We start from the raw sequence: 54,712 nt of genomic DNA on the forward strand, positions 1-54,712 counted from the left end.
TCAGGATGAACGCCTTCTGCGCTTCCGTAAACTTCGATGCCTTCATCGTTCTCCGCTCCTCTCCCAGCCAGGGAAGGTTAGCCGAAAACTCCAGCCTCAAACGGTCCAGTTCTCAGGGGGCAGAGCAAGTATGCGAACTTCTTATAGTCTCTTAGCGCCATGCCTTCAGAGAAACCGGGACCTGGAAAAACCGGGACCCGGAAAACCGGGGTCCCGGTCGCCCAATTACCCACTGCGGATTGCGTTGGATGAAGTATTGCAAAGCACGCGGTGGTGCCGACACGACCTTCACGCCGGAGAAGTTCAGCGCCAATGGCATAAGGGTCTTAGCCTTGACACCTGGTCGTCCCTCCCGGTTGATGGCGTCTCCGATTGAAATGGGGGGACGGAGAAATGCGGTATTGGACACAGGCGATGCTTGCCGGAGCAGTTGTGCTCGTCGCAGGGACGGCGCAGGCGGAGACGCGACTGACCTACAAGTCGGCCAAGACCGGCACGTCCTACTACCAGATGGGCGTCGAACTGGCCGAGGGCATGAAGGCCGCCTCAGATGGCCAGCTGGTGATGACGGTCGAGGAAAGCCAGGGGTCCGTGCAGAACGTCATGGAAGTCCGCGCGCGAGGCGCCGACTATGTCTTTACCGCACCTCCGTCACTGGTTGCGGATGCGCAAACCGGTAGCGGCGCCTTCGAGGGCCGGACCGCCCCGCAGTTTGCCGAAATCCGCGCGCTGTTCCCCATTCCCTCGCTGACCATGCACTTCGTCGTCGCCGGTGCCGAAGGTTCGACGACGCTGGACGCATTCGAGGGCAAGCGCATCCTCCTTGGAAAGGGCAGCTTCGGTGCGACCGAGGGTGAGAAGTACCTCGAACTGTTCGGGCTGATGGACGACGTGACCATCGCTGACGCCGAACTTTCCAATGCCGGTGACGCACTGACGAACGGTCAGATCGACGGCTTTGTCACGGCTGGCAGCTTTCCCGCGCCGAACGTAGTGGAGGCGGCCGCCAGTCAGGATGTCCGACTGCTGTCGCTGAGCGAAGAGCAGGTCGTCCAGACCGGGCAGGCCCGCGTCGTCATTCCCGCCGATGTGTATCCCGGTCAGGCGGCCGACATCGTGACCACAGGCCTGCCGGTGATCGCCTTCACGACCACCGCCATGGACGATGATACTGCGTATGAGCTTACCAAGGCATTCTGGACACGGCGCGAAGCGATGGCCCAAACGGCCCCGTGGTGGGCCGGTGTCTCGCTGGAGCAGGTTGCGGCGCTCGAGGATCTTCATCCGGGTGCGGCGCGCTATTACCAGGAAGCGGGCGTGGCCGTCGCGCAATGAGCGCGGTGTCCGGTGCCATGACACGGCGGGCAGTCATGCTGTCCGCCGCGTTTCTGCTCGTCGCCTTTCATCTGGGGCTGATTTTTTCGGGGCTGGTGCCCAACCTGGTGGCCAGGCCGCTGCATGTGGCACTGATCCTGCCATGGATATTCTTGTTCACTGACCAGCGTGCCGCGCGCTGGGTATCGGCCTTTGGCGTCGTCCTGGCAATCGCGGGGATGGCAGCGGCCATCTGGATTGCACTGAACGCCGATCGACTTACCGACCAGTATGGCTTCGTCGAGACGGGGTTCCAATATGCCGTCGGTGGCGTCCTGCTGCTGGCCGTGCTGGAGGCCGCGCGTCGTGCAATCGGCTGGCCATTGCCCATCGTCGCGGGGCTGGCGCTGCTCTACGCTGCTTTCGGTCAGCATGTCCCGGGCGAGTTCGGGCACGCGCCGCTACCGCCCGCCAGCCTGATGGGGACGCTGACCCTGGCGGAAGGCGGGATCTTCGGGCAGCTGACGGGTGTCTCGGTGGGCGTCGTGGCAATCTTCGTCATCTTCGGCGCGGTCCTGAACGCGGGCGAGGCAGGGCAGGGGTTCATGAACCTTGCCGCCGCGGCCGCGGGCCAGTTGCGGGGCGGCGCGGGCAAGGTCTCCGTCATCGCCTCGGCGCTGTTCGGGTCGATCTCGGGATCGGCCTCGGCCAATGTCGCATCGACAGGTGCGGTGACCATCCCGGCAATGATCCGCATGGGATATCCACGCCGGATCGCCGGAGCGGTCGAGGCTGTCGCCTCGTCGGGCGGCCAGATCATGCCGCCGTTGATGGGGGCTGGGGCTTTCATCATGGTCGAACTGACCGGCACGCCCTACACGCAGATCATCATGGCTGCCATGCTGCCTGCGCTTCTATACTTCGCGGTGGTCTGGTTCGGGATCGATGCCTATGCACGCCGGCTGGACCTGGGGGGATTGCCACCCGACCAGCAGCCCGCCCGGCGGGAGGTCCTGATCACCTCGGCCTTCTTCATGGTGCCCTTTGCAGTTCTGCTGGGGGCGATGTTCTGGGCCGGTTACACGCCGCAGTATTCCGCGGGCCTGGCGATCATCGCGGGGGCGGCTCTGCTGCTGACAGGCGCCGACATGCGCATCGACCTGCGGCGTGCCGCGGGCCGGGCCGAGGTCGCGCTGATCGGTGCCGCGCGGCAGGTGTCGCTCATCGCGGCCATCATCCTGTGCGCCTCGATCATCGTCGGCGTGCTTGCCATCACCGGGCTGGGGGTCAAGATCACCTCCCTGATCCTGTCGGCGTCGAACGGTGGCCTGTGGCCTTCCCTTCTGCTGACAGCACTGGCCTGTCTTGTTCTGGGCATGGAGGTGCCGACGACTGCGGCCTACGTGATCTGCGTCTCGGTCGCAGGGCCGGCGCTGACCACGCTTGGCCTCGAGCCGCTGCAGGCGCATCTCTTCGTGTTCTGGTTCGCGCTTCTCTCGACCATTACCCCTCCGGTCTGCGGCGCTGTCTTCATTGCGGCCGGAATGGCGGAGGAGAACTGGCTGCGTGTGGCGATGACCGCAATGGCACTCGGTGTGGGGCTCTACCTGATCCCCCTCGGCATGATCGCGCGCCCGGACCTGATCCGCCTGGCAGAGGCCCCGGGCGCCGCACTCCTCTCCGCCGGTCTAGTGGGCGGCGGGTGCATCGCCATATCATATGCGATCATCGGCGTGCAGAAACCGATGTTGCGAATGATGGGCCTGGCAATTGGGATGGCCCTCATTTTTGTGCCCTTGGGATGAAGACAAGACGGCCGACGCCGCGCCGAAATCGGCGGCCCGGGTGTCGGCCGGGTGAAGCTCTCTCCGCTTTGAACTCTGGCATCTGGCCGTGATCTGCTGTTCAGCCGAGCAGCGCGTCCTGACCTAGCATCCGCACAACAAGACAGCATGTGCATGCATCCGTGCCATCAGTCCGCGTCCCCGCCTGGTCCCTGGAAACCCGGGGGCGGCACGGCGTCTTCGGCATCGGGGTCGCGGCCCTGCGCGCGGTCCAGCATTCGCATGATCGGTGTGACCGATAGGCCGTGCATGATGATGGACATCAGCACGACCAGTCCGACGATCGCCCAAAGACGCGCCGGGTGCTGCAGATCGTCGATGTGGTTCAGGCCATAGGCCAGGTAGTAGAACGACCCGATGCCCCGGATGCCGAAGAAGGCGATCGTCATTCGTTCATGCCAAGGGGCGCTGATGCCCGTCATGCCTACCAGGGCGGTGATCGGGCGGATCACCAGCAGGATCACCAGGGCCGCCGTGATATCCATGGGGACCAGAGGCGACAGCAGCCCATTGACGATCGCGCCTCCGAACAGGAGCAGAAGCACCATCATTGAGATCCGTTCGATCTGTTCGATCAGGTCATGCATGGATTTGTGGAAGTCGTGATCCCTGTGGGCCTGTCTGAAGGTCAGGGCGGTGACGAAGACCGACAGGAAGCCATAGGCATGGAACACCTCGGTCAGGCCATAGGACACGAATGTCGCCGACAGCGCGATCAGGCCGTCACCGGTCTTTACCAGACGGCTTTCCGCGGGGATGTGGAACGTGATCCATCCAAACAGCCGCCCGACCAGATAGCCGCCCAGGATGCCGACGCCGATCTCCCAGACGACATTGTAGGTCAGCCAATCCAGGGCCCAAGGTTCGTGCGTCACGGACGCTGCCGCCAGGGCTATGGCCAGATGGACGAAGGGGAAAGCGGCGCCGTCGTTCACGCCCGCCTCGGATGTCAGGGCGAACCGGACCTCGTCCTCCTCGCCCGTCTTCGGGGGGCCGACCTGCACGTCCGAGGCCAGGACCGGATCCGTCGGTGCCAGAACCGCCCCGAGGAGCAGCGCCATGGCCCACGGCAGGGCCAGCCATGTCCCCGCAAGGACGGCAATCAGCGCTATCCCCAAGGGCAGGGTCAGAAAGATCAGTCGCCAGGTGATCAGCCATGAGCGCAGGCCCAGCACCCGATCGATCTTGAGGCCCGCGCCCATCAGCGCGATGATCACCACGAATTCGGCAAACCGTTCGGTGATTTCAGGGTGCTCCAGGGGCAATGGGGCGAACCGCAATCCGGGGATGGCACCCAGACCCATGCCAAGGCCGATACAGACGATCGGGAGGGACAGTGGAACACGGCGGAGAGCCAGGGGCAGCCATGCGACAAGTGCAATCAGCAGCCCCAGCCCCATCATCAGAAGGATGTACGGATCGGGTGGCCGGGTCAGGGTTTCGAACATGTCATGCCTTTCGAAACCGCGCCGAAGGCAGGGTTCGATTGAGGGAAGTGAACGGGAAAGGAAAGTCCGGCGGTCGGACGACGTATGGTGGTAAGACACCGCGATGTGTCCGGGCAGCCAACCGTGATGCTGCCGAAAGGTTCCTGAGTTACATGTGCGGCTGAAGAGTTTGACAGATGACGGAAGGGTTCCGACCTGGACGTCGATGACCCCGGACCCTGTAGGATCGCCCATCTACTGGGCAGGCGGCTGATGAGAAGTGCATGACGATGGATAGGGTTTTTTGTTAGGACGTCCAAGACGGGCCGCGCGCCTTCATGCGGTGCGTCGATCAGTTTCACCTTTGAACGCGAAGGATATCCCATGGCCAGACTGTCCGGAAAGACGGCCCTCGTGACAGGCGCGGCGCGCGGCATCGGTGCGGCCATCGCAACGGCCTTTGCCAACGAGGGCGCACATGTCGTTGTCACTGACATCGATAGGATCGGCGGCCATGCCGTGGCAGACGCGATTGGTGGGACATTCGCCCGGCTCGACGTCACCTCCGAAGCGGACTGGAGTACGATTGCCGAGCAGTTCCCGACGATGGATATCGTCGTCAACAACGCCGGGGTCACCGGGTTCGAGGGATCCGTCCCACCGGCGCATGATCCGGAAAATGCACGGCTTGCCGATTGGCGCGCCGTTCATGCCGTCAACCTGGACGGTACCTTCCTGGGCTGCCGCTATGCCATCCGCGCCATGAGGCCGAAAGGCGTGGGATCGATCATCAACATCTCCTCGCGCTCGGGGCTTGTCGGCATCCCGATGGCAGCGGCCTACGCGTCCTCCAAGGCCGCCGTTCGCAATCACACGAAAAGCGTGGCGCTGTACTGCGCGGGGCAGGGCCTGAACATCCGGTGCAACTCGATCCATCCCGCGGCGGTGATGACGCCGATGTGGGAACCCATGCTGGGCAATGGCCCCGACCGCAGCAAGCGGGAGGCGGCAATGGTGGCCGACACGCCCCTGCGCCGCTTTGGCAGGCCCGAGGAGGTTGCTGCGCTGGCGGTCATGCTGGCATCGGACGAGGCGGCCTACATGACCGGGGCTGAACTGACGATCGATGGGGGTATCCTGGCAGGTTCGGCCGCCGCGCCCGGACGTTAGGCCACAAGGGGGGGAGCGCTGTAGGTTCACCGGCACTACCGACTGCAGGCGGTGGCGACCATACCCACGGGCAATCCCGAATGGCCGGCAAAGTATGGGTGATGTCCCTACTTTTGGGATGTCAGGCTAAGCCAGACGAAGCGGGTGGGCCGGATCGGGGTGCGGGAAGGTATTGCGCTTTCACGGCCTCATGAAGATCATCGCTCAGGAGAGAGATTGAGGCCCGGCACATGACCCGATCGCACATGCCAAGCCGACCACCACGGCTTGCAACCTTGCCTCTCGAAGCCTTCGCTCCCACGGATGCCTGGATCATCGACGACGCAGATATGAGCAGTGCGGACCGTCTGCAACTGTATGTCGCAGCCGAAGAAATCGGTGACGCCCACACAGACTTCGTCAGGGACCCGGCTTCAGCCATTGTGCTGCCCTTCAGCCAACGCTCAGATGTGCTCTTTTTCTGTGTGAATGCGATCGTCCTGGCGGTCTGCACGAAGTGCGGCGCACTGGCAGGCGGCGTCAGCAATTACCATCCCATCGTGTTTCCCGCGCACCGGGGACTTGGCATCGGTCGCGACTTTCACCTCTTGGCGGATGAGAATGGCATGATCCTGTTTCAGCCTGAATACTTCTCAAGGGCAGGATACGCCGCCCGTTTGGCAGCCCATAAAGCGGCCGTTGTTCAGGCGATCAGAGAGGGTCGCGTTGTCCATCCGGAAAACCGCATGCGCTATCGCAATGCCTGGTAGCGGGCCGCTTCCCAAGGCATTGCCCTGTAACTTGTAAAACTGACCCTGCTACAAAAATAACGTTAGACAGCGCGCCCTGTTAACCTTAAGAAGAAAATAATAATAAGAACTACCTCAGTAGTTGAGCGCACTTCGGCGGCAGAGATCGAGGGCACGAGCAGTACGACAAAGACGCATTGTCGATGACATGCGTGGGCTCCCGGGTAAGCTCCGGGAGCTTCTTCTTTTCTACAAAGAGGTTTGACGCGTTGAACCGTCGGCTGACCGGCGCCCGCGTTATGCTGCATACCGTTACGCTTCCTCAACAGGTCAAGGTGACCCTGTATTCAGGCCCATCATGGTGTAAGGCCGGTATCGTCGTGGCTTTTGCCCGGCAGATGTTCATAACGCGAAGAGTTCATGCGCCTTCAGTCGAAACTAGCCCTAGGGCTGTCATGTCTGATCGCAACTGCGATTGCGGTCCTGACGCTGACGCCGGTACCAGCGCCGCCTTTGGGGTCAGTCGCGGAATCTGACAAGATCTACCACATGGTCGCGTTCGGGGTGCTTGCCTTTCCGATGGCCTATCTTCGGCCGCGTTGGCTGATGCTGGCTGTACCCGCTTATCTGGCGTTTGGTGGCTTGATTGAAATCCTTCAGCCATTCGTCGGGCGTGACCGCAGTCTTGGGGACTGGGTTGCGGACCTGATCGGTCTCGGGATTGGTGTGGTCATCGGCTTGGCTGCCGGGCGGTTTGTACCCTTTGCACGGCCGCGCATGCGCCGGTAACCACGACAGGTGCTTGGCGGAAAAGCCACATTGTCACGTGACGCCGACGCGCCAGCAGATCAAGGCATTTGGAACCATGGGGGTGCTGTCGTGCTTGCAACCACATGAACGATGATTTGCACAAGGCGCGCTTTGAACGGCTGGAACAGCTTTCCGGCAAACTGGATTCGGTGTTTCGAATTCCAGGCACACGGTTTCGGGTCGGATACGACGCGATCGCAGGTTTGGTGCCGGGGCTCGGCGACGCTGCGGCAATGCTGCCGGCGGCATGGATCGTGTTGGAAAGTTATCGCATGGGGCTGCCTAGGCACAAGCTTATAAGGCAGGGGCTCAACGTTGCCGTGGACACGACATTTGGCAGCATCCCTCTTATTGGAAGCGTCTTTGATGCTTGGTTCAAGTCCAACCTGCGCAACGTCGACATTCTGCGCTCGCATCTCAATCGCGCTAGGCTTGCTGGGGTTGGCGCACCTTATGGTGACGAAACACCATCCTAGAATCTCTCATGGAAGATCTATCGGGAGCCTGCTTGGTCGCCTCACGGAGTGGAGGCCCGTCGCATTCAATGCGACCGGTTTCCCGGGAGCGCTTTGCCGATGTCATGTTCACCGCAGCTGTTTTGTTTTGGCTCTGATGCTCAATGAATCTGGAGCCTCATTGGGACGTAGGTTGGAAATGGCTGGTCGTTTTTCTCTCCCGTTTTTATTCAGAAGCCACTCCCAACCACTTGATCCGCAACTGATAGCCACTAGTGCCCCAGCACCGTGACCTTGATCAGCATCCAGACCGCCATGGCGATCATCATCAGGTTCTCGGTCAGGGAGACGAACCCCAGGGGGACGTTGCTGTCGCCGCCGACGCAGGCGCATTTGATGTCTCGCTTGTCGACATAGACGGCCTTCCAGACCGACACGGCGCCGATCGTGCCGATGAACAGGGCGACCGGAATGGACAGCCACATCAGCGCGCCCGCGACCATCAGGACGCCCGCCAGTCCCTCGGCGAAGGGATAGACGTAGCCGTAACGGACCCACCGCTGCGCCAGCAGGTCATAGTTCAGGAACATCGTGGCAAAGCTGTCGACGTCTTTCAGCTTCTGCAAGGCCAGCAGACACATGGCAAAGGCCACGAACCATTCGGCCGCGGCAATGGTGATCAGCTGGCCAAACGCGGCCCAGCTGGTCGCAAAAGCCATCGCGGCGGACATCGCGAACAGCGCGATCACGGGGCGGTAGGTGGTCGCGGACTTGTCGCGGACGGCCTTGCCGAAATGCCGCCTGAGGTCGTCATAGCCGCCGATCCGCCGACCGTCGATGAAGGTCTGCGGAGTGGTCCCGACGTCGTGTTGTTCCTTGAAGGCATCGACCTCGGCACGGGTGGTCAGGTGGTGGTCCTCGACGCGAAAGCCCTGGCGCCGCAGCAGGTCCAGCGATTTGAGGCCATAGGGGCACATGTGCTTGGCCATCACCATGCGGTGAAGGGTGGCGGTTCTGGGGGTCGTCAGGGTCATGGTCAACCTCGATGGCTTGCAAACACGCGGGTCTCGGACCCGGTCCACAGGATGACGTCATAGGGATCGCGCCGCCCGCCCATCTCCATGCCGGGCGATCCGGCGGGCATGCCGGGCACCGCCAGGCCTGCCGCCGGCGGACGCTGCGCGAGCAGGGCGCTGATGTCGGTGGCGGGCACATGCCCTTCGATCACATAACCGTCGATCAGGGCCGTGTGGCAGGAGCGCAGCGGCGCAGGCACGGCATGGCGATCCTTGACCCCCTGCATGTCATCGGTCGTGACCACCTCCACGGCAAAGCCGTGATCCCGCAGATGCGCGACCCACGCGCCGCAGCATCCGCAATCGGGGGCGCGAAAGACCCGCGTGCGGACCGGCGCCTGACCGGACCATGCCATCGCCGGGCCGGCAATAATGCCCGCCGCCAGCGCCGTCATGAACATGCGTCGCTCCGTCATCAGCCGATCCTTTCCTTGAATCCCCGTTCGGGCCGCCTGCGGGACAACGGATCGTCATCCGTGTCCAAGGTCTCCAGCCGCTGCAGGATCGGGCAGTTCGGACGCTCGTTTCCTGCGCAGGCATTCGCCAGTTCCTCCAGCGTGTCGGCCATGTCCTGCAGGTGCGCGATCTTGTGGCGCAGGTCCCGGACCCGCGCCTGCGCCAGCGCCTTGACGTCGGCGCTGCGCCGGTCCTTGTCGCGCCACAGGTCCAGCAGTTCGGTGATCTCGGCAACCGAGAAGCCCAGGTCGCGCGCGCGGGCGATAAAGCGCAGCATATGGACGTCGCGCGGTTCGTATTCGCGATAGCCCGAGGCCGTCCGGCTGGCTGTCGGGATCAGGCCGATCCGTTCATAGTATCGGATCATCTTGGCCGATACGCCCGAGCGGTTGGCGGCGTCTCCGATGTTCATGGCAGGGCTCCGTCATTGCGATGACAGAGATATGGGGCTTCCCATTATGGGAAGGTCAAGGGCGTGATGACGCCGTCCGCGCGGCATTGACCTTGCAACGATGGGAAGGATTATCTGAGATCGGGAAGAAGGAGAGCACTGCCATGAAAACGTTCGTCCCCATCCTGCTGACCGCCCTTGCCGTCGCCGCGCCGGGTCTTGCCCAGCAGACGATGGACCATTCCGCCCATAGCGACATGGCGCAGATGGATCATTCCGCGCATGGCGACATGGCGATGTCAGGTGCACGACCCGACGACACGCCGGCGACGACGGCCTATCGCGCAGCGATGGCCGAGATGCACGCGACCATGGACGTCGAATACACCAATGACGCGGACGTGGACTTCATGCGGGGGATGATCCCCCACCACCAGGGCGCCATCGACATGGCGCGCATCGTCCTTGAACACGGCCAGGACCCCCAGGTGCGCGCCTTGGCCGAGGAGGTCATCGCGGCGCAGGAGGCCGAGATCGAGATGATGGAGGCCTGGCTGGCCGGACACGACAGCTGAACGATGACAGACAGCGCCACGCAGGTGGTGCATGGCGCTGCGTCAGGCGGGCAGGGCGCCCGCCACGGGGCGCAGCAATCGCGCCGCGGGCCGGTCGAAGCTTTGGCGACCGGCCTTGAAGCCCATCAGTGGTGCCGCGATGGTGGCCAGTCCATCCTCGGCCGTCGCGGCATCCAGCACGATCAGGTCGGCGCGATCGCCAACTGACAGCCCGTAATCGGCAAGCCGCAGAATGCGGGCCGCACCGTCGGTGATCATCCGTAGGCAGGCCGCGAAATCGCCGGCGCCAAGGTGCATCACGTTGGCATAGAGATTGGCCATCCGCAGCAGCGAGCAGTCGCCATAAGGCGTGAACGGGTTCATCACGTTGTTCGTCGCCACCGCGACCGTCACCCCTTCCAGCAGGTGCAGGGGCGCCACGCCGCGGGGCGCACGGTGACCCTGGTCCATGCCGTTCAGGTACAGGTCGGTGGCGGGCAGGGCGGTCACGGCGACCCGGGCCTGGGCCAGCATCGCGGCGTGATCGCGCAGGGCACCGTCGGTCATCACCGCCAGCTTGGTCACATGGCCCAGGTTCACGCGGCCCTGCCAGCCGTGGCGGATCGTCCGGTCGCAGATTGTCTTGATCTGGGATCCGTCGGGGTCCAGGTCGAAGTCCAGGTGAAAGTCCAGATCGACGTCGTGCCGCACGGCCATCGCGAACAGGATGTCGATCTGCGCCAGCGGGTCGCTGTCGGTATAGGGGCAGCCGCCCAGAAGGTCGGCCCCCTGCGCCAGCGCCTGTTCCAAAAGCGCCTCGGTGCCGGGATCGTTGGTCAGGCCTTCCTGGGCAAAGGCGCAGACCTGCAGGTCCAGCGCAAAGGCATAATCGTCCTTCAGGGCCAGCACTGCCGTCAGGCTGCGCAATTCGGCGCGGGGGTCGACCTCGACATGGGTGCGCATGTGCATGGTGCCCTGCCGGATCGCGGCCTCGATCACCTGCGCGCCGCGGCTGCGAACATCGTCGACGGTAAAGTCGCGCTTCAGCGCGCTGACCGCGGCCACGGCGGCCTGCACGCTGTCGGCCTGACCGCAGCGGCACAGCAAGCCGGCCTTGTCCAGGTGGATATGCGCCTCGACCAGCCCCGGCAGGACGGCGCGGTGTTCGATGTCGCGGACCTCGCACGACGGGCCAAGGTCACGGCCCAGGGCGGCGATGCGACCGCCGGCGATGCCGATATCTGCAGCACCCTGCGGCAGGCGGGCATTCTTCAGGATCAGATCCAGCATCGTTCTTGTGTCCCCGGCGACCTTCTGTATTCTGCTAGTGTATGCACTTCACCCCGCCACAGACAAGCAGAGAGCGTGATGAACCAGAACACCGAAAAAGACTTGCAGGCGGTCAAGGACTATCTTGCGGCGTCGATGGCGCCCGATCCGGTGCTGGCCGCGACCTTCGTCGCGCCGGGCTTCACCTGCCGGTTCACGGGCGGGCGCGTCTTCGACACGCCGTCGGGGCCGACCGGCTTCAACGCCGCCCGCTATGCCTGGGTCAAGAAGCGGATCGAGCGGTACGACGTCGTGCCGGCGGGCGAGCAGACGATCGTCTATAGCCTGGGCTATCTGCATGGCGCCTGGCCGGACGGCACGCCTTTCGACGGGAACCGCTATATCGACCGGTTCACGGTGCAGGATGGGCTGATCCTGGACACGGACGTTTGGAACGACAGCGCTGAATGGATCCTTGATCCCACCATCGCCAAGGGCTGATCAGCCCTTGGCATAGGGCTGCAGGATGTTGACCAGATCGCGGCTGCGGCTGCGATCGCCCGACAGCAGGGCGCGGGCGGCCACGGCCTCCAGATGCTCGGCCATCAGGTCGGCGGCCTTGTCGGCGGGCCCCTTGGCGATCAGGTCGATCAGGGCCAGATGCTCGCTGATGGCGCAGTCCGACGAATGCGGGCGGGCCAGCGCAGACAGCGACAGGCCCGCGCGATAACAAATTTCAGTGACATAGCGGACCAGGATCGGCTTGCCGGTCATCTCGGCCAGGCGGATGTGGAACTCTGTTGCCAGCCGGATCGACGCGCCGTCGGGCCCGTGGCGCGCATCATGTTCCTGGCGAACGATCTCCTTCAGGGCGGCGACCTGGTCGGGCGACAGGTGACCGGCCAGATGCTGCACGACCTGACGTTCCAGGGCCACGCGGATGTCAAAGATGTCGCGCGCATCGGCGGGCGTGGGCGCGGTCACGGTGGCGATGCGGTTGCGGCGCAGATCGACCAAGCCTTCGGCGGCCAGCTGCCCCAGGGCATGGCGCGCGATGGTGCGGCTGACGCCGAAGCTTTCGCCAAGGGCATCCTCGGGCAGGCGGTCGCCGGGCATCAGCGCCCCTTCGATGATGGCCCGACGTATGCCCTGGCAGATCGCGGCCATGCGGTCGCCGCCGACGGAACGCGCCCCCGCCGTCATGCGACCGCCTGCAGATCGGGCATGTGGCCCGAAACTGGCGAAAGTTTCGGCATCGACCATCCGGCCACCATTTTCCAGCGCCCCCCGGTTTGCGTGGTTAGGCACCGGCGGGCTAAGGAATCGGTATAAAGTGTATGCACTTTTGTCATGCACCTTTGACAGGGGAACCTCATGAACCCGGATCTTGCACAGATCGCGCCGGAACGAAAGCGACCAGCGGTTCAGCTGTCGCGGGCATCGGTCGCCTTCGGACAGGGCGCAGAGCGCGTCCAGGCGCTGCAACCGACAGACCTGCACCTGGACGAGGGCGAATTCCTGGCGCTTGTCGGGCCGTCCGGCTGCGGCAAGTCGACGATCCTCAAGCTGGTCGGCGGCCTGACCCGCCCGTCCGGCGGAGAGATCATCGTGGGCGGACGCGAGGTCGCGGCCCGCGCCCTGCGCGTCGGCATGGCGTTCCAGAATCCGACCTTGCTGCCATGGCTGACGATCGAGCAGAACGTCATGCTGCCGCTGAAGATCGTGCGCCCGTTCCGACAGGATTACGCCCGCAAGAAGCGGGGCGAGTACCGCGACAGGGTCCACGCGCTGCTGGCCGATGTGGGCCTGGAAAAGTTCGCCGGTCATTTCCCCTGGCAGCTGTCGGGCGGCATGCTGCAGCGTGCCAACCTGTGCCGCGCGCTGATCCACGAACCCAGCCTGCTGCTGCTGGACGAACCCTTCGGCGCGCTGGACCAGTTCACCCGAGAGGAGCTGTGGGGCACGATGCAGGATCTGTGGATCAAGCGTCGCCCCACCGTGATCCTAGTGACGCATGACCTCAAGGAGGCCGGGTTCCTGGGCACGCGGATCTGCGTGATGAGCGCGCGCCCCGGCCGCATCATCGACGACAGCCCCGTCACCTTTCCCCGCCCGCGCACGGTCGAGATGACCTTCCAGCCTGATTTCGTGGCCCTGAACCAGCGCCTGCGCGAACGCATCATCGATGCCCGCGGCGAATCCGCCCGAAAGGTCGCGTCATGAACTATGCCATCCGTCGCCGCATGTGGTCCGCCGCGCTGATCGTCGCCTTCTTCCTGGGGTGGGAGGTTCTGTGCCTGGCCCTGAACGTGTCCGACCTGGTGGTGCCGCGCCCGTCGCAGGTGATGGCGACGTTGGTCGCGCGCTTTCCGGTCCTGTGGCCGCACATCATCCAGACGCTGTGGACCACCATGATCGGCTTTGGCCTTGGCGTGGCGGTCGGCGTCGTGATCGGCGCGCTGATCGGCACGTCGCGGGTGGCCTATGACACGGCCTATCCGCTGCTGATCGGGTTCTCGTCCATCCCGAAGGTCGCGGTCGTCCCGATCTTCGTGCTGTGGTTCGGGGCGGGGCCGGTGCCTGCGGTCCTGACCGCGCTGGCCATGTGCTTCTTTCCCATCGTGGTCAACATCGCCACCGGCCTTGCCACGACCGAGCCCGAGATGGAGGACGTGCTGAAATCCCTGGGCGCCGGCAAGATGGACCTGCTGCTGAACGTGGGCCTGCCGCGCACCATGCCGTTCTTCTTCGCCTCGCTGAAGATCGCGGCGACCTATGCCTTTGTCGGCACCGTGCTGGCCGAGACCGTCGCCTCGAACAAGGGCATCGGCAACGTGATGATGAGCGCATCGTCGAACTTCGACGTGCCGCTGGTCTTTGCCGGCCTGTTCATCCTGGCCTTCCTGGGGGTCGCCCTCTACGTCCTGTTCTCGGTCATCGAGGGCCGCGTCGTGGGCTGGGCGAACCGCCGCACCGACCTGTCCCCCTCCTGATCCGAAAGGTATCCCGATGCTGAAATCGCTGCTTGCCGCCGCATCCCTGATCGCGATGGCCGCCCCCGCGCTGGCCCAGACCGACATCCGCTTCACCCTGGGCTGGAAGACGCAGGGGTCGGATGCGCCCATCCTGCTGGCCCAGCAGAAGGGCTATTTCGAGGAGGAGGGCCTGAACGTCACCATCGACCAGGGCGAGGGGTCCGCCGCCACCGTCACCCGGATCATGTCGGGCACCTATGACGCGGGCTTTGGCGACATCAACGCCATCATCCAGAACGCCGCCGAACGCCCCGACCAGACCCCGGTCATGGTCTATCAGCTGTGGAACGATCCGCCCTTCACGGTCGTGACCCGCAAGGAAAGCGGCATCACGACCCCTGCCGATCTGGCGGGCAAGACCCTGGGCGGCGCGCCCGGGACGCCCACGACCAAGCTGCTTCCGGTCTTTGCGCGCATGAACGACGTCGACCTTGACAGCATCACCATTGAAAGCCTGGCGCCGAACCTGACCGAACCCATGCTGATCCGCGGCGACATCGACGGGGCGATGGTGTTCAACATCACGGCCTGGTTCAACCTGATCAACAACCGCCAGGACCCTGCCGCCGATTTCAACTGGCTGAACTTCGGCGATCACGGCCTGGACCTCTATGCCAACGGGGTCATGGTCTCTCAGGCGATGATCGCCGACAACCCTGACGCCGTGACCGGCCTGGTCCGTGCGATCAACCGCGCCGCGGTCGAGATCGCCCAGGACCACGAGGCAGGTGTCGATGCCGTCCTGGCCTTTGACAACCTGGCCAATCGCGACCTCGAGATGGCGCGGATGATGTTTTCGTACGAGAACCTGATCGCCTCGGACGAGGTGACCCGGATCGGTCTGGGCGATCTGGATGACGACCGCCTGTCGCGCGCCATCGACATCGTCGCCGAGGGCTATCAACTGCAGACCACGCCCGCAGCCGGGCAGGTCTTCGACCGCAGCTTCCTGCCGCCGCTGGACGACCGCCAGCTGGTCCTGGCCGACTGATGGCGGCCGCCGCGATGCAGCCGATGGCCACCAGCCCGCACCCGCTGGCGACACGGGCCGGGGCGGACGTCCTGCAGCGTGGCGGCACCGCGGCCGAGGCCGCCGTGGCGATGGGGGCGGTCCTGGCCGTGGTCATGCCGCATTTCTGCGGCCTGGGCGGCGACGCGGTCTGGCTTATGGCCGACCGCGACGGTTGGGCGACGACGCTGATGGGCATCGGCCAGGCGCCGGGCGTCCTGCCGGACCTGCCCGACGCGTTGCCCCTGCGGGGGCCGGGGTCGATGCTGACGACCGCCTGCGCCGTCGACAGCTGGGACCATGCCTTGCGCCTGTCGGGGTCCCGATGGGGCGGGGCGATGACGCCGGAGGCGCTGCTGGCACCCGCGCTGGCCCTTGCGCGCGACGGGTTTCGGCCCAGTGACAGCCAACGATTCTGGCTGGACTTTCGCGCCGCGGACTGGCCGGACTGGCCGGGCTTTGCGGCCCAGTTCGCCGCTGCCGGAAACGACCTGCTGCGCCAGCCGCAACTGGCCGAGATCCTGTCCCTGATGGTCCGGGACGGGCTGCGCAGCTTCTATCAGGGACGGGCGGCGCAGCGGATCGCCCAGGGCCTGGCCCAGGCGGGTGCGCCGCTGACCACCGCCGACCTTGCCGCGACGCACAGCCGGGCGGCGCAACCGCTGTCCCAGCCCTATCGCGACCTGATGCTGCTGGCGCCGCCGCCGCCCACGCAGGGGGTGACCACGCTGGCCATCATGGGCATCCTCGACCGGCTGCGGATCCCCCGCGACCCCGCAATGCGGACCCATCTGCTGGTCGAGGCGGTCAAGCAGGCCTTCCTGGACCGCGGGCGTATCGCCGACCCGGACCACGCGGGGGACGACATATCGGCGCTGCTGTCACCGGATCGGCTGGACGCCAAGGCGGGTGCGATCCGCGCGGATCGTGCACTGGCCTGGCCGCACAGGGTCCGGCATGGGGATACCGTGTTCTTTGCCGCAACGGACGGGCAGGGGCGCTGCGCATCGGTCCTGCAGAGCACCTATTTCGACTGGGGCAGCGGCTGCGTCATCGGCGATACCGGGATCATCTGGCACAATCGTGGCGCAAGCTTTGCTACCGATCCCACCCACCCGAATGTCATCGCCCCCGGAAAGCGGCCCTTCTATACGCTGAACCCCGGCATCGCGCTGAAGGATGGCCGGCCGCATCTTCTCTATGGAACGCAGGGCGCGGATGGCCAGCCGCAGACACTGGCCGTCCTGCTGAGCGGCCTGATCGACCTGGGGCTGTCGCCCGAGGCAGCCTTGGCGCAGCCGCGCTTTCTTCTGGGGCGAACCTTTTCGGACAGCCGCGACAGCCTCAAGGTCGAGGCCTCCCTGGGCGACGCGGCGATCGCCTCTCTGGCCGCAATGGGGCATGAGACGGCCGAACTGCCGGCACTGTCTCCGATCTTCGGCTGCGCAGGCGCGATCCGCATCGACGCGACGGGCTGTTCGGGCGCGCATGATCCCCGGGGCGAGGGGCTGGCCCTCTGACGCCGCGACCGGTCGCGTCGTGGGGGATCAGCCGCCGCCGATATGGGGTGCCCGGTATCGGTGGAACGCCGTGCCGGTCCCGGCCATGGGCCGTGCACCATGTCCAGGTGACGGATCACCCTCGCCAAGGTGACGATGCTGTGCCAGCCTTGCCCGAATGAGACCTGCCTTCGCCCTTCTTGTCAGACGCACCCTGCGCCGGTGGCGTCGCGACTTGTATCCCGTCCTGCGCATTGCGGCCGACCGGGCCCTGCGACAGGTGCAGTTCTGGGTGCTGGCGCTGCTGATCGGCATCGCGGCGGGATTTGCGGCGCTTGGGTTCAGGCTGGGTATCTCGGGGGTTCAGACGGCCCTCTACGGCGCCGACGACCTGACGCTGGCCAGCGTCGCGCGCGACCTGCCTTTGGGTTGGGTGCTGGTGGTGCCGGTCCTGGGCGGGCTTGTCGTCGGGCTGATCCTGGACCGCTTTACCCCAGACGGGCGCGTGCGCGCCGTGTCCGACGTGATCGAGGGCGCGGCGCTGGACGGGGGCCGGGTCGAGGTCCGCGAGGGTCTGGCATCGGCCGCGGCCTCGCTGATCACGCTGGGCACCGGCGGCAGTTCCGGGCGCGAGGGGCCAGTCGTGCATCTGGCCGGCGTCGTCTCGACCGCGGTCGCGCGGCGCATCAAGGCCAGCCCTATGACCGGCAGGGAGCTGTTGGGATGCGCCGTCGCGGGTGCGGTCGCCGCCAGCTTCAACGCGCCCATCGCCGGGGCGCTTTTCGCGCATGAGGTCGTGTTGCGGCATTTCGCGACGCGCGCCTTTGCCCCGATCGCGATCGCCGCGGTGGCGGGCACGGTCATCAACCGGCTGCAGTTCGGCGGCCTGACCGAATTCATGCTGCCGGTCGAGCCTGACCTGGCCTTCCATATCGAATTGCCCGCCTTCATGGTGCTGGGCCTTGTCTGCGCGCTGGTCGCGGCGGCGATGATGGGCGGGATCTTTCGCGCCGACAGCCTGGCGACGCGGGCGATGGCGCGGATCGGCTGGCCGCGCTGGTCCCGGCCCGCGCTGGCGGGGCTTGCCCTTGGCGTGATCGCCATTCCCTTTCCGCACATCATCGGCGTGGGCTATGAAACCACCGCCGCGGCACTGTCCGGCCAGATCGGCCTGGGCCAGGCGGTTATGTTCGCGGTCGTCAAGGCGTTGGCGGTCGCGATCACGCTGGGCGGGCGCATGGGGGGCGGGGTGTTCTCGCCCGCGCTGGTCATGGGGTCACTGACCGGCCTGGCGTTCGGGATCATCGCCACGACCCTTGCGCCCGGCTATTCCGGCAGCGTCAACGTCTATGCCTTTGCCGGCATGGCCGCGGTCGGCGCGGCGGTCCTGGGCGCCCCCATCTCGACCGCGCTGATCGTGTTCGAGATGACCGGAGACTGGCAGACGGGCATCGCGGTGATGACCTCGGTCTCGCTCAGTTCTGCCCTGGCATCGACCCTGGTCAGGCGGTCGTTCTTTCTGACCCAGCTGGAGCGGCGGGGCATCCATCTCTCCGAAGGGCCGCAGGCCTGGCTGCCCCATCAGCTGCGCGTCACGCCGGTCATCCGCGCGCTGGACGCCCCGGACGCCCCGACCGAGGATCTGGTCCGCGCCATGGCGGAACGCGGTCCGACCGTGGCCCCGACCACCACCCTGGCCGAGGCCCTGCCGCTGTTCGAACGAAGCGGCGCGGTGTTTCTGGCCGTGACGGCCTGCGACGGCCCGGACGACCCCCTGCGCCTGATCGGCAGCGTCCATCACGTCGACGTCCTGCGCGCCCTGAACCAGGCCCTGGAACAGACCGCCGCCGAAGAGCACGGCTGACACAGCGGCGGCCCCATGCCCGCGATGCCTGTCACGGTGGCCGGCGGGTCATTGACGCCGGTCCGGGGCGGGACCAGAAATGGACGCGAACCAGCGGAGGGCGGGGCGATCTGCAACCTTTACAACCATACAACGCCGCAGGAGGCGCTGGTCCGGTTGATCGACGGGCTGACGGACCGGTCGGGAAACCTGGCGCCGGGCAGCGTCTATCCCGACCAGATGGCGCCGATCATCCGGAACGGCGCGGACGGGCCGGAACTGGTCAAGGCGCGGTGGGGCATGCCGTCGCCGCGCTTTGCGCTGAAGACGGAGCGCGACCCGGGCGTCACGAATGTCCGCAATCTGGAGTCGCCCCATTGGCGGCGCTGGCTTGGCCGCGAGCATCGTTGTCTGGTGCCGCTGACCAGCTTTTCCGAACCGCGCGGCAAGGGCAAGGGCGTGCAGTGGTTCGCACCCGCCGACCCAGGTTCGACCCTGTTCTTCGCCGGGATCGAGACGCGCGGCTGGCGATCGGTCCGCAAGGTCAAGGATGGAGAGACGGTCGACGACCTCTATGCCTTTCTGACCTGTCCTCCGAACGCCGAGGTCGCGCCGATCCATCCCAAGGCGATGCCGGTGATCCTGACGCGCCCCCAGGAATGGCACGCCTGGCTGGACGGCATACCGGCGACTGAGCTGCAGCGGCCGCTGCCCGACGGGGCATTGACGCTGGTCGAGGCGCCGGTGTGATGCCCAAGGGCCATCCCGAGTCACGCGTCGCGCGGGTCCGTCCGTGGCGCAACGGACCGCCAGCCTTGGAAAGGAGCGATGGGACATGCATGTGGACCTGACCCGCTGGTCACCGCCCCCGGCCCCAGCGCGGGCGGTGATCGCTGGACGATACGTGCGGCTGGAACCGCTTCAGGCCGGTCATGCAGGGACGCTGTACGCGGCCGCATCCGCAGGTGGGGCCGATGACCGCTTTCGCTGGCTTTTCGAGCATCCGCCCCAGGATCGTGACACCTTTGCGGATTGGGTCGACCATGTATCGTCATCGGCAGACCCGATGTTCTTTGCGGTGGTCGATGCCGCCACGGGACGCGCCGAGGGTCGTCAGGCGCTGATGCGGATCGACCGCACCCATGGCGTGATCGAGATCGGCAGCATCATGTGGGGCCCCGCCCTGCAGCGCAGCCGCATGGCGACCGAGGCGCTGTTCCTGTTCGCCGACCACGTCTTTGCGTTGGGCTATCGGCGGTTCGAATGGAAATGCAACGACCTGAACACGCCTTCGAAACGGGCCGCCCTGCGTTTCGGTTTTCGGCCCGAGGGGGTCTTTCGGCAGCACATGGTCGTCAAGGGGACCAACCGCGACACGGCCTGGTTCGCGATGACCGATCAAGACTGGCAGGAACTGCGGCCCGGCTATCTGGCGTGGCTGGCGCCCGACAATTTCGATTCAGATGGCGTTCAGCGATCCACGCTTGGGGCCTGTCTGCGCGGCTGTGCATGACGGATGCATCCCGCGCCGCCGGGCGCGGGGTGCAAGGATCACCGGCCGGCGATCAGATCTTGTCGCGCCCCGTGGCCACGATGCAGATCAACGAGATCACGGCAGCGCCCAGCAGATAGTATCCGACCTGCGCCATGCCATAGTTCATCTGCAGCCAGGTCGCTGCATAGGGTGCCAGCGACGCGCCGAAGATGCCGGCAAAGTTGAACGTCAGCGACGACCCGGTATAGCGGACCTGGGCCGGGAAGGGCGCCGCCAGCGCCGCTCCGATGACGCCATAGGTCAGGCCCATCAGCATCAGGCTGATCGTGACGAACAAATAGACGCTGGCCTCGTTCTGGGCGCTGCCCTGCATCAGCGACCCGAAGGACAGGGCAAAGGCCCCGATCAGGATGGTCACGATGATCAGGAAGCCATAGCGCCCGGTGCGATCCGCGATCTTGCCCGCGACGGGGATCGTCAGGCCGAAGACGACCGATCCATAGATCTGGATCAGCAAGGCATCCTTGAACGGGATCCCCAGGACCTTGACGTTGTAGGACAGCAGCCACGCCGTCGCCAGATAGAACAGCACGAAGGTCGCCAGCGCCGCGAAGGTGCCCAGGAACACGCTCAGCTTGTGATGCCGGAACAGTTCGGCCAGGGGGACGGACACGCGCTTGTCCTTCTTCACGGCTTCGGCGAATTCGGGGGTCTCGGTGATGGACAGACGGATCCACAGGCCGATCCCGACCAGCAGGATCGACGACAGGAACGGCAGCCGCCAGCCCCAGGCCAGCAGCTCGTCCTGGGTGATGAAGTGCAGTAGCACCCAGAAGAACCCCGACGACAGCAGAAGACCGACGGGCGCGCCCAGCTGCGGAAACATCCCGTACCAGCTGCGCTTGCCCTCGGGTGCGTTCTCCGTCGCCAGCAGCACGGCCCCGCCCCATTCGCCGCCCAGGCCGAAGCCCTGTCCGAACCGGCACAGCGCCAGCAGCAGCGGCGCCCAGACGCCGATCTGGTCATAGGTCGGCAGCAGGCCGATGGTGACGGTCGACACCCCCATCGTCAGAAGCGCGGCGACAAGCGTGGCCTTGCGCCCGATGCGGTCGCCGTAATGGCCAAAGACGATGGCCCCCAACGGCCGCGCGAAGAACGCGATCGAGAAGGTCGCAAAGGACGCCAGCAGCGCCGTGGTCGGGTCCGATCCCGGAAAGAACAGCGACGGAAAGATCAGCACCGCGGCCGTCGCATAGATGTAGAAGTCGAAGAATTCGATCGTCGTGCCGATGAGGCTGGCCGTCAGGACCTGGGCGGGCGAATTGGCGGGGGCCGCGCCGGCGGGCGGGGCGGATGGTCGGGTGGATGTCATGGCGGGTCCATAGGGCGCATGATTTCAGAGGATCTCGGCCCGTGCGCTGCGACCGGCGCTGATGATGCAGCCCTGATGCGTCGGCCTGTACGGAGGAGGATCGTCGGATGGCCGTTCCGTCGTGAACGACCGGTGCCGACTTAACCGGACGACCGGCGGTGTCAAGTTTGCACATGTCGGGCGGCCCGCCCTTGCATGACGCTGCCCGGCGCGCTCAGGTGGGGCGGGGCGTCCCCCCGCAGGCGATGTCGATCACGGAAGGCCAGGCCATGTCGAATTTCTCCAGAACGCAACGCATCCGCAAGGAGGTCGTCTGGACCGATGGCGGCGTCGTCGCCGCGCAGCATCGCAAGGCGGCCGAGGTCGGCGCCGCGGTCCTGGCCGTCGGGGGCGACGCGATGGACGCGGCGGTCGCGACGTCCTTTGCGGTGGGCGTGGTCGAGCCGTGGATGTCGGGTCCGATGGGCGGCGGCATGATGACCCTGTGGCGCGCGGGTGAACAGCGGGCCGAGACGATCGAGTTCGGGATGCGCGCACCCACGGGCCTTGACGTCGCCGACTATCCGCTGGAGCCGGGGCGGCAGGCGGCGGACCTGTTTCCCTGGACGCGCGTCAGGGACGACCGCAACATCTATGGCGCGACCTCTGTCGCGGTGCCGGGCACGGTCGCCGGGATGGCGCTGGCCCATCGGCAGTACGGGACGCGCGACTGGGGCGATCTGCTGGCCCCCGCCGTGGCCTTGGCAGAGGAGGGGATGCTCCTCGACTGGTATTCGTCGCTGTTGATCGCGTCCGCGGCGCGCCAGCTGGCGCAGGACCCCGATGCGGCGGCGCTGTTCCTGGCGGACGGGCAATGGCCCGACATCGCCGGTTGGACCACGGCCTCGGCCGCGCGACTGGATCAGCGCGTCCATGCGGCCACCCTGCGCCGGCTGGCCGAACATGGCGCCCAGGATTTCTATCACGGCGACATCGGCCGGATGCTGGTCGATGACGTGCGCGCCAAGGGCGGCTGCCTGTCGATGGAGGATCTGCGCAGCTATCAGGCAGAGGCCCGTGCGCCCCGTACGGTCCGCTATCGCGATGCCGTCATCCATGCGCCGTCGGGTCTGTCCGCGGGGGCCGAACTGGTCACGGCCCTGCAGCAGATGCAGGCGGCCTTCGATCCCGGTGATGCGCCGTCGGCGGCCAGCTATGCCGCGCTGGCGTCAGGCCTGGGCGATGCCTATCGCGACCGGCTGGCCCATGCGGGCGACACCGGCGAAAGCCCGCGCGCCCCGGCCTGCACCACCAGCTTCAGCGTCGTGGACCGGCACGGCAACATGGTGAACGTCACCCAGACCCTGCTGTCGATGTTCGGCAGCCATGTCGTGTCCGGGCAGACCGGGATGCTGTTGAACAACGGCATCATGTGGTTCGACCCCGAGCAAGGCCGACCGAATTCGCTGGCGCCGGGCAAGCGGTGCCTGATGAACGTCTGTCCCACCGTGGGGCAGGTGGGCGACCGGATGTTCGCCATCGGCGCGTCGGGCGGCCGCAAGATCCTGCCTGCGGTGGCCAACCTGGTCAGCTTCATGGCGGATTTCGGGATGGACCTGGAACAGGCGTTCCACACGCCGCGGATCGACGCCTCTGCCGCGACAGGCACGGTCATGGACGAGGATCTGCCGCAGGACGTGGCGCAGGCGCTGGCCGCCCTTGGCCCCGTGACGACCGCCAAGCGGACGGTCCATCCCTATGCCTTCGCCGTGCCCGCGGGCGTGATGCGCCAGGCGGGCCGGAACTGCGGCGCGACCGAGATCATGAGCCCCTGGGGCGACGCCGTCTGCGAAGCGGACATGTGATCGCCAAGCGTCATCCGCAGCATCTGCGGGTGACGCAACAACCCTGCGGCGCGGGATCTGGGTGCATTTGTGGGTGAATGGTGCTGTGAGAGAGGATTGAACTCTCGACCTCACCCTTACCAAGGGTGTGCTCTACCACTGAGCTACCACAGCAACGTGAGGGGGCGTTTAGACAAAGGTTTCGATCCCTGCAAGGGGGTCCGAACGATTTTTCGGGATTTTGGCGATTGATCGCGCGCGGCGTGTGCGTTTGCTGGACGTGCGGCCCGCGCGGCGCTAACAGGACTGCCATGACCGACCGACGCAATGACAAGCCAAGCCCCGACAGCCGCGAGGAACGCCTGCGACAGGCGCTGCGCGCGAATCTGGCACGGCGCAAGGAACAGGCGCGGGCGCGGGCGGATCGGGACGACAACAAGACTGCCCCGGATGCGGGCGGCGAGACAGGCAAGGACAGCTGATGGACCAGATCATCGTCACGGGGAACGGCCCCCTTCACGGGGAAATCCCCATCGCGGGTGCCAAGAACGCCTGCCTGACGCTGATGCCCGCGACGCTGCTGACCGATCAGCCGCTGACGCTGACCAATGCGCCGCGCCTGTCCGACATCCGCACCATGACCGCGCTGCTGGGCTCGCTTGGGGCCGAGGTCGCCAGCCTGCAGGAGGGCCAGGTTCTGGCGCTGTCCAGCCATGCGATGACCAGCCACCGGGCGGAATACGACATCGTGCGCAAGATGCGTGCCTCGATCCTGGTGCTGGGGCCGATGCTGGCGCGGGACGGCGTGGCCGAGGTGTCGCTGCCCGGCGGCTGCGCGATCGGCGCGCGGCCCGTGGACCTGCACCTGCGCGCGCTGGAGGCGATGGGGGCAACGCTGGACCTGTGCGAGGGCTATGTCCACGCCAAGGCACCGGCGGGGGGCCTGAAGGGCGCGGTCTTCGAGTTCCCGGTCGTGTCGGTGGGCGCGACGGAAAACGCGCTGATGGCCGCCACGCTGGCGCGCGGCACGACCGTCCTTAAGAACGCCGCGCGCGAGCCCGAGATCGTCGATCTGGCCCGCTGCCTGCGTGCGATGGGCGCCCAGATCGATGGCGAGGGGACCGGGACCATCACCATCCAGGGTGTGCAGGCCCTGCATGGCGCGACGCATCCTGTGGTGACCGACCGGATCGAACTGGGAACCTACATGCTGGCGCCCGCCATGTGCGGCGGCGAGGTGGAGTTGCTGGGCGGCCGGATCGAGCTGCTGGCGGCCTTCTGCGAGAAGCTGGACGAGGCCGGGATCAGCGTCGAGGAGACCGAGCGCGGGCTCAAGGTCGCGCGCAGGAACGGCCGCGTGCGCGCCGTCGATGTTCGGACCGAGCCCTTCCCCGGTTTCCCCACCGACCTGCAGGCGCAGTTCATGGCCCTGATGTGCCTGGCCGAGGGCACGTCGGTGCTGGAGGAGACGATCTTCGAGAACCGCTTCATGCACGCGCCCGAACTGGCCCGCATGGGCGCGCAGATCGAGGTTCACGGCGGCCATGCGACCGTCACCGGGGTCGAGAAGCTGCGCGGCGCGCCGGTGATGGCCACCGACCTGCGCGCGTCGGTCAGCCTGATCCTGGCGGGGATGGCCGCGCAGGGGCAGACGACCGTCAGCCGCGTCTATCACCTGGATCGGGGTTACGAACATGTCGTGCGCAAGCTGCGCGGCGTGGGTGCCCATATCGAACGCGTCAAGGAGGAGTGATCCATGGCAGAGGATGCCCGTTTCGCCGATGCCGACCCCCGGCCGCTGGCCCTGAGGGCCGAGGACGAGGCCGACCTGCGCATCCTGTCGTCGCTGGTCCAGGATGCGGTTCTGACAGGCGCCGACATCAGTCATGACGCCAAGGCGCGGCGGCTGTCGCTGCTGATCACGCGCTTTCGATGGGAGGATGCCGCGGACGCCCGGTTGCAACACCGCGAATTCGAACGCGTGCGTTCGGTGCTGGTCATCAGCGACGTGATGCGCGTCGTCAGCGACGGCGTCGGGCACGACGGTGACACCGTCCTGTCGCTGCTGGCGATCCGCTGGCAGGCCGGAGAGGACGGGACAGGCCGCCTGTCGCTGGATTTCGCGGGGGACGGGACCATCCTGGCCGATGTCGAATGCATCAATCTGGACCTGCGCGACGTGACGCGCCCGCATCGGGCGGTGTCGGGCAAGGCACCGCGGCATCCTGACTAGGGCCGCTTCCGGGTCTTTGGGCAAGAACGAAGCCCGCGGCATCCTGTCCGCCCCCTGACGCTTGAGCCGGACGGGGGCGCAGGATAGGGGCGCGCGGGAACACGAAGGGAATGATGATGCCGGTCTTTCTGAACAGCACCGATGCCGATTTCGAACAGGGCTTCCGCGCGATGCTGGGTGCCAAGCGCGAGGATTCGTCGGACGTGAACGACGCGGTCACCGCCATCATCCGCGATGTCCGCGACCGCGGCGACGCGGCCCTGTGCGATCTGACGACCCGGTTCGACCGGCTGGACCTGACGCCCGCCACGCTGCGCTTCTCTCCCGAGGAGATCGCGGAGCAGGTGGCCCGCGTGACGCCCGAGGACCGCGCGGCCCTGGCCCTGGCGGCCGAGCGCATCCGCGCCTATCACGCCCGCCAGATGCCCGAGGATGCCAGTTGGACCGACCCCGAGGGCGCGACCCTGGGCTGGCGGTGGAGTGCCGTGTCGGCGGCGGGCCTGTATGTGCCGGGCGGGCAGGCGGCCTATCCCTCCAGCGTGCTGATGAACGCGATCCCGGCGCGTGTCGCGGGGGTGGAACGGCTGGTCATCTGCGTGCCGACGCCGGACGGGCTGATCAACCCGCTGGTCCTGCTGGCGGCGCAGCTGTCGGGGGTCGATGAGATCTATCGCATCGGGGGCGCGCAGGCGGTGGCGGCGATGGCTTACGGCACGGACACCATCGCGCCGGTCGACAAGATCACCGGTCCCGGCAACGCCTATGTCGCGGCGGCCAAGCGGCAGGTGTTCGGCCGCGTGGGCATCGACATGATCGCCGGCCCGTCCGAGGTTCTGGTCATCGCGGACGCGGACCAGAACCCCGAATGGCTGGCCTGGGACCTGCTGGCGCAGGCCGAGCATGACGCGGATGCGCAGTCGATCCTGATCACCACCGACCCCGCCATGGCCCGCGCTGTCGCGGCCGAGGTCGAGCGGATCATTCCGACGCTGGATCGCGCCGCCATCGCGGGGGCCAGCTGGCGTGATTACGGCACGCTGATCGTGGTGGACGACCTGGATCAGGCCGCAGCCCTGTCGAACCGCATCGCGCCCGAGCATCTGGAACTGTGCGTGGCCGACCCCGAGGGGCTGGCCGCCAAATGCGTCCATGCCGGCGCGATTTTTCTGGGCGCGCATACGCCCGAGGCGGTGGGCGACTATGTCAGCGGCCCGAATCACGTCCTGCCCACGGCGCGGTCGGCGCGGTTCAGTTCCGGCCTGTCGGTGATGGATTTCCTCAAGCGCACCACCATGGCGCGGCTGACGCCGGGGGCATTGGCCGCGATCGGCCCCGCCGCGGTGCGTCTGGCCGCATCCGAGGGCTTGCAGGCGCATGGCGCTTCGGTTCAGGCTCGGCTGGGGACATTGAACGAAAGACCGCTGGAATGAGCCGCATCACCCGGATCGAGATCGACGACAGCGCCATCGCCCCGGCCACGCCGGAAATGGAGCAGGAGCGGCGCGTCGCCATCTTCGATCTGATCGAGGACAACAGCTTTGCCGTTCCCGGCCGCGACGGGGGTGCCGCGCCAGACGGGCCCTTCGTGCTGGAGCTGTGCATCCGCGAGGGGCGGCTGGTCTTCGACGTCACCGCCGAGGATGCAACCAAGGTGGCCGAGTTCCACCTGTCCCTTGGGCCGTTCCGGCAGGTGGTCAAGGATTACTTCCAGATCTGCCAAAGCTATTTCGACGCGGTCAAGCGCCTGCCCCCCGCCCAGATCGAGGCGATCGACATGGCCCGGCGCGGCATCCACAACGAAGGCGCCCGCACCCTGCAGGAGCGGCTGGAGGGCAAGGCCAGCCTGGACATCGACACCGCGCGCCGCCTGTTCACCCTGATCTGTGCGCTGATCCCGCAGGGCTGATCCGATGACGCAGGACAAGATCCCCTCATCGGTTCTGTTCTGCTGCGACCACAATTCCATCCGCTCGCCCATGGCCGAGGGGATGATGAAGAAGTTCTATGGCCGCGCGGCCTATGTCCAGTCGGCGGGCGTGAAGAACGACATGGAGGTCGACGGCTTCGCCATCGCCGTCTGCGACGAGATCGGCGTGCCGCTGGCCAACCACCGCAGCCGCAGCTTCGAGGAGATGCAGGACTGGGGCGACGACCTGGGTCAATTCGACCTGATCGTGGCCCTGTCGCCGGCAAGCCAGCGGATGGCGCTGGAAATGACGCGTCATGCGCATCTGGACGTGGAATACTGGCCGATCATGGACCCGACCGGCCTTGCCGAAGGGCGCGAGGCGCGGCTGGCGGCCTATCGCCAGACCCGCGACCAGATCGAGACGCGGATGCGCGCCCGCTTCGGCCCGCCGCACGACCCCACCTAGCAGCGGACGTCCCGTTCCTGGCGCCAATGGGCGGGCACGTCCCAGATAGGGCGGGACATTTCGGCGATCACGTCGTCGCGGGTCAGCCCGATGTCGCGCAGCTGGTCGTCGGACAGGCGCGACAGGTCGATGCGGGTGCGGCGTACGTCGAACATGGTCAATACGCGTTCCACCCACCAGGGGCGGGGCAGGATGCCATGGCCGGTCACCACGCGCAGCAGGACGTTCTTCTGGGTCATCGTTCAGCCTCCTTGATTGAATACATCATCAGAGATGATGGATATTGTTCCGATCATCTTTCCAGTTGATGAATATCGTCCAAGGGGGTATTTGTGAAACGAATGGTTTTGATGTGATCCATCAGGGAAACTACATGATGCGCAATCTGGATATCGCGACGCTTCGGTCCTTGCAGGCGGTCGCCGAATACGGTGCCGTCACCCGGGCGGCCGAGGCGCTGAACATGACGCAAAGCGCCCTGTCGATGCAGATGAAGCGGCTGGAGGAGGTGTTCGGCCGTCCCATGCTGGCCAAGGTCGGCCGGGGAGTCATCCTGTCGGATTTCGCGCAGGACCTGTTGGGCGAAAGCCGCAAGCTGGTGGCGCTGAACGATGCGATCCTGTCGCGCTATACCGGGCTGCAGCCCGAACAGAAGCTGCGCGTGGGTCTCAGCAGCGACTGGCTGTTCGCCAAGGTCGCCCAGACCGTGCGCGCCTTTCGCAAGGATTACCCCCGGGTCGAACTGGTCATGCGCGACGCCCGCACCAAGGACCTGCGGGCACAGATGCGGCGGGGCGAGCATGACGTCATCCTGACCACCGAATTCGAGGCGCCGGCGGGCGCGATCCATCTGGCCAAGGTCGATCTGGCCTGGGTGGGCGCGGTGGGCGGCAGCGCGTGGCAGGATCGGCCGCTGGCGCTGGCGACATCGTCGCATTGCGCCTATTACCCCGCGGCCATCGCCGCGCTGGATGCGGCAGGGATCGGCTGGACCCACCCTGCCGGAGAGGGCGGGGACGAGAACTGGCACATTCTGGCCGCCGCCGATCTGGGCGTCACTGTGCGCCCGCGCGGCATTCCGCAGGCGGGGCTGGAGGATGTGGAACATGGCGGCGGGCTGCCGCCGCTGCCGCCGACCTGGTTGAATGTCTATGTAGCGGACGGCCCGGCGCGGCGGACGGCCTCGGATTTCGCGGGCTATCTGCGCCGCGTCGTCTGCGAGGTCGCCGCCGCCGCCTGACGGATCAGACCACCACGCCCGCGCCTTCGGTCGCAGGCCCGGCATTGGCGCGGAAGGCCGCGAACAGCTCGCGTCCCAGGCCCTCGTGGCTGCCTTTGGGGTCGAAGACGGCGGCATCGCGGGTGTCGAAATCGGCCTCCAGGCATTCCAGCGTGCCGTTCGCCGCATCCAGCCGCACCCGGTCGCCGTCGCGCAGCCGCGCCAGCGGGCCACCCATCGCCGCCTCGGGCGAGACGTGGATCGCGGCAGGCACCTTGCCCGACGCGCCCGACATGCGCCCGTCGGTGACCAGCGCGACCTTGAGGCCGCGGTCCTGCAGGACCGCCAGTGTCGGGGTAAGCGAATGCAGTTCCGGCATGCCGTTGGCGCGCGGCCCCTGAAAGCGGACGACGACGATCGTGTCCTCGGTGAACTCGCCGGCGCGGAAGGCGGTCTTGACCGATTCCTGGTCCTGGAACACGCGGGCGCGGGCCTCGATCAGGTGGCGTTCGGGGGCGACGGCGCTGATCTTGATGACGCCGCGGCCCAGGTTGCCCTGCAGCTGCTTCAGCCCGCCCGTGGCTGCGAACGGATCGCTAGCGGGGCGCAGGATGCGGTCGTTCAGCGTGATGCGCGCTCCGTCCTCCCACCGGATGGTGTCGCCGTCCAGCTTGGGTTCGCGGACATAGCTGTCCAGCCCCGACCCCGTGATCGTCTTGACGTCCGGATGCAGCAGGCCCGCCTCCAGCAGCTGCCCGATCATGTAGCCCAGGCCCCCCGCCGCGTGGAAATGGTTCACGTCGGCCAGCCCGTTGGGATAGACCCGCGCCATCAGCGGCACATTCTCCGACAGGTCGTGGAAATCGGCGATGTCGATGATGACGCCTGCAGCCCGCGCCATCGCCGGCAAGTGCAGGACAAGGTTCGTGGACCCGCCCGTGGCCATCAGGCCGACGATGCCGTTCACGAAGGCGCGTTCGTCCAGCACCTGACCGGCGGGGGTGTATTCGTTGCCCAGATTGGTGATCTGCGCCGCGCGCTGGACCGCGGCCACGGTCAGCGCCTCGCGCAGCGGCGTGTTCGGGTTCACGAAGCTTGAACCAGGCAGGTGCAGGCCCATGAACTCCATCAGCATCTGGTTGGTGTTCGCGGTACCGTAGAAGGTGCAGGTGCCAGCCGAATGATAGCTGGCCATCTCGGCCTTCATCAGCTCGTCGCGGCCGACCTCTCCGGTGGCGAATTGCTGGCGGACCTTGGATTTCTCGTCATTGGGTAGGCCCGAGGGCATCGGACCCGCGGGGACGAAGACCGCCGGGATATGCCCGAAGGTCGCGGCCGAGATGATCAGCCCGGGCACGATCTTGTCGCAGACGCCCAGGTACAGCGCCGAATCAAAGCAGTCATGCGACAGGGCCACCCCGGCGGCCAGCGCGATCACGTCGCGCGAGAACAGCGACAGCTCCATCCCCGGGCGGCCTTGCGTCACGCCGTCGCACATGGCCGGGACGCCGCCCGCGACCTGCACCGTGGCCCCCGCCGCGCGGCCCGCGGCGCGGATCACGTCGGGATAGCGTTCAAAGGGCTGATGCGCTGACAGCATGTCGTTATAGGCCGTCACGATCCCGATATTGGGCTTTCGCGTCGTCGCCATGTCGACCTTGTCGTCCATCGCGGCATAGGCATGGGCCTGGTTGCCGCAGGACAGGTGCGCACGGGCCGGGCCGTCCTGCGCCGCACGGGCGATCTTGGCCAGGTAGGCGCTGCGGCTGTCGTGGGACCGCTCGCGGATGCGGTCGGTGACGCGGTCGATCATGGCGTGAAGGGTCATGGGTGCCTCCTCTGGCTTTGCGGCACTATACGCCGTTAGCGTTAACGGTTCAACCATCGGCGGTGGCCAGCCTTGTGCGCGGGGGTGGGAAATGTCAGATCGACCGCAAAAGGAGTTTTGCCATGAGCGAACTGCACAGCGACGACCAGACCGCCGGCCATCCCAACGATCGCGCCGTGATCCGGTTGCGCCCGAAATCCAAGCCGCAGGCGATCCGCCACGGCTTCCCCTGGGTCTTTGCCGACGAGGCGGTGCTGGACCGCCGTACCAAGGCGCTGCCCCCCGGCGGCCTGGCTGTGCTGGAGGATGCCGAGCGTCAGCCGCTGGCCCTGGTGACCGTGAACCCGGTCAGCAAGATCATCGCCCGCGTGATGGACACCGACCCGGGCGCGGTGATCGACGGCGCCTGGCTGCGCGCGCGCCTGACCCGCGCCCTGCAGATGCGCCAGCGGATCTATGACGAGCCCTTCTATCGTCTGGTCCATGCCGAGGCCGACGGCCTGCCGGGCCTGGTCATCGACCGCTTCGGCGACGCGGCTGTGATCCAGCCCAACGCGGCCTGGGCCGACGGCATGGCCGAGGACATCGCCGATGCGCTGATCGAGGTCGCGGGCGTCTCCACGGTCGTCCTGAACGGGCAGGGCCGGTCGCGCGGCCTGGAAGGTCTGGCCGAGCGGCTGGAGGTCATCCGCGGCACCGCCCCATCCGGCCCGGTCCAGGTCCGCATGAACGGCGCGACCTATCTGGCCGACCTTCTGGGCGGGCAGAAGACGGGCCTGTTCTTCGACCAGCGCCCGAACCACGCCTTCGCACAGCGGCTGGTGGATGGCGGGTCGGTCCTGGACGTGTTCAGCCATGTGGGTGGTTTCGGCCTGGCGGCGCTGGCGGCGGGGGCCGACAGCGCGCTCTGCATCGACGGCAGCGCGCCCGCGCTGGAGCTGGCACGGGGCGGTGCGTCCGCCATGGGTGCCGCGGACCGGCTGAAGACGCAGCAGTCGGATGCCTTCGACGCGCTGGAGGACCTGGCCGAACAGGGGCGGACCTTCGACGTGGTGGTCTGCGACCCGCCGGCCTTCGCGCCGTCGAAGCCCGCGCTGGAGAAGGGCCTGCGCGCCTATGAGCGGGTGGCCAAGATGGCCGCGCCGTTGGTCGCGCCGGGTGGCTATCTGGTCCTGTGCAGCTGTTCGCACGCGGCCGACCTGACCGCGTTCCGCAATGTCAGCGCGCGCGGTATCGGACGCGGCGGGCGGCGCGGGGTGTTGATCCACACGGGTCAGGCCGGGCCCGACCATCCGACCCTGCCGCAGCTGGCCGAGACGGGTTATCTCAAGGCGCTGTTCTTCCGGCTGGACTGATGCGCGCCGTCCTGGACGCCAATGTGCTATTCCCCACCATCCTGCGCGAGATCCTGACCGATCTGGCGCAGGCGGGGCTTTACCACGCGCTTTGGTCGGACCGCATCCTGGAGGAATGGCACCGCGCCGCCGCCCGCATCGGCCCTGATGCCGAAAGCGTCGCGGGGGCCCAGATCGCGCTTCTGCGCCTGCGCTTTCCGCAGGCGGTGCAGGCCGCTGACGGGCAGGCGGCGATCGATCTGGACTTTCCCGACCCTGCCGACCGCCATGTGGTCGAGGCTGCCCTGGCCGGGGACGCATCGCTGATCGTCACCGCGAACCTGCGCGATTTTCCGCAGCGGATGATGGCCGGGCTGGGCCTGCGCGTGATCCATCCCGATGCGTTCCTGCTGGATCTACTAGCGCGCGACCGGCCCGCGGTCCTGTCCGCGCTGCAGGCCGCCCGCGACCGTGCAGAGGCCGCCGGCGGTGCCATGAGCATGGCCGAGATGCTGAAGCGCTGTCGGCTTCCGCGGCTTGCGCGCGCAGTGAAAGGTTGAACGGCATTGCTGTTATCGCTAACAAGGGGTAAGGCGAACGCCACCCAACAGGAGGACAGCATGGTCTCTCGTGTCATTCCGGTCGATGACTTCGACCTCGTGATCTTTGGCGCCACGGGCGATCTGGCCCATCGCAAGATCCTGCCCGGTCTCTACCGGCGCTTCAAGGCGGGACAGTTCCCGGCCACCAGCCAGATCATCGGCGCCGCGCGCACCGACCAGGACGACGACGCCTTCCGCGCCGAGGCGTCCAAGGCCATCTGCGAATTCGCGGGCGCCAAGGCGGACGACCCGCAGCTGGCCGAGTTTCTGGGCCTGCTGGGCTATGTCTCCATCGATGCCAAGGGCGAGGGCGGCTGGCAGGCGCTGAAGGACCGGATGCGCAAGGGCGCCGTCCATGCGTTCTATTTCTCGGTCGCGCCGGCGCTGTTCGGCGACATCGCCGAGCGTCTGGCGGGCCACGGCATCGCCGATGATGACAGCCGCATCGTGGTGGAAAAGCCCTTCGGCCGCGACCTGGCCAGCGCCAAGGCGCTGAACGCCACGCTGGCGCAGCATTTCAACGAACAACAGATCTATCGGATCGACCACTATCTGGGCAAGGAAACCGTCCAGAACCTGATGGCGGTGCGCTTTGCCAACGTGCTGTTCGAACCGTTGTGGAACGCGCAATACGTGGACCACGTCCAGATCACCGTGGCCGAGACCGTGGGCGTGGCCGGACGCGGCAGCTATTACGACAAGTCCGGCGCGATCCGGGACATGGTCCAGAACCACATGATGCAGCTTCTGTGCCTGATCGCGATGGAGCCGCCCTATCACTTCGACCCCGACGCCGTGCGCGACGAAAAGCTGAAGGTGATCCGCGCGCTGGAGCCGCTGGAGCCCGCCGACATTGTCCGCGGTCAGTATCAGGGCGAGGGCAGCGACTATCTGACCGACGCCGAGGACCCCGATTCGCGGACCGAAAGCTATGTCGCGATGAAGGTTCGCATCTCCAACTGGCGCTGGCAGGGCACGCCCTTCTATCTGCGCACCGGCAAGAAACTGCGCGCGCGGACCAGCGAAATCGCGATCACCTTCAAGGAACCGCCGCATTCGATCTTCGACGACAGCGGCCATCCCAAGGCCAACGAGCTGGTCATCCGCCTGCAGCCGAACGAGGGCATGAACCTCAAGGTGATGATCAAGGAGCCGGGGCCGGGCGGCATGCGCCTGGTGCAGGTGCCGCTGGACATGTCCTTTGCCGATGCCCTGGGGCCGGAGGGCGCGGACATGCCCGACGCCTACGAGCGCCTGATCATGGACGTGATCCGCGGCAACCAGACGCTGTTCATGCGCGGCGACGAAGTCGAGGCGGCCTGGGCCTGGACAGACCCGATCATCAAGTCCTGGGAGGAGGGCAAGCGCCGGCCCGAACCCTATGACAGCGGATCCTCGGGGCCCGAGGAGGCGTTGCGCCTGATGCACCGCGACAACCGTCGCTGGAGGGAGATCAGGGCATGAGCATGGATTTCAAGGAATACCCCGACCGCGAGATGCTGGCCCTGTCGGTCGCCGACCGCATCGCCTCGCAGCTGGCGCAGCATCTGCGTGGCAATGACCGCGCCACGCTGTGCGTTCCGGGCGGCACCTCTCCGGCGCCCGTGTTCGAGACGCTGTCGGGCACCGATCTGGACTGGTCCCGCGTCACCGTCGTCCTGGGCGACGAACGGTGGGTGGACGGCGATCACAAGCGGTCGAACTCTCGCCTGCTGCGGCGCCACCTGCTCAAGGACAAGGCAGCCGCGGCCGAGTATATCGACCTATACACCGGCGACGCCTCGCCCGATCTGGCGACCGATGGCCTGGCAGAGCGGCTGGCGCCGACCCTGCCGCTGACGGTGGTTCTGCTGGGCATGGGCAACGACATGCACACCGCCAGCCTGTTCCCCGGCGCCGATCACCTGGAGGCCGCGATGGCCGCAGGCGCGCCTCCCGTCATGGCCATCCGCGCCGATGGCGCCGAGGAGCCGCGCATCACCCTGACGCGACCGGTTCTGGCCGACGCGCTGAACATCCACGTCCTGATCATGGGCCCCGAAAAGCGGGAAGCGCTGGAGCGCGCGCAGAAGGCGGACCCGATGCAGGCGCCGATCCGTGCCTTTCTTGACCAGGCCACCGTCCATTGGGCCGAATGAGGAACTGACATGACCGCACTTTGGAACCGCCTCAAGGATCATCGCAAGGCCCAGGGGTCGGGCCGGATCGAGGCGCTGTTCGACGCCGACCGCGCCACCGATTACCGGGTGCAGGCGGACGGACTGACCTTCGACTATTCCAAGACGATGATCGACGCGGGCGCGCGTGATCTGCTGCTGGAACTGGCGGCCCCCGTGGCGGCCCGCCGCGACGCGATGTTCGCGGGCGAGAAGATCAACGAGACCGAAGGCCGCGCCGTCCTGCACACCGCGCTGCGCAACCTGCAGGGCAGCGTCACCGTCGACGGCCAGGACGTCATGCCCGCCGTGCGCGAGACGCATCAGCGCATGACCCGCTTTGCGACCCAGGTCCGCGACGGCGGATTTGCGGGGCAGGGCGGTCGCATCACCGACGTGGTCAATATCGGCATCGGTGGGTCGGACCTTGGCCCGGCCATGGCGGTGCTGGCGCTGGCGCCCTATCACGACGGGCCGCGCACGCATTTCGTCAGCAACGTGGACGGTGCCGACATCGCCGACACGCTGAAGTGGCTGGACCCGGCCACGACGCTGGTGATCGTCGCCTCCAAGACCTTCACCACCATCGAGACGATGACCAACGCCCAGACGGCCCGCGACTGGATGGCCGCCTCGGTCACCGATCCGGGCGCGCAGTTCGTGGCCTTGTCCACCGCTGCCGCCAAGGCCGCCGATTTCGGAATCGCCGAAGACCGTGTCTTCGGCTTTGAGGATTGGGTCGGCGGGCGCTATTCCGTCTGGGGCCCGATCGGGCTGTCCCTAATGCTGGCCGTGGGGCCGCAGGCGTTCGACCAGTTCCTGGCCGGCGGCGCGGCGATGGACGCGCATTTCCGCACGGCCGAACCGGCGCAGAACCTGCCGGTGATGCTGGCCCTGACGGGCATCTGGCATCACCAGATCTGCGGCTATCCGACCCGCGCGGTGCTGCCCTATGACAACCGCTTGATGCGCCTGCCCGCCTATCTGCAGCAGCTGGAGATGGAATCGAACGGCAAGCGCGTGGCGATGGATGGCAGCGATCTGGAGGTCGTGTCGGGCCCCGTCGTCTGGGGCGAACCCGGCACGAACGGCCAGCACGCCTTCTATCAGCTGATCCACCAAGGCACGATGCCAGTCCCCTGCGAGTTCATCCTGGCGGCGCGCGGGCACGAGCCGGACTTGGCGCATCACCACATCCTGCTGGCCGCGAACTGCTTGGCGCAGTCCGAGGCGCTGATGCGGGGACGGTCGCTGGACGAGGCGCGCGCCCTGATGCAGGCCAAGGGCCTTGAGGGCGCCGAACTGGACCGTCAGGCCCGCCATCGCGTGTTCCCCGGCAACCGGCCTTCGACCACGCTGCTGATGGAGCAGCTGACCCCGTTCGCCTTGGGCCAGATCGTCGCGCTGTATGAACAGCGTGTCTTCGTCGAGGGCGTGATCCTGGGCATCAACAGCTTTGACCAGTGGGGGGTCGAGCTGGGCAAGGAACTGGCCCTCAAGGTCGAACCGCTGCTGAAGGGAGAGGCCGCGCCCGGCCACGACCCCTCGACCGAGGCGCTGGCGGGGCTGATCCGGCAGATGCGCGGCTGACGCGCCCCCGAACCGTGGGACATCAAAGCCGCCCCGATCCGTCGGGGCGGCTTTTCCTTGGCGCCGCAAGCGGGTAGGGTCCGCCCGGCACAGCGAAAGGTCGGATCATGGCGTTCTTTACCAAACTGCGAGAGCGGCTGACGCGGTCCTCCTCCAAGATCGGGGCGGGGCTGGACGATATCGTCGGAGAGACCGCGACGGCCCCCGTCGCCCCCGCCGCGGCCCCCGAACCGTCGGGGCTGGTCGGGCGCCTGTTCGGCCGCGCCGAGGCGCAGGTCGAGGAGCCCCGCCGCGCCCTGGACGACGAGATGCTGGAGGAGCTGGAGGACATGCTGGTCCAAGCCGACCTGGGCGTCGAGACGGCCCTGCGCGTCACAGCCAACATCGCCGAGGGGCGCATGGGCCGGCGCATCTCCTCGACCGAGCTGAAGCAGCTTCTGGCGACCGAGATCGGGCGCATCATGGCCCCGGTCGCGCGCCCCTTGCCGATCTATCCGAAGAAGCCGCAGGTGGTGCTGGTCGTGGGCGTGAACGGCGCGGGCAAGACCACCACCATCGGCAAGCTGGCCAGCCAGTTCCGCGCCGCGGGCAAGTCGGTCGTGATCGCCGCGGGCGACACGTTCCGCGCGGCGGCCGTCGAACAGCTGCAGGTCTGGGGCCAGCGGGCGGGCGTGCCGGTGATGGTCGCGCCGCAGGGCAGCGACCCGGCCAGCCTGGCATGGGACGCGATGGTCCGGGCCGAGGCCGATGGCGCCGACCTGCTGATGATCGACACCGCCGGCCGCCTGCAGAACCGTCAGGACCTGATGGAGGAGCTGGCCAAGATCGTCCGCGTGATCCGAAAGAAGGACCCCGACGCGCCGCACAACACCCTGCTGGTGCTGGACGCCACCACCGGCCAGAACGCCCTGAGCCAAGTCGAGACCTTCCGCAAGCTGGCCAATATCTCGGGACTGGTGATGACCAAGCTTGACGGCACGGCGCGCGGCGGCGTGCTGGTGGCCTTGGCCGACCGCTTCGGCCTGCCGATCCACGCGATCGGCGTCGGCGAACAGATCGACGACCTGGACGCCTTTGACGCGGACGAATTCGCCCGCGCCCTGGTCGGCCTCTAGGCGTCCAGCAGCGTCTTGCGGTTGCGGTCGTGCCGCTGCACCAGGCGCCGGGCATGGCGACCCGACAGCAGCGGCCGCGCGGGCGTCAGCGCGCGTCCCGCCGTCAGCTGCCTGATCCGCCGGGCGTTCTGCGCCCCAAGAGCGCGCAAGGCCACGGGACCGGGCAGCAGGCTTTCCGCCCATGCGCCCTCGGCCACCAGCACCTGGTGATCGGCCAGCAGCACGTGCCAATAGGTGACGTCGCAACGCTTGCCCTGCACCGTGATGCCCGGCAGGCCCACCAGATGACGCGCCGCGACCAGAACCTCCGCCTCGCCGGTCATGCGCTCGGCGATGGGAGAGCGGATCAGCACGCGGTGCTGGGGCGACACGACCAGATCGCGCCCGGGCTGGCCGGGGCCCAGGGCATGGGCCGCGATCCGGATCGGCCGATGGTCGGGACGCTGGTCCAGATCGCGGGCCTGCATCCGGCGATGACCGATCCACAGGACCGGCTGATATCCGTGGTCCATCGTCCGCAAAAGCGTGCCGGGATGCAGGTCCTGGACCCTGCACGGTCCGGATGCCGTCTGGATCAGCGTGTCCTGCGCAAAACAGGCCGAAGCCGTGGGGGCAGGCCAGGGCTGGGCGTCGTCACCCGGCCCGAAGCTGCGAACGCCCGCATAAGTATAGCGCGCCCCGGGATCAAAGACCGGCTCGATCCCGTTCTCATCGGGAATGGGGAAGATCAGAAGCGACTGGCGGCCCCCGAATTCGATGCCGGCGCCATAATGCTCGTAGCTGCGCGGATACATGACGACATAGCTGTCTTCCGCGTCAGAGGTGATGATCGAGGCGACGAAATTCGACATCTGCGTTCCCGCAGGGGTGATCTTTGCATTGTCCCCATGACCAAAGACCGCGTCATGGACCAGAAGCTGGTCCGTCTCATCGTAAGTATAGGTGCCGCTGCGGAACGCATCGTCGTCATCGCTGATGACGATCGTGCTGAGGACCGGGTCATTCATCACGATCGGCGCGCCGTTCGACCACGGGGCATCGGCCAGCAAGCCGATGCCGCCTGCCGGGATGACATTGCTGATCGTCAGGACCGTGATCGTATGTTCCATGGAAAACCCTTGTGCTGCCGGTCGAACGGACCCGGCAGTCACATGTCACCGGGCAGTACCGGACCCTAGGGCGACAATGGTTAACGCTTGGTTAACCGATTCAGGAAAAGTTAACGATTCCCGCAGGTCAGGCCGGGATCGACGCCGAGGTGCCGCGTTCGCGATAGGGCGTGCTGCCATATTGCGCACGATAGCATTTCGAGAAATGCGACGGGCTGGAAAACCCGGACGCCAAGGCGATCTCGATGATCGACATCTCGGTCTGCATCAGCAGGTTGCGGGCGCGGGAAAGCCGGGTTTCCATGTAGTACCGCTTGGGGCTGCGGTTCAGATAGCGGCGGAACAGGCGTTCCAGCTGCCGGGTGGACATGCCCGCGTCCAGCGCCAGCTGGGCGGGGCTGACCGGGTCCTCCAGGTTCGCCTCCATCCGCGCGATGACGGCGGCCAGGCGAGGATGGCGCACGCCGATGCGGGTGGGGATCGACAGGCGCTGGCTGTCCTGGTCGGTTCGGATCGCGGTGTGCAGCATCTGGTCGGCCACGTCCGCGGCCAGCGCGTCCCCCTGCGCCAGCGCGATCAGGTGCAGCATCAGGTCGATCGAACTGGTCCCGCCCGCCGCGGTCAGCCGGTTGCCGTCATGGACGAAGACCGACCGGAACAGGTCGACCTCGGGGAAGGCCTCGGCCAGGCCGTCGTGGTTCTCCCAGTGGATGGTGGCCTTGCGGCCGTCCAGCAACCCGGCCTCGGCCAGGATCCAGGTGCCGGTGCAGACCGCCCCCATCGCCGCGCCGCCGCGCGCCTGCCGGCGCAGCCAGGCCAGCACCGGGCGCGTCGCCTCGCGCGCGATGTCGGTGCCGCCGCAGACGATCACGACCTCGTCCCGGCCGGGCGGGGGGGCGTCAAGGTCCAGCCCGCCGTCCAGCATCACCCGTGTCCCGTTCGAGCACGTCGCCACGTCGCCCCGCGGCCCGACCAGGCGCCAGTCGAACAGCGTCTGCCCCGACGCGCGGTTGGCCAGACGCAGGGGCTCGATCGCGGCCGTGAAGGGCAGCATGGTGAATCGATCCAGCAACAGGAAGGTGAAGCGTCGCGGTTTTTCGGATGGCATGGGGGCTATCTTTGCGTGCGGTTGCGCCCCGCACCCAAACAGCCTTTTGACGCCGCGGCAAGGGGGCTTTCCGGAGGGCCGCGGCAGACCCTTTTCCTGCCGACTGTTAGCGTTTATACCGACGCGACATTTTCAAGGAGCGCAGGACATGACGCAGCAGACCCGCAAGACCGCCACCCAGGATTGGGACAAGGCCGGCTGGCGCGCCTATCCGCGCGTCCAGATGCCCGACTATACCGATCCCGCCGCGCTGGCGGGGGTGGAATCGCAACTGCGCCGCTATCCCCCGCTGGTCTTTGCCGGAGAGGCGCGCCGCCTGCGCGCCCAGCTGGCGGACGCCGCCGCGGGCCGGGCCTTCCTGCTGCAGGGCGGTGACTGCGCCGAAAGCTTCAGCGAATTCAGCGCCGACAACCTGCGCGACACCTTCAAGGTGCTGCTGCAGATGGCCGTGGTACTGACCTGGGGCGCGCAGATGCCCGTGATCAAGGTCGGGCGCATGGCGGGCCAGTTCGCCAAGCCGCGCAGCGCCCCGACCGAGGTGATGGACGGGGTGGAGCTGCCCAGCTATCGCGGCGACATCATCAATGGGTTCGATTTCACCCCCGAGGCCCGCATCCCCGACCCGACGCGGATGCTGGCGGCCTATACCCAGGCGGCGGCGTCGCTGAACCTGCTGCGCGCCTTCTCGACCGGCGGCTTCGCGGACATGCACCGCGTGCAAAGCTGGATCGCCGACTTCGTGGGCGGCCCCGAGGCCGCGCGGTACCGCGACATCGCCGGCCGCATCGGCGATGCGATGGCCTTCATGCAGGCGGCGGGCGTCAATTCCGACACCGCGCACCAGCTGTCCAAGGTCGATTTCTATACCAGCCACGAGGCGCTGCTGCTGGAGTACGAGGAGGCCCTGGCCCGCATCGACAGCACCACCGGCCTGCCGGTGGCGGGGTCGGGCCACATGATCTGGATCGGCGACCGGACGCGTCAGCCTGACGGCGCGCATGTCGAGTTCTGCCGCGGCGTGCAGAACCCGATCGGCCTGAAATGCGGCCCGACGACCACGGCGGACGACCTCAAGGTGCTGATGGCCAAGCTGAACCCCGCCAACGAGGCCGGGCGCCTGACGCTGATCGCACGCTTTGGTGCGGGCAAGGTGGGCGACCACCTGCCGCGCCTGATCCGCGCGGTGCAGGACGAGGGCGCGAACGTCGTCTGGTCGTGCGATCCGATGCACGGCAACGTCATCAAGTCGTCGACCGGCTACAAGACGCGCGCCTTCGATTCGATCCTGCGCGAGGTCCGCGAATTCTTCGGCGTCCACAAGGCCGAGGGCACGATCCCCGGCGGCGTGCATTTCGAGATGACCGGCAAGGACGTGACCGAATGCACCGGCGGCGTGCGCGCCGTCACGGACGAGGATCTGTCGGACCGCTATCACACTGCCTGCGATCCGCGCCTGAACGCCAGCCAGTCGCTGGAGCTGGCCTTCCTGGTCGCCGAGGAACTGCGCGCCCGGCGCGAGGACGCCGCGCCCGTGCGGACCGCCGCCGCCATCTGATCACGAAAAGGCCCCGCCGATGCGGGGCCTTTTCATTTCCAGCGGCGGTGAACCCAGAACCACTGGTCCATGTGGCGCCGCACCAGCATCTCCAGATCGTCGTTCAGCGCCTGCATCATCGCGCGGGAATCGCCATGCGCGATGGGCGCGCCGACATGGACCTTGAAGGACAGCCCGTCCGGCTGGCGGATGCCGCAGATCGGTACCAGCAGCGCGTCATAGCGGCGGGCCAGGTCCGCCGGCGTCAGCACCGTCCGCGTGGGCAGGTCGAAGAACCGCAACTCCGCCCCCTCGCGGTCGAACTGATCGAAACCCAGGGCCAGCCAGCCGCCACCCTTGAGAAACCGCAGCATCGCCGCCAATCCGGCCCTGCCGCGCGGGAACAGCGGCTCGGCGATGGCGGTGATGGCGGGGACGTAATGGCGGTTGAACGCCTCGTTGTTCATGGGCCGGTACAGGGCGCCGACCGGCCAGCCACGCGCGGCAAGCGCGGCCCGCATCGCGTCGTAATTTCCGAAATGCGCGCAGGCCAGGATCACCGGGCGATGGCTGTCCAGAGCCTCCTCCAGCGCGCCAAGGCCGGGGCCCCGCAGCGGATCGGCCGTGCGGATGCGGTCCGTGAATTCGTCGGCGGAATAGATCTCGGCCACCGACCGGCCCGCATTGTCGGGAACGGCGCGCACCAGCGCCTCGACCTCTGCCGGGGACAGGTCGGGGCGGGCCAACGCCAGGTTGTCGCGGATGCGCCTGCGCCAGCCGGCGATGGGCGCAATCATATGCGAAAACACCCAGCCCATCGCCGGGATGCGGCGCGAATAGGGCAGCAGGCGTGCCAGCCCCATGATCGCCACGAACGCGCCGTTGGCCAGCCGGTCGGTTATCGTGGATCGGTCATCGCGCATCACGCCCCCTTGGCGGCCCGCGCCTCGCGCGACCAGACATACAGCCCCGCGGCCACGATAATGACCGCGCCGGTGACGGTCCAGACATCCGGAAGCTGCCCGAAGAAGACGAACCCCCACAGCCCGGCCCAGATCAGCCCCGTATAGCCGAAGGGCGCCAGCGTCCCCGCCTCGGCCGCGCTGAACGCCTTGACCAGCAGGTACTGGCTGACCGTGCCGAACACTGCCAGCGCGGCGAATGCCCACAGATCGCCCGCCGCGATCGGCTGCCAAAACATCGGCACCACGATGCTGGAGGCGATGGTGCCCACGACGGCCGACCACAGCACCGAGGTCGCCACCGAATCGGTCCGCACGACGCGCGTCAGCAACGCCCCCGCGGCATAGGTGAAGGCCCCGGCCAGTGGCAGCAGCGCCGCAGGCTGGAACACGCCCAGTCCGGGACGGATGATCAGCAGCGCGCCGACCAGTGCAACCGCGATCCCCGCCAGCCGCCGCGGGCCGACCTTCTCACCCAGGAACAAGGCCCCCCCAAGCGTGATCAGGACCGGGTTCAGGTCCATGATCGCCGTCGCCTCGGCCAGCCCGATGTATTGAAGCGAGGTGAAGAACAGCCCGACCGACCCAAGCTGCATCATCGCCCGCGCGAACTGCATGGCCGGCTGGCGCGTGCGCAGCAAAGGCAGCATGGCCCCGCGAAAGATCAGCACAAAGATCAGCAGGTTTCCGATGAACCGCGCCCAGATGACCTGCGCCGGATGATAGGTCTGCGTCAGGTGCTTGGCCGTCGCATCCATCAGCGTAAAACCCAGGATCGCCGCCAGCAGCAGCGCGATGCCCCGTGCCTGGTCCGATCCGGGCCGCCGCAATCCATCCCGCTCCCGACCCATCAGCGCGAATGCGCGCGCCAGGACGCGCATCAGAAGGCGCGGTCATGGGCGTCTGGGCAACGAAGACGCAGTTTCTCCTTTGCCCAAATACCCATCGCGACGGTCGGTCCGGGTATCACAGCAGCGCTTTCGCGCGCTCTGCGACAGCCTCGGCGGTGATGCCGAACTCCTTGTACAACTCGGGTGCAGGACCCGAGGCGCCGAACCCCTCCATGCCGACGAAGGCAGAGCGGTCCTCCTGGCCGCGCTCTCCCAGCAGCAGCCAGTCCCAAGGCTGGCGCACCGCGGCCTCGATCGCGATGCGCACGGTGTTCGCAGGCAGCACCTCGGCGCGATAGTCGCGCGGCTGGTCGCGGAACAGCTCCATCGAGGGGACGGACACGACGCGGGTCGGAATGCCCTGACCCTCCAGCGCATCGCGCGCGGCGACCGCGATCTCGACCTCCGATCCGGTGGCCATCAGTACGACCTTGGGCGTGGCCGAGGCCTCGCGCAGGACATAGGCGCCCTTGGCGGTCAGGTTCTCTCCAGTCTCCTGGCGCAGCAGCGGCAGATTCTGACGCGACAGGGCCAGGACCGACGGCGTCGCGTCCTGCGACAGGGCGATCTCCCAGGCTTCGGCGGTCTCGGTCTGATCGCAGGGGCGGAAGGTCAGCGTGTTGGGCGTGGCGCGGCAGATCGCCAGGTGCTCGACCGGCTGGTGGGTCGGGCCGTCCTCGCCCAGGCCAATGCTGTCATGGGTCATCACATAGACGACCGGCAGGCCCATCAGCGCCGACAGGCGCATCGCCCCGCGCGCATAGTCTGTGAAGGTCAGGAACGTCCCGCCATAGGGGCGGAACCCGCCATGCAGCCAGATGCCGTTCATCGCCGCCGCCATGCCGTGTTCGCGGATGCCGTAATGCAGATAGCGGCCCATGCGGTTTTCGGCGCTGAAGACGCCTTGGCCGCCGGTCTTGGTGTTGTTCGATCCGGTCAGGTCGGCCGATCCGCCGAAATTCTCGGGCATTTCGGCATTCAGCACCTCCAGCACGTTCTCGGAGGCCTTGCGGGTGGCGACCTTGGGCTTGGCCTCCAGCGTCTGCACCTTGAAGGCGTCGATGATCGCGTTCAGGCGCGGATGGACCTCGTTGCCGATGCGGCGGGCAAAGTCGTTGCGCGCCTCGTCGGACAGCCCGTCCACGCGGTCGTTCCACGCCGCGCGCTGCGCCGCACCGCGCTGGCCGATGGCCCGCCAGTCCGCGACAATCTGGTTGGGCAGGTGGAAGGGCTCATGGCTCCAGCCATAGGCCGCGCGGGTGGCCGCGATCTCGTCCGCGCCAAGCGGGGAGCCGTGGGCCTTGCTGCTGTCGGCCTTGTTCGGCGCGCCAAAGCCGATGATCGTCTTGCAGTCGACCAGCGTCGGGCGGCCGTCATCCTGCGCGGCTTGGCTCAGCGCGCGGTCGATGTCGGCGGCGTCATGGCCGTCGCAGGACAGGACGCGCCAGCCGGCGGCGGCAAAGCGGGCATGCTGGTCGGTCGCGTCCGACAGGCTGACGCGGCCGTCGATGGTGATGTCGTTGTTGTCCCACAGCACGATCAGGCGGCCCAGCTTCTGGTGGCCGGCCAGGGCGATGGCCTCGTGGCTGATGCCCTCCATCAGGCAGCCGTCGCCGGCGATGACCCAGGTGCGGTGGTCGCACAGATCGGCACCGAACTCGGCCCGCATCGCCTCCTCGGCGATGGCAAAGCCCACGGCGGTGGCGATGCCCTGGCCCAAGGGGCCGGTGGTCGTCTCGACCCCCTCGACATGTCCGTATTCCGGATGGCCCGCGGTGATCGCGCCCAGCTGGCGGAAGTTGCGCACCTGGTCCAGCGTCATCTGCTCATAGCCGGTCAGGTGCAGCAGGCTGTAGATCAGCATGGACCCGTGGCCCGCCGACAGGATGAACCGGTCGCGGTCGAACCAGTGCGGCGCGCTGGCGTCGAACTTCAGGTGGTTGCGGAACAGGACGGTGGCCACGTCCGCCATGCCCATCGGCATGCCGGGATGGCCGGAATTGGCGGCCTCGACCGCGTCCATGGACAGCACGCGGATCGCGCTGGCCAGGTTCCAATGGGCGGGGTCTGCGGTGCGGCGGGCGGCGATGTCCATGGGATGTTCCTTGCGGCACGTGGGGTTGGCGCGTTGTTATGGGTTGGCACAGGCGGTTGCAAGCCGCCCCCGGTCAGCCGTCGGTGGCCGTGGGCAGGGGGCGGATGCGCAGCCGGGTGATGCGGTTCTCGCGCCGCGTGACGACCTCGAAGCGATAGCCCGCGAAACTGAACACCTGTCCCTGCTCGGGGATCGACTGCGCCATGTGGATCACCAGGCCTGCGATGGTGTTGGCCTCGTCGTCGGGCAGGGTCCAGTCCAGCTGGCGGTTCAGGTCGCGGATGGTCATGCCGCCCTCGACCAGGTAATCGCCCTGGGCGTTGGGCTTGAGGGTCTGGTCCTCCTCGGTGTCGTGCTCGTCGGCGATCTCTCCGACGATCTCCTCGATGATGTCCTCCAGCGTGATCAGGCCGCGCAGCGATCCGTATTCGTCCACGACCAGCGCGAAATGCGTGCGCCGCTTCAGGAACTCGCGCATCTGCTCGTCCAGGACGCTGGTCTCGGGGACGAAATAGGGGGGCATCATCACCGCGGCCAGATCGAACCGCCGCGCGGCGCTGGCATCGCCCGCATCGCCGACGGCCCGGTTCACCGCGCGCAGCAGGTCCTTGGCGTGGATCACGCCCACGATGTTCTCGCGCTCCTCGCGATAGACGGGCAGGCGGGTGTGCGGGCTGGCCAGGACCAGTTCCAGGATCTTCTCGGGCGGCAGGTCGCCGTCGATCATCTGGATCTCCGAACGGTGGCGCATGATCTCCTCGACCGTGCGGTTGCCCAGGTCCAGCGCACCCAGCAGGCGGTCGCGGTCCTCCTTGTTCACCGCGCCCTGTGCGTGGCCCAGGGACAGCGCCCCCTCGATCTCCTCCTCCAGCGAAAACATGTGCTTGCCGGGATCGGTCTTCAGGCCGGCCACCGACAGCATGCCCCCCACGATCAGGCGCACGACGCTGACGATCGGGGACAGGATGACGGTCAGGATGCCGATGGGACGTGCCACCAGGCTTGCCACCTTTTCGGGGGCAGAGATGGCGTACGTCTTGGGCATCACCTCGGAGAAGATCAGCACCAGCACGGTCATCACCAGCGTGGCGATCGCCACGCCGCCCGCGCCCAGCAGGCGCGTGAACAGCGCGGTCGCAAGGCTGGCGGCCAGGATGTTGACGACGTTGTTGCCCAACAGGATCGCCCCGATCAGCTTCTCGCTGTCGGCGGTGACGCGGACGGCGGCTTCGGCGCCGCTGTCGCCCCGGTCGGCGCGGGCCCGCAGCTTGGCCTTGCTGGATGCGGTCAGCGCGGTCTCGGACCCCGAAAAGAAGGCCGACAGCATCAGGCAGATCAGGATCGCCGCGATGGTGACGACGGCCGCAAAGTCGAGCGCAGAGGTAAGTTGGTCCATGAGGTCCCGGTCAGTTGGTGTTGGCGGCATCGTCAGGCGACACGCCGCGCGCTAGAGGGTGGTGGTTCAGAACCAGATCGCGCATGCGATGGTTCAGCACATGAGTATAGATTTCCGTCGTGCCCAGATCGGCATGGCCCAGCAGCATCTGGATGCTGCGCAGGTCGGCGCCGCCTTCCAGCAGGTGGGTGGCGAAGGCGTGGCGGATCACGTGCGGCGTCACGCGCGCGGGATCGATGCCCGCCGCCACCGCCATCTGGCCCAGCAGGCGCGAAAAGCTCTGCCGCGGCAGGTGGCCCGCCGCGCCCGGTGCGGGAAACAGCCAGCGCGCGCCGCGACCCGCCAGCAGGCGGTACAGCGGGCTGCCCTGGGGGGCGTTGTCGCGGATCTCCAGCCAGTCGCGCAGGGCGGTCCGGGCGGCCTGGCCCAGGGGGACCATCCGGTCCTTGCCGCCCTTGCCGCGGATCACCAGGACCGCTGGATCGCCCCGGCACCCGGCCACCGGCAGGCTGACCAGCTCGGTGACGCGCATGCCGGTCGCGTACAGTATCTCGATCAGGCACATGTTGCGCGTGCGGTCGATCCGGCCCCGGCCGATGCCGGGGGCGGCGTCCAGCAGCGCCTGGATCTCGGCCCGGTCCAGCGTGCGCGGGATGCGCTTGGCGCGGCCGGGGCCCGCGATGCGGATGGCGGGGTCGTCCTCGCGCCAGCCCTCCTCCAGCGCAAAGCGGGTGAACTGGCGGATGGCCGACAGGCGGCGGGCGCGGGTGGCCCGTGACAGGCCCTGCGCATCGCAATGGGACAGGTAATCCTCGACCTGCTCGCGCGTCAGCCCGGCCAGCGTCAGCGCCCGCGCGCCCAGCCAGTCCGACAGGTCGCGCAGGTCGCGGCCATAGGCCAGCAGCGTGTTCCGCGCGGCCCCGGCCTCGGCGGCCTGGGCGTCCAGAAAGGCGCCGATGGCGTTGTGGTCGGCGCTCATTGCGGGGCCTGCATCTGCTGCAGAAGGGTGATCTGCGCCTCGGCGCGGTCGGCATCGGGGTCCAGACCCAGGGCGCGCAGCATGGCTATGCCACGCCCGGCGCGGGCCAGATCGCCCTCCAGCGCCGCGTCGATATCGGCCATCGCGGTCAACAGCGCCTCTCCGCGACGGGTGTCGGGGGGCGTGGCGGGGGGTGCGGCCATCTCGGGCGCGGGATCGGGGATCACGCTGTCGGGCAGGCCCATCCAGGCGCGCATCAGGTCGGCCACCTCGGCCGCGCGGGGATCGCTGATGCCGGTGGGCAGGTCGGCCGCGACCATCGCTGCCAGCAGGTCGGCCATTCCGGCCGCGCGGAATTCGTCGAAGGCGCGGGGCAGGGCCTGCGCCAGATCGCCGCCCGCCAGTGCGGCCTCCAGCGTGCGCATGACGCCGGCGCGTTCCCAGACCCCGCCCGATGCCGCGGGCCGCTGTTCGCCATAGATCTGGCGCAGGGTCGCGGCGGGCAGGGCGCCGGTGCGCGCCAGACGCTCGGCCGCCTCAAGCCGGGCCTTGAAGCCGCTGTTCAGGCGCAGGTCGGATTGCGCGAAGGCCACCGGCAGGGGCTGCGTCGGCAGGGGCTGTCCCACGGCCTCGTGGATGCGGAATTCCAGCGGGGTCATGCGGTCGGCGGGGGCCAGCAGCTCTGCCGTGTCGACGAAGGCGTCGTCCAGGAAATGCGTCAGCAGGATCGCCTGGCGTTCGTCGATCAGGCCAAGCGCCTCGGCGCCGTGCAGGCCGATCGCCGCCGCAGCCCAATCCCCGGTCTGCGCCAGGCAAAAGATGCGTGCCGCAAAGCTGGGCGCGATGCCGGGGGTGCCGTTCATGATCGCGCAGGCGCGGCCTTCGTCGCCCTCCAGCAGGGCGATGTCGAACATGCGGCGAAAGATCTCGGGCTGGCCGGGGCCGGCGGCGACCAGCAGCGACTGCGCCTCGTCCAGCGCGCCCATGTCCAGCAGGCGGTCGGCGCGCGACAGGAACAGCTGCCCCCGCATCCCTTCTGGCGCGGCCGGGGGGGCCAACTGTGCGGTCAGCACGCGCTTCAGCAACGCCTGCATGGATTGCAGGCGGGCGGGCGTGGCCAGCACCATCTGCGACAGCTGCGCGGGGTCGCTGCCCGCCCACAGGTCGGCCGGCAGCCCGGCGCGGCGGGGGCTTTGCGTGCCGGTGTGGTCTGGGTTGCCCTGGTCCAGGCGGGTGACCTGCACCGGGCCCACGGCGCCGCTGGTGGCAACCGGCTGCGGTCTGGCGCTTGGCCGGGGCGGTGGGGCGTCGCCGGGCCGCCAAGCCGAGCTTTCGCGCACCGGGCCGCGGACGCTGCCCGACAGCCAGTCGCTGGCCGACAAGGGCTGCTGCTGCGCCAGGGCAAGGCTGGGCAGGAGCGCCAGGACCAGTGCGCAGAGGGTGGTTCTGTCAGTCACCGGCAGCCTCGGCCGGCTGTTCGGCCGCGGGGGCGTCCAGCTGCAGGGGGGTGCGGACCTCTTGGCGGGTCGGGGCCATGTCGCCGAAATAGGCATAGCCCGCGAGGCCGATCAGGCCCGCCAGAATCAGCACCACCAGCAGTTTCAACATCCGCATTGCATTCGCCTTTGCTCGACCGTGTTTTCTGTGTTCTTGCACCGGTCTTGGGCCGGCTCGGGGCGAATATATATGGCAATTTCCGAAAGATCACGTCATTCAGTCACCCGATTGACGGGGGGCCGGATGACACAGGTGCTGACGCGCCATATCGTGCTGATCGGAATGATGGGCGCGGGCAAGACCGCCATCGGGTCGGAACTGGCCCGCAGGCTGCGCGTGCCGTTCACCGATTCCGACGCCGAGATCGAGGCCGCGGCGGCCATGTCCATCAGCGAGATCTTCGCCCGCGACGGCGAGGCGTTCTTTCGCGCGCGCGAGGCGCAGGTGCTGTCGCGCCTGCTGGCGGGGGCACCGGGCGTCGTCTCGACCGGGGGCGGCGCGTGGATGCGCCCCGAGAACCGGCAGATCATCGGGGAACGGGGCCTGTCCGTCTGGCTGAACTGTTCGCCCGAGACGCTGTGGGCGCGCGTGCGCCAGCGCCCGACACGCCCCCTGCTGCAGACCGCCGACCCAAAGGGCACGCTGCTGCGCCTGCTGGCGGAACGCAGCCCCGTCTATGCGCTGGCGGACCTGGAATTCGTGTCCCGCGCCGGCGACACGATCGACGCGACCGCGACCCGCCTGATCGCCGAACTGACCGCCGCCCATCCCACCCTGACCCAGGAGAAGCCATGACCGATCCCGTCACCGTTCCCGTGCCCCTTGGAGCGCGCGCCTATGACGTCCGCATCGGGCAGGCCCTGCTGGGTCGCGCGGGCGCCGAGATCGCACCGCTTCTGTCGCGGCCGCGCGTGGCGATCGTCACCGACGCAACGGTGGCAGGGCTGCATCTGGCACCGCTGCAGGCCGCGCTGCGCGACGCGGGGATCGCCAGCGAGGCGCTGGTCCTGCCGGCCGGGGAGGGGACCAAAAGCTGGCCGCATCTGACGGCCTGCGTCGACTGGCTGCTGGACCAGCAGGTCGAGCGGCGCGACGTCGTCCTGGCGCTTGGCGGCGGGGTGATCGGTGACCTGGTGGGTTTTGCGGCGGCGATCCTGCGGCGCGGGGTGCGGTTCGTGCAGCTGCCCACGACGCTGTTGGCGCAGGTCGACAGCAGCGTGGGCGGCAAGACCGGGATCAACAGCGCGCATGGCAAGAACCTGGTCGGCGCGTTCCACCAGCCCTCGCTGGTCCTGGCCGATATCGACGTGCTGGACACGCTGCGCCCGCGCGATTTCCTGTCGGGCTATGGCGAGGTCGCCAAGTACGGTCTGCTGGGGGATGCGGATTTCTTCGCCTGGCTGGAGGAGAACGGGCCCGACCTGGCGCGGAATGCGGGCCTGCGCCAGCAGGCGGTCGCGCATTCGGTGGCGATGAAGGCTGGCATCGTCACCCGTGACGAGACCGAGCAGGGCGAACGCGCGCTGCTGAACCTGGGCCACACCTTCGGTCATGCGCTGGAGGCGGCGACCGGGTATTCGGACCGGCTGCTGCATGGCGAGGGCGTGGCCATCGGCTGTGCGCTGGCCTTCGATCTGTCGGCGCGGATGGGTTTGTGTTCGCAGGAGGCGCCGAGCCGCGTCCTGGCGCATCTGCGCCAGATGGGCATGCCCGCACGGCTGTCCGAGATCCCCGGCGCCCTGCCGGACGACGGCGGCCTGATCGCGCTGATGGGGCAGGACAAGAAGGTCGTGGACGGCCAGCTGCGTTTCGTGCTGGCCCGCGGGATCGGCGAGGCCTTCGTCAGCGACGCGGTCGAAGGTAACATGCTGGCACGCGTCCTGCACGACGCGCGCTAGGCGTCCGTCCCGGCCCGCAAAGCCGCGACAGCCCCCATCGAGGGGGCCGCCACGGCTGGCTGTCGCCGAAGCCGCCTCAGGCGGCGCGACGGGTGGTCAGCATGTCGTGCACCATCTGATCGGCCACGGCCGAGGGCAGCTGGTCCGTGTCGCGCGCGCGGGTCAGCATCTGATCGACGCGGCCGGCGATGGCGGTCAGGCGATCCAGGCGCCAGGCGTCGGGCTTGCCGTGGATCTCGCTTGCGACGCTGATGATGCCGCCTGCGTTCACGACATAATCGGGCAGATAGGCGATGCCGCGTGCGGCCAGGATGTCCGCCACGCCGTCATCGGCCAGCTGGTTGTTCGCGGCGCCGCAGACCAGCGTCGCGGTCAGGACCGCGGCGGTGTCCCGCGTCAGCACGCCGCCCAGGGCGCAGGGAGCCAGGATGTCCATCTGCTGATCGAAGACCGCGTCGGGCGTACACACGGTCGCGCCAAGGCGTGTCGCGGCGTCGTCCAGCACCGCCTGATGGATGTCGGTCACCATCAGCCGTGCCCCCGCAGCGGCCAGCTTTTCGGCCAGCGACAGGCCGACATGGCCCAGCCCCTGCACCAGCACCCGCCGCCCGGTCAGATCGTCCGTGCCGAACGCATGGCGCGCGCCCACGCGCAGGCAGCGGAACACGCCCTCGGCGGTCCAGGGCGAGGGGTCGCCCGAGGCGCCGGACAGGCCCACGGCAAAGCGCGTCGCCTCGGCCGCATGGGCCATGTCCGCCGGAGAGATGCCGACATCCTCGGCCGTCCAGTAGGTGCCGCCAAGCGCGTCGACGGCCTCGCCGAAGGCGCGCATCATCGCCGGGGTCTTGTCGGTGCGCGCGTCGCCGATGATTACCGCCTTGCCGCCGCCCAGGCCTAGGTCGGCCATCGCGTTCTTGTATGTCATGCCGCGGGCCAGACGCGTCACGTCATGGATCGCGGCATCGTCGTCGGCATAGGCCCACATGCGGCACCCGCCCGCGGCTGGGCCGAGCGTGGTCGAATGCAGGCAGATCAGCGCGCGCAGCCCGGCCTGCGGGTCCTGTGCCAGAACCAGACGTTCGAACCCCTGGGGTGCGGTCAGATCGGTAAGTGTCAGTGCCATCTGCAAGCCTTCCTGTGGCAGGCGCGCGGGCCGTCCCGCGCAGAGATCAGCCCAGAAACCGCCAGCGCGGACGCAATGCAAGCGCAGGATCATTCGCAAAGCCCGGACTGCCCGCCGCGCAACTTGCGGCAAGGGCGGGGTGTGCGCCGGCAAGATCGCGTCGCGCGCCGGCAACGAAAAAGGGCGGCCCAATGGTCGCCCCTTTCCGGTGATTCGCCCTGATCGGATCAGAACGGGATCTCGTCGTCGTAATCGGCGCGTCCGCCGCCTTGGCCGCCGCCGCCGCCGCGCGACGACGATCCGCCGCCCTGGTTATAGTCGTCATAGCCGCCGCTGTCGCGACCACCGCCGCCCATGCCGCCGCCACCCATGCCGCCGCCACCGCCGCTGGCGCCGTCCAGCATGGTCAGCGTGCCGCCGATGCCGCGCAGGACGATCTCGGTCGAATAGCGGTCCTGGCCGGACTGGTCCTGCCACTTGCGGGTTTCCAGCTGGCCCTCGACATAGACCTTGCTGCCCTTCTTCAGATAGCGTTCGACGACGCCCACTAGGCCCTCGTTGAAGATGGCGACGGTGTGCCACTCGGTACGCTCCTTGCGCTCTCCGGTGGTGCGGTCCTTCCAGTTCTCGGAGGTGGCGATGCGCAGGTTCGCGACCTTGCCGCCGTTCTGAAAGTTGCGGATTTCCGGGTCGCGGCCAAGATTGCCGACCAGAATGACCTTGTTGACGCTGCCTGCCATGATCAGGATCCTTGGATTATGTGCCTTTGCGTCGGGTCTAGCCCAGCCCGCCGGGTGAAGCCAAGCAGGAAGTCGCGTAGCGCCAAGGCCCGACTGGCAGCATGACCGATTTCGTGTATAGTCCGGGACAAAAGCGGCGACAGGCCGGTGCGACAAGGACGAGGGCGGAGATCATGCGGCTAGGCCATACCCTGAAGGCAACCTTCTGTGCAGCGGTGATCGGAAGCCTGGCACTGCCTGCCGACGCGCAGGGCCTGCGCCTGTCGGGCGCCTCCTCCAAGTCGCGCGCCGAACAGTTCGCGCGCCAGACCCGGCTGATGGATTCGCGCCTGTCGACCCAGTACCAGTCGTCTGCCCGGCTGCAGCCGAATGCGGGCCGCCAGGAGGTGCTGCTGGAAACGGCGCCGAACATTCCCCGCTATACGGGCCGGCGCAGCGAATACCTGCCCCATGCGCGTCAGGCGGCGCAGCGTCACGGCATTCCCGAGGACCTGTTCCTGCGGCTGGTCCAGCAGGAGTCGGGCTGGAACCCGAACGCGCGCAGCCACAAGGGCGCGATGGGACTTGCGCAGCTGATGCCGGGAACGGCCGCCAAGCTGGGCGTGAACCCCAACGATCCGGTACAGAACCTGAACGGCGGGGCGCGCTATCTGCGGATGATGTACAACCAGTTCGGCAACTGGACGCTGGCGCTGGCCGCCTATAACGCGGGGCCCGGCGCGGTGCAGAAGCACGGCGGCATCCCGCCCTATCGCGAGACGCGGAACTATGTCCGCATCATCGCGGGCGGCTGATCCTCAGCCGCTGAGGCCGGTCCGCTTCAGCAGGCCCTTGCGCTTGGCCTCGTAGTAGTAGCCGCGCGAATACCACATGACGGCACGGTCGGGGTCGCCCTCGGCCACCATCCAGGCGCCGCGCAGGTACTTCACGCCATAGCGCAGGTTCGTGTCGGCATCCAGCAGACCACGATCCGGCCCGCGATAGCCCATCGTGCGCGCCGTCTGCGGCGCAATCTGCATCAGCCCGTGATACGGGCCGTTCCGCATGTCGGGACGGTGGCTGGATTCGCGCAGGATCACCCGTTGGACCAGCGAACTGGGCACGTCGTAATGGCGTGCCCAGAAGTTGATGCGCTGGCGCAGATAGGGCGTCTCGTTCGGGTAGAGGCCCGAACCGCCGATCCGCCCGTTGCTGCCCGACCGGACCCCGCCACCGCCGCATGCGGCCAGCGCCAGGATCGAGATCAGCAGCCCGCGCCGACCCAGATGGGCCGCAGGCCGCGGGGGCAGGGCCCCCGCCACCATACGCGCGTCAGGCATGAATGGCGCCGCCGCCGCAGGCCAGCGCCGCCTCGCGCAC

The 54,712-nt window shown here is 67.6% G+C and carries 55 protein-coding genes and 1 tRNA gene (1 of these 56 cut by a window edge); 33 read left to right on the plus strand and 23 right to left on the minus strand.

Annotation, left to right across the window (positions count from 1 at the left end; genetic code table 11):
* Positions 1-393: 393 nt before the first annotated feature.
* Both LZ686_RS08450 and LZ686_RS08455 read left to right on the plus strand, forming a co-directional pair.
* Positions 394-1,335, plus strand: a complete 942-nt coding sequence (locus tag LZ686_RS08450) for a TAXI family TRAP transporter solute-binding subunit (protein ID WP_349547499.1) — start codon at positions 394-396, stop codon at positions 1,333-1,335.
* Between the two features lie 35 nt (positions 1,336-1,370).
* Positions 1,371-3,119 (plus strand): TRAP transporter permease, encoded by a 1,749-nt coding sequence (locus tag LZ686_RS08455; protein ID WP_349547500.1) that lies wholly within the window; start codon positions 1,371-1,373, stop codon positions 3,117-3,119.
* 167 nt (positions 3,120-3,286) lie between these two features.
* Here the strand turns inward: LZ686_RS08455 and LZ686_RS08460 are convergent, their stop codons facing one another.
* Complete coding sequence (locus LZ686_RS08460; RefSeq protein WP_349547501.1) at positions 3,287-4,606, minus strand: cation:proton antiporter; 1,320 nt, start codon at positions 4,604-4,606, stop codon at positions 3,287-3,289.
* Positions 4,607-4,969: 363 nt separating this feature from the next.
* On the opposite strand from LZ686_RS08460, the gene LZ686_RS08465 reads away from it, so the two are divergent.
* From LZ686_RS08465 to LZ686_RS08480, 4 genes are all read left to right on the plus strand, one after another.
* Positions 4,970-5,755 (plus strand): SDR family oxidoreductase, encoded by a 786-nt coding sequence (locus tag LZ686_RS08465; RefSeq protein WP_349547502.1) that lies wholly within the window; start codon positions 4,970-4,972, stop codon positions 5,753-5,755.
* A gap of 230 nt (positions 5,756-5,985) precedes the next feature.
* On the plus strand, positions 5,986-6,504 hold the full coding sequence (locus LZ686_RS08470; RefSeq protein WP_349547503.1) for a hypothetical protein: 519 nt from the start codon (positions 5,986-5,988) through the stop codon (positions 6,502-6,504).
* 399 nt (positions 6,505-6,903) lie between these two features.
* The gene (locus tag LZ686_RS08475) at positions 6,904-7,272 is read left to right on the plus strand and encodes a VanZ family protein (protein ID WP_349547504.1); all 369 of its coding nucleotides are present in this window, start codon (positions 6,904-6,906) and stop codon (positions 7,270-7,272) included.
* Positions 7,273-7,376: 104 nt separating this feature from the next.
* Entirely contained in the window at positions 7,377-7,769 is a 393-nt protein-coding gene (locus LZ686_RS08480) for a DUF4112 domain-containing protein (protein ID WP_349547505.1), read from the plus strand.
* Between the two features lie 251 nt (positions 7,770-8,020).
* Here LZ686_RS08480 and LZ686_RS08485 read toward each other — a convergent pair whose 3' ends face one another.
* From LZ686_RS08485 to cueR, 3 genes are read right to left on the minus strand one after another with little or no spacing between them, the layout of a single operon-like run.
* Positions 8,021-8,782, minus strand: coding sequence for a MauE/DoxX family redox-associated membrane protein (locus LZ686_RS08485; protein ID WP_349547506.1), 762 nt, complete (start codon positions 8,780-8,782; stop codon positions 8,021-8,023).
* 2 nt (positions 8,783-8,784) lie between these two features.
* Positions 8,785-9,240 (minus strand): DUF411 domain-containing protein, encoded by a 456-nt coding sequence (locus LZ686_RS08490; protein WP_349547507.1) that lies wholly within the window; start codon positions 9,238-9,240, stop codon positions 8,785-8,787.
* On the minus strand, positions 9,240-9,692 hold the full coding sequence (cueR, locus tag LZ686_RS08495; protein WP_127898227.1) for a Cu(I)-responsive transcriptional regulator: 453 nt from the start codon (positions 9,690-9,692) through the stop codon (positions 9,240-9,242). The genes LZ686_RS08490 and cueR overlap by 1 nt, the downstream gene beginning before the upstream one ends.
* 143 nt (positions 9,693-9,835) lie before the next feature.
* On the opposite strand from cueR, the gene copM reads away from it, so the two are divergent.
* Positions 9,836-10,246 carry a CopM family metallochaperone gene (gene copM / locus LZ686_RS08500; RefSeq protein ID WP_349547508.1) on the plus strand — a complete coding sequence of 137 codons (411 nt, stop codon included), beginning with the start codon at positions 9,836-9,838 and terminating at the stop codon, positions 10,244-10,246.
* A gap of 42 nt (positions 10,247-10,288) precedes the next feature.
* Here copM and LZ686_RS08505 read toward each other — a convergent pair whose 3' ends face one another.
* The gene (locus LZ686_RS08505; protein ID WP_349547509.1) at positions 10,289-11,515 is read right to left on the minus strand and encodes an amidohydrolase family protein; all 1,227 of its coding nucleotides are present in this window, start codon (positions 11,513-11,515) and stop codon (positions 10,289-10,291) included.
* A gap of 78 nt (positions 11,516-11,593) precedes the next feature.
* Between LZ686_RS08505 and LZ686_RS08510 the strand changes: the two genes are divergently transcribed.
* Positions 11,594-11,995, plus strand: coding sequence for a nuclear transport factor 2-like protein (locus LZ686_RS08510; RefSeq protein WP_045999470.1), 402 nt, complete (start codon positions 11,594-11,596; stop codon positions 11,993-11,995).
* On the opposite strand, the gene LZ686_RS08515 is transcribed toward LZ686_RS08510, so the two are convergent.
* Positions 11,996-12,697 carry a GntR family transcriptional regulator gene (locus LZ686_RS08515; RefSeq protein WP_139597418.1) on the minus strand — a complete coding sequence of 234 codons (702 nt, stop codon included), beginning with the start codon at positions 12,695-12,697 and terminating at the stop codon, positions 11,996-11,998.
* 171 nt (positions 12,698-12,868) lie between these two features.
* On the opposite strand from LZ686_RS08515, the gene LZ686_RS08520 reads away from it, so the two are divergent.
* The 7 genes from LZ686_RS08520 to LZ686_RS08550 all read left to right on the plus strand — a co-directional run bounded on the left by LZ686_RS08520 (position 12,869) and on the right by LZ686_RS08550 (position 20,393).
* Positions 12,869-13,717 (plus strand): ABC transporter ATP-binding protein, encoded by an 849-nt coding sequence (locus LZ686_RS08520; protein WP_349547510.1) that lies wholly within the window; start codon positions 12,869-12,871, stop codon positions 13,715-13,717.
* Positions 13,714-14,487: an ABC transporter permease gene (locus tag LZ686_RS08525; protein ID WP_045999467.1), complete on the plus strand. Its 774-nt coding sequence runs from the start codon at positions 13,714-13,716 to the stop codon at positions 14,485-14,487. Before LZ686_RS08520 ends, LZ686_RS08525 begins: the two co-directional genes overlap by 4 nt.
* Positions 14,488-14,503: 16 nt before the next feature.
* Positions 14,504-15,520 (plus strand): ABC transporter substrate-binding protein, encoded by a 1,017-nt coding sequence (locus tag LZ686_RS08530; RefSeq protein ID WP_349547511.1) that lies wholly within the window; start codon positions 14,504-14,506, stop codon positions 15,518-15,520.
* The gene (locus LZ686_RS08535) at positions 15,520-17,058 is read left to right on the plus strand and encodes a gamma-glutamyltransferase family protein (RefSeq protein ID WP_349547512.1); all 1,539 of its coding nucleotides are present in this window, start codon (positions 15,520-15,522) and stop codon (positions 17,056-17,058) included. Before LZ686_RS08530 ends, LZ686_RS08535 begins: the two co-directional genes overlap by 1 nt.
* 157 nt (positions 17,059-17,215) lie before the next feature.
* Positions 17,216-18,901, plus strand: a complete 1,686-nt coding sequence (locus tag LZ686_RS08540) for a chloride channel protein (RefSeq protein ID WP_349547513.1) — start codon at positions 17,216-17,218, stop codon at positions 18,899-18,901.
* Positions 18,902-18,916: 15 nt separating this feature from the next.
* Positions 18,917-19,630, plus strand: a complete 714-nt coding sequence (locus LZ686_RS08545; RefSeq protein ID WP_349547514.1) for an SOS response-associated peptidase — start codon at positions 18,917-18,919, stop codon at positions 19,628-19,630.
* Positions 19,631-19,715: 85 nt separating this feature from the next.
* The gene (locus LZ686_RS08550; RefSeq protein WP_349547515.1) at positions 19,716-20,393 is read left to right on the plus strand and encodes a GNAT family N-acetyltransferase; all 678 of its coding nucleotides are present in this window, start codon (positions 19,716-19,718) and stop codon (positions 20,391-20,393) included.
* Between the two features lie 52 nt (positions 20,394-20,445).
* Here the strand turns inward: LZ686_RS08550 and LZ686_RS08555 are convergent, their stop codons facing one another.
* Positions 20,446-21,747 carry an MFS transporter gene (locus tag LZ686_RS08555; RefSeq protein WP_273743031.1) on the minus strand — a complete coding sequence of 434 codons (1,302 nt, stop codon included), beginning with the start codon at positions 21,745-21,747 and terminating at the stop codon, positions 20,446-20,448.
* A gap of 269 nt (positions 21,748-22,016) precedes the next feature.
* Between LZ686_RS08555 and LZ686_RS08560 the strand changes: the two genes are divergently transcribed.
* On the plus strand, positions 22,017-23,591 hold the full coding sequence (locus tag LZ686_RS08560) for a gamma-glutamyltransferase (protein WP_349547516.1): 1,575 nt from the start codon (positions 22,017-22,019) through the stop codon (positions 23,589-23,591).
* A 78-nt stretch (positions 23,592-23,669) separates the two neighbouring features.
* On the opposite strand, the gene LZ686_RS08565 is transcribed toward LZ686_RS08560, so the two are convergent.
* Positions 23,670-23,744: transfer RNA gene (locus LZ686_RS08565), tRNA-Thr, on the minus strand.
* A gap of 137 nt (positions 23,745-23,881) precedes the next feature.
* Here LZ686_RS08565 and LZ686_RS08570 point away from each other — a divergent pair.
* From LZ686_RS08570 to LZ686_RS08595, 6 genes are all read left to right on the plus strand, one after another.
* On the plus strand, positions 23,882-24,052 hold the full coding sequence (locus tag LZ686_RS08570; protein WP_187427361.1) for a hypothetical protein: 171 nt from the start codon (positions 23,882-23,884) through the stop codon (positions 24,050-24,052).
* On the plus strand, positions 24,052-25,323 hold the full coding sequence (murA, locus tag LZ686_RS08575) for a UDP-N-acetylglucosamine 1-carboxyvinyltransferase (protein ID WP_139597422.1): 1,272 nt from the start codon (positions 24,052-24,054) through the stop codon (positions 25,321-25,323). The genes LZ686_RS08570 and murA overlap by 1 nt, the downstream gene beginning before the upstream one ends.
* Positions 25,324-25,326: 3 nt before the next feature.
* A complete protein-coding gene (locus tag LZ686_RS08580) occupies positions 25,327-25,803 on the plus strand; it encodes a DUF2948 family protein (RefSeq protein WP_349547517.1) in 477 nt (158 codons plus the stop codon).
* 116 nt (positions 25,804-25,919) lie between these two features.
* Complete coding sequence (gene hisD, locus LZ686_RS08585; RefSeq protein WP_349547518.1) at positions 25,920-27,233, plus strand: histidinol dehydrogenase; 1,314 nt, start codon at positions 25,920-25,922, stop codon at positions 27,231-27,233.
* Positions 27,230-27,709 (plus strand): UPF0262 family protein, encoded by a 480-nt coding sequence (locus LZ686_RS08590; RefSeq protein WP_127898242.1) that lies wholly within the window; start codon positions 27,230-27,232, stop codon positions 27,707-27,709. The genes hisD and LZ686_RS08590 overlap by 4 nt, the downstream gene beginning before the upstream one ends.
* A gap of 4 nt (positions 27,710-27,713) precedes the next feature.
* Positions 27,714-28,178 carry an arsenate-mycothiol transferase ArsC gene (locus tag LZ686_RS08595; RefSeq protein WP_127898243.1) on the plus strand — a complete coding sequence of 155 codons (465 nt, stop codon included), beginning with the start codon at positions 27,714-27,716 and terminating at the stop codon, positions 28,176-28,178.
* On the opposite strand, the gene LZ686_RS08600 is transcribed toward LZ686_RS08595, so the two are convergent.
* Positions 28,175-28,417: a DUF1127 domain-containing protein gene (locus LZ686_RS08600; protein ID WP_349547519.1), complete on the minus strand. Its 243-nt coding sequence runs from the start codon at positions 28,415-28,417 to the stop codon at positions 28,175-28,177. The genes LZ686_RS08595 and LZ686_RS08600 overlap by 4 nt on opposite strands.
* A gap of 134 nt (positions 28,418-28,551) precedes the next feature.
* Here LZ686_RS08600 and LZ686_RS08605 point away from each other — a divergent pair, with 134 nt between their 5' ends.
* Positions 28,552-29,418, plus strand: coding sequence for a LysR family transcriptional regulator (locus tag LZ686_RS08605; protein WP_045999691.1), 867 nt, complete (start codon positions 28,552-28,554; stop codon positions 29,416-29,418).
* A 4-nt stretch (positions 29,419-29,422) separates the two neighbouring features.
* Here LZ686_RS08605 and edd read toward each other — a convergent pair whose 3' ends face one another.
* Positions 29,423-31,225 carry a phosphogluconate dehydratase gene (edd, locus tag LZ686_RS08610; protein WP_349547520.1) on the minus strand — a complete coding sequence of 601 codons (1,803 nt, stop codon included), beginning with the start codon at positions 31,223-31,225 and terminating at the stop codon, positions 29,423-29,425.
* 122 nt (positions 31,226-31,347) lie between these two features.
* Between edd and LZ686_RS08615 the strand changes: the two genes are divergently transcribed.
* The 6 genes from LZ686_RS08615 (at position 31,348) to ftsY (ending at position 38,022) form a co-directional block, all read left to right on the plus strand.
* A complete protein-coding gene (locus LZ686_RS08615) occupies positions 31,348-32,580 on the plus strand; it encodes an RSP_2647 family RNA methyltransferase (RefSeq protein WP_349547521.1) in 1,233 nt (410 codons plus the stop codon).
* The gene (locus LZ686_RS08620; RefSeq protein WP_349547522.1) at positions 32,580-33,119 is read left to right on the plus strand and encodes an RSP_2648 family PIN domain-containing protein; all 540 of its coding nucleotides are present in this window, start codon (positions 32,580-32,582) and stop codon (positions 33,117-33,119) included. The genes LZ686_RS08615 and LZ686_RS08620 overlap by 1 nt, the downstream gene beginning before the upstream one ends.
* 60 nt (positions 33,120-33,179) lie before the next feature.
* A complete protein-coding gene (zwf, locus tag LZ686_RS08625; protein WP_045999456.1) occupies positions 33,180-34,625 on the plus strand; it encodes a glucose-6-phosphate dehydrogenase in 1,446 nt (481 codons plus the stop codon).
* 2 nt (positions 34,626-34,627) lie between these two features.
* Positions 34,628-35,299 (plus strand): 6-phosphogluconolactonase, encoded by a 672-nt coding sequence (pgl, locus tag LZ686_RS08630; protein WP_198143089.1) that lies wholly within the window; start codon positions 34,628-34,630, stop codon positions 35,297-35,299.
* Between the two features lie 9 nt (positions 35,300-35,308).
* Positions 35,309-36,907, plus strand: a complete 1,599-nt coding sequence (gene pgi, locus LZ686_RS08635; protein ID WP_349547523.1) for a glucose-6-phosphate isomerase — start codon at positions 35,309-35,311, stop codon at positions 36,905-36,907.
* Positions 36,908-37,014: 107 nt separating this feature from the next.
* A complete protein-coding gene (gene ftsY / locus LZ686_RS08640; RefSeq protein WP_139597430.1) occupies positions 37,015-38,022 on the plus strand; it encodes a signal recognition particle-docking protein FtsY in 1,008 nt (335 codons plus the stop codon).
* On the opposite strand, the gene LZ686_RS08645 is transcribed toward ftsY, so the two are convergent.
* Together LZ686_RS08645 and LZ686_RS08650 are read right to left on the minus strand one after the other, a co-directional pair.
* Positions 38,019-39,131 carry a Hint domain-containing protein gene (locus tag LZ686_RS08645; RefSeq protein WP_349547524.1) on the minus strand — a complete coding sequence of 371 codons (1,113 nt, stop codon included), beginning with the start codon at positions 39,129-39,131 and terminating at the stop codon, positions 38,019-38,021. The two genes, ftsY and LZ686_RS08645, sit on opposite strands and share 4 nt — an antisense overlap.
* Before the next feature lie 127 nt (positions 39,132-39,258).
* Positions 39,259-40,239 (minus strand): GlxA family transcriptional regulator, encoded by a 981-nt coding sequence (locus tag LZ686_RS08650; protein ID WP_045999452.1) that lies wholly within the window; start codon positions 40,237-40,239, stop codon positions 39,259-39,261.
* A gap of 148 nt (positions 40,240-40,387) precedes the next feature.
* Between LZ686_RS08650 and LZ686_RS08655 the strand changes: the two genes are divergently transcribed.
* Positions 40,388-41,794, plus strand: a complete 1,407-nt coding sequence (locus tag LZ686_RS08655; protein ID WP_139597433.1) for a class II 3-deoxy-7-phosphoheptulonate synthase — start codon at positions 40,388-40,390, stop codon at positions 41,792-41,794.
* Between the two features lie 32 nt (positions 41,795-41,826).
* On the opposite strand, the gene LZ686_RS08660 is transcribed toward LZ686_RS08655, so the two are convergent.
* The 7 genes from LZ686_RS08660 to LZ686_RS08690 all read right to left on the minus strand — a co-directional run bounded on the left by LZ686_RS08660 (position 41,827) and on the right by LZ686_RS08690 (position 49,709).
* Entirely contained in the window at positions 41,827-42,696 is an 870-nt protein-coding gene (locus LZ686_RS08660) for a lysophospholipid acyltransferase family protein (RefSeq protein WP_349547525.1), read from the minus strand.
* A complete protein-coding gene (locus tag LZ686_RS08665; protein ID WP_349547526.1) occupies positions 42,696-43,616 on the minus strand; it encodes a DMT family transporter in 921 nt (306 codons plus the stop codon). Before LZ686_RS08665 ends, LZ686_RS08660 begins: the two co-directional genes overlap by 1 nt.
* An 85-nt stretch (positions 43,617-43,701) precedes the next feature.
* The gene (gene tkt, locus LZ686_RS08670; RefSeq protein ID WP_273743045.1) at positions 43,702-45,720 is read right to left on the minus strand and encodes a transketolase; all 2,019 of its coding nucleotides are present in this window, start codon (positions 45,718-45,720) and stop codon (positions 43,702-43,704) included.
* Between the two features lie 73 nt (positions 45,721-45,793).
* On the minus strand, positions 45,794-47,116 hold the full coding sequence (locus LZ686_RS08675; RefSeq protein ID WP_045999448.1) for an HlyC/CorC family transporter: 1,323 nt from the start codon (positions 47,114-47,116) through the stop codon (positions 45,794-45,796).
* 10 nt (positions 47,117-47,126) lie between these two features.
* Complete coding sequence (locus LZ686_RS08680) at positions 47,127-48,095, minus strand: tyrosine recombinase (RefSeq protein ID WP_349547527.1); 969 nt, start codon at positions 48,093-48,095, stop codon at positions 47,127-47,129.
* On the minus strand, positions 48,092-49,552 hold the full coding sequence (locus tag LZ686_RS08685) for a hypothetical protein (RefSeq protein ID WP_349547528.1): 1,461 nt from the start codon (positions 49,550-49,552) through the stop codon (positions 48,092-48,094). The genes LZ686_RS08680 and LZ686_RS08685 overlap by 4 nt, the downstream gene beginning before the upstream one ends.
* Entirely contained in the window at positions 49,545-49,709 is a 165-nt protein-coding gene (locus LZ686_RS08690) for a hypothetical protein (RefSeq protein ID WP_349547529.1), read from the minus strand. The genes LZ686_RS08685 and LZ686_RS08690 overlap by 8 nt, the downstream gene beginning before the upstream one ends.
* 72 nt (positions 49,710-49,781) lie before the next feature.
* Here LZ686_RS08690 and LZ686_RS08695 point away from each other — a divergent pair, with 72 nt between their 5' ends.
* Together LZ686_RS08695 and aroB are read left to right on the plus strand one after the other, a co-directional pair.
* Positions 49,782-50,387: a shikimate kinase gene (locus LZ686_RS08695; RefSeq protein WP_349547530.1), complete on the plus strand. Its 606-nt coding sequence runs from the start codon at positions 49,782-49,784 to the stop codon at positions 50,385-50,387.
* A complete protein-coding gene (aroB, locus tag LZ686_RS08700) occupies positions 50,384-51,490 on the plus strand; it encodes a 3-dehydroquinate synthase (RefSeq protein ID WP_349547531.1) in 1,107 nt (368 codons plus the stop codon). Before LZ686_RS08695 ends, aroB begins: the two co-directional genes overlap by 4 nt.
* Before the next feature lie 76 nt (positions 51,491-51,566).
* On the opposite strand, the gene LZ686_RS08705 is transcribed toward aroB, so the two are convergent.
* Both LZ686_RS08705 and ssb read right to left on the minus strand, forming a co-directional pair.
* Positions 51,567-52,613, minus strand: a complete 1,047-nt coding sequence (locus LZ686_RS08705) for a Glu/Leu/Phe/Val family dehydrogenase (protein WP_349547532.1) — start codon at positions 52,611-52,613, stop codon at positions 51,567-51,569.
* Positions 52,614-52,840: 227 nt separating this feature from the next.
* Positions 52,841-53,353: a single-stranded DNA-binding protein gene (ssb, locus tag LZ686_RS08710; protein ID WP_349547533.1), complete on the minus strand. Its 513-nt coding sequence runs from the start codon at positions 53,351-53,353 to the stop codon at positions 52,841-52,843.
* 173 nt (positions 53,354-53,526) lie between these two features.
* On the opposite strand from ssb, the gene LZ686_RS08715 reads away from it, so the two are divergent.
* A complete protein-coding gene (locus tag LZ686_RS08715) occupies positions 53,527-54,147 on the plus strand; it encodes a lytic transglycosylase domain-containing protein (protein ID WP_045999444.1) in 621 nt (206 codons plus the stop codon).
* 3 nt (positions 54,148-54,150) lie between these two features.
* On the opposite strand, the gene LZ686_RS08720 is transcribed toward LZ686_RS08715, so the two are convergent.
* Both LZ686_RS08720 and lpdA read right to left on the minus strand, forming a co-directional pair.
* Complete coding sequence (locus tag LZ686_RS08720) at positions 54,151-54,672, minus strand: lytic transglycosylase domain-containing protein (RefSeq protein WP_232303257.1); 522 nt, start codon at positions 54,670-54,672, stop codon at positions 54,151-54,153.
* On the minus strand, positions 54,665-54,712 hold the 3' portion of the coding sequence (lpdA, locus tag LZ686_RS08725; protein WP_349547534.1) for a dihydrolipoyl dehydrogenase. The gene runs 1,341 nt beyond the window's last position; only the last 48 of its 1,389 coding nucleotides appear in the window; its start codon lies off the right edge, out of view; its stop codon occupies positions 54,665-54,667. Before lpdA ends, LZ686_RS08720 begins: the two co-directional genes overlap by 8 nt.

The organism is Paracoccus sp. NFXS7 (genome assembly GCF_040148865.1).
Lineage (GTDB): Bacteria > Pseudomonadota > Alphaproteobacteria > Rhodobacterales > Rhodobacteraceae > Paracoccus > Paracoccus marcusii.

Bases quoted from the DNA above. Each gene is read 5' to 3' on its own strand.
- LZ686_RS08450 (WP_349547499.1), top strand. From the start codon at position 394: ATGCGGTATTGGACACAGGCGATGCTTGCCGGAGCAGTTGTGCTCGTC.
- LZ686_RS08455 (WP_349547500.1), top strand. From the start codon at position 1,371: ATGCTGTCCGCCGCGTTTCTGCTCGTCGCCTTTCATCTGGGGCTGATT.
- LZ686_RS08460 (WP_349547501.1), bottom strand. From the start codon at position 4,606: ATGTTCGAAACCCTGACCCGGCCACCCGATCCGTACATCCTTCTGATG.
- LZ686_RS08465 (WP_349547502.1), top strand. From the start codon at position 4,970: ATGGCCAGACTGTCCGGAAAGACGGCCCTCGTGACAGGCGCGGCGCGC.
- LZ686_RS08470 (WP_349547503.1), top strand. From the start codon at position 5,986: ATGACCCGATCGCACATGCCAAGCCGACCACCACGGCTTGCAACCTTG.
- LZ686_RS08475 (WP_349547504.1), top strand. From the start codon at position 6,904: ATGCGCCTTCAGTCGAAACTAGCCCTAGGGCTGTCATGTCTGATCGCA.
- LZ686_RS08480 (WP_349547505.1), top strand. From the start codon at position 7,377: ATGAACGATGATTTGCACAAGGCGCGCTTTGAACGGCTGGAACAGCTT.
- LZ686_RS08485 (WP_349547506.1), bottom strand. From the start codon at position 8,782: ATGACCCTGACGACCCCCAGAACCGCCACCCTTCACCGCATGGTGATG.
- LZ686_RS08490 (WP_349547507.1), bottom strand. From the start codon at position 9,240: ATGACGGAGCGACGCATGTTCATGACGGCGCTGGCGGCGGGCATTATT.
- cueR (WP_127898227.1), bottom strand. From the start codon at position 9,692: ATGAACATCGGAGACGCCGCCAACCGCTCGGGCGTATCGGCCAAGATG.
- copM (WP_349547508.1), top strand. From the start codon at position 9,836: ATGAAAACGTTCGTCCCCATCCTGCTGACCGCCCTTGCCGTCGCCGCG.
- LZ686_RS08505 (WP_349547509.1), bottom strand. From the start codon at position 11,515: ATGCTGGATCTGATCCTGAAGAATGCCCGCCTGCCGCAGGGTGCTGCA.
- LZ686_RS08510 (WP_045999470.1), top strand. From the start codon at position 11,594: ATGAACCAGAACACCGAAAAAGACTTGCAGGCGGTCAAGGACTATCTT.
- LZ686_RS08515 (WP_139597418.1), bottom strand. From the start codon at position 12,697: ATGACGGCGGGGGCGCGTTCCGTCGGCGGCGACCGCATGGCCGCGATC.
- LZ686_RS08520 (WP_349547510.1), top strand. From the start codon at position 12,869: ATGAACCCGGATCTTGCACAGATCGCGCCGGAACGAAAGCGACCAGCG.
- LZ686_RS08525 (WP_045999467.1), top strand. From the start codon at position 13,714: ATGAACTATGCCATCCGTCGCCGCATGTGGTCCGCCGCGCTGATCGTC.
- LZ686_RS08530 (WP_349547511.1), top strand. From the start codon at position 14,504: ATGCTGAAATCGCTGCTTGCCGCCGCATCCCTGATCGCGATGGCCGCC.
- LZ686_RS08535 (WP_349547512.1), top strand. From the start codon at position 15,520: ATGGCGGCCGCCGCGATGCAGCCGATGGCCACCAGCCCGCACCCGCTG.
- LZ686_RS08540 (WP_349547513.1), top strand. From the start codon at position 17,216: ATGAGACCTGCCTTCGCCCTTCTTGTCAGACGCACCCTGCGCCGGTGG.
- LZ686_RS08545 (WP_349547514.1), top strand. From the start codon at position 18,917: ATGCCCGCGATGCCTGTCACGGTGGCCGGCGGGTCATTGACGCCGGTC.
- LZ686_RS08550 (WP_349547515.1), top strand. From the start codon at position 19,716: ATGCATGTGGACCTGACCCGCTGGTCACCGCCCCCGGCCCCAGCGCGG.
- LZ686_RS08555 (WP_273743031.1), bottom strand. From the start codon at position 21,747: ATGACATCCACCCGACCATCCGCCCCGCCCGCCGGCGCGGCCCCCGCC.
- LZ686_RS08560 (WP_349547516.1), top strand. From the start codon at position 22,017: ATGTCGAATTTCTCCAGAACGCAACGCATCCGCAAGGAGGTCGTCTGG.
- LZ686_RS08570 (WP_187427361.1), top strand. From the start codon at position 23,882: ATGACCGACCGACGCAATGACAAGCCAAGCCCCGACAGCCGCGAGGAA.
- murA (WP_139597422.1), top strand. From the start codon at position 24,052: ATGGACCAGATCATCGTCACGGGGAACGGCCCCCTTCACGGGGAAATC.
- LZ686_RS08580 (WP_349547517.1), top strand. From the start codon at position 25,327: ATGGCAGAGGATGCCCGTTTCGCCGATGCCGACCCCCGGCCGCTGGCC.
- hisD (WP_349547518.1), top strand. From the start codon at position 25,920: ATGCCGGTCTTTCTGAACAGCACCGATGCCGATTTCGAACAGGGCTTC.
- LZ686_RS08590 (WP_127898242.1), top strand. From the start codon at position 27,230: ATGAGCCGCATCACCCGGATCGAGATCGACGACAGCGCCATCGCCCCG.
- LZ686_RS08595 (WP_127898243.1), top strand. From the start codon at position 27,714: ATGACGCAGGACAAGATCCCCTCATCGGTTCTGTTCTGCTGCGACCAC.
- LZ686_RS08600 (WP_349547519.1), bottom strand. From the start codon at position 28,417: ATGACCCAGAAGAACGTCCTGCTGCGCGTGGTGACCGGCCATGGCATC.
- LZ686_RS08605 (WP_045999691.1), top strand. From the start codon at position 28,552: ATGATGCGCAATCTGGATATCGCGACGCTTCGGTCCTTGCAGGCGGTC.
- edd (WP_349547520.1), bottom strand. From the start codon at position 31,225: ATGACCCTTCACGCCATGATCGACCGCGTCACCGACCGCATCCGCGAG.
- LZ686_RS08615 (WP_349547521.1), top strand. From the start codon at position 31,348: ATGAGCGAACTGCACAGCGACGACCAGACCGCCGGCCATCCCAACGAT.
- LZ686_RS08620 (WP_349547522.1), top strand. From the start codon at position 32,580: ATGCGCGCCGTCCTGGACGCCAATGTGCTATTCCCCACCATCCTGCGC.
- zwf (WP_045999456.1), top strand. From the start codon at position 33,180: ATGGTCTCTCGTGTCATTCCGGTCGATGACTTCGACCTCGTGATCTTT.
- pgl (WP_198143089.1), top strand. From the start codon at position 34,628: ATGGATTTCAAGGAATACCCCGACCGCGAGATGCTGGCCCTGTCGGTC.
- pgi (WP_349547523.1), top strand. From the start codon at position 35,309: ATGACCGCACTTTGGAACCGCCTCAAGGATCATCGCAAGGCCCAGGGG.
- ftsY (WP_139597430.1), top strand. From the start codon at position 37,015: ATGGCGTTCTTTACCAAACTGCGAGAGCGGCTGACGCGGTCCTCCTCC.
- LZ686_RS08645 (WP_349547524.1), bottom strand. From the start codon at position 39,131: ATGGAACATACGATCACGGTCCTGACGATCAGCAATGTCATCCCGGCA.
- LZ686_RS08650 (WP_045999452.1), bottom strand. From the start codon at position 40,239: ATGCCATCCGAAAAACCGCGACGCTTCACCTTCCTGTTGCTGGATCGA.
- LZ686_RS08655 (WP_139597433.1), top strand. From the start codon at position 40,388: ATGACGCAGCAGACCCGCAAGACCGCCACCCAGGATTGGGACAAGGCC.
- LZ686_RS08660 (WP_349547525.1), bottom strand. From the start codon at position 42,696: ATGCGCGATGACCGATCCACGATAACCGACCGGCTGGCCAACGGCGCG.
- LZ686_RS08665 (WP_349547526.1), bottom strand. From the start codon at position 43,616: ATGCGCGTCCTGGCGCGCGCATTCGCGCTGATGGGTCGGGAGCGGGAT.
- tkt (WP_273743045.1), bottom strand. From the start codon at position 45,720: ATGGACATCGCCGCCCGCCGCACCGCAGACCCCGCCCATTGGAACCTG.
- LZ686_RS08675 (WP_045999448.1), bottom strand. From the start codon at position 47,116: ATGGACCAACTTACCTCTGCGCTCGACTTTGCGGCCGTCGTCACCATC.
- LZ686_RS08680 (WP_349547527.1), bottom strand. From the start codon at position 48,095: ATGAGCGCCGACCACAACGCCATCGGCGCCTTTCTGGACGCCCAGGCC.
- LZ686_RS08690 (WP_349547529.1), bottom strand. From the start codon at position 49,709: ATGCGGATGTTGAAACTGCTGGTGGTGCTGATTCTGGCGGGCCTGATC.
- LZ686_RS08695 (WP_349547530.1), top strand. From the start codon at position 49,782: ATGGCAATTTCCGAAAGATCACGTCATTCAGTCACCCGATTGACGGGG.
- aroB (WP_349547531.1), top strand. From the start codon at position 50,384: ATGACCGATCCCGTCACCGTTCCCGTGCCCCTTGGAGCGCGCGCCTAT.
- LZ686_RS08705 (WP_349547532.1), bottom strand. From the start codon at position 52,613: ATGGCACTGACACTTACCGATCTGACCGCACCCCAGGGGTTCGAACGT.
- ssb (WP_349547533.1), bottom strand. From the start codon at position 53,353: ATGGCAGGCAGCGTCAACAAGGTCATTCTGGTCGGCAATCTTGGCCGC.
- LZ686_RS08715 (WP_045999444.1), top strand. From the start codon at position 53,527: ATGCGGCTAGGCCATACCCTGAAGGCAACCTTCTGTGCAGCGGTGATC.
- LZ686_RS08720 (WP_232303257.1), bottom strand. From the start codon at position 54,672: ATGCCTGACGCGCGTATGGTGGCGGGGGCCCTGCCCCCGCGGCCTGCG.